Here is a 57,671-nt window from a genome sequence, read left to right as displayed (position 1 = left end):
TGTGCCGGTGGTTGCTTACATGGCGTACCGTTGGGGTTCGCTCAAGTGGTTGATTTTGACCGTTGCGTGTTTAAGCCTGTTGGCGATTTCAAGCTATGGCGGTGATTTGGCAGCGGCCGAACAAAAGTTTTTCCTGAAATACCTGCTGTCTAGCCAGTCTGCAATCTTGTGGATGGGCGTGATGTTTGTGGTGGCTACCGTGGCCTATTGGATAGGCCTGGTGGGCCGTTCGCCAACAGCCAGTTTCGTAGGCACTGCCCTGACTTGGGGAGCCGTGGTAATGGGCTTTGCCGGCATGTTTATTCGCTGGTATGAAAGCTACTTGATTGGACCAGATGTCGGTCATATTCCGGTGTCAAACCTGTACGAAGTTTTTGTGCTGTTTTCCTTGATTACAGCGATGTATTACCTGTTCTACGAGCAAGTTTACAAAACACGCCAGTTGGGTGCTTTTGTGATGCTGGTGGTGGTTGCAGCCGTGGGCTTTTTGGCCTGGTACGGTGTTGAGCGTCAGGCCTACGCGATTCAGCCTTTGGTGCCGGCACTGCAAAGCTGGTGGATGAAGATTCATGTGCCAGCCAATTTCATCGGTTATGGCACCTTCTCGATCGCAGCCATGGTTGCGTTTGCTTACCTGTTGAAAGTGTATGCGCATGCCCCGAGCATCAAGGCGCTGATTCCCACCGGTATTCTGGGTGTGTTGATGTTCCTGGAGCCCATGGTATTTCGCACTGAGGGTATTTCAATTTACTGGGCCTTGTACTTGGGTATTGGTTGTGCGGTGGTGGGGGCTATTTTGTTGGCCCGCCGGCGAATTGCGGATGCCCTGCCTTCACTGGAAGTGCTGGATGATGTGATGTACAAGTCCATTGCTGTGGGCTTTGCATTCTTTACCGTGGCAACCATTTTGGGCGCGCTGTGGGCGGCTGAAGCCTGGGGTGCGTACTGGCAGTGGGACCCCAAGGAAACCTGGGCGCTGGTGGTGTGGTTGAACTATGCAGCCTGGTTGCACATGCGTTTGGTGAAGGGCTTGCGTGGTGTGGTTGCCTCGTATTGGGCTTTGGTGGGCTTGCTGGTGACAGGCTTTGCTTTCCTGGGTGTGAATATGTTCCTGTCTGGTTTGCACTCCTACGGCGAGCTGTAATCACTGTTTCCCGTTACAAAAAAGCCCCGGTTCTTTTGAATCGGGGCTTTTTTTATGCACGGAAAAAACCAGGCATTGAGCGCGGTTAAACGTCGAGTTCAGGGCGCAGCTGATCTTCGATGGTTTCGCGGCGACGAATCAATGTGACCTTCCCGTTTTCCACGAGGACTTCGGCAGCACGGCCGCGACTGTTGTAGTTCGATGCCATGGTCTGACCATAGGCACCTGCTGACAGAATGGCCAGGTAGTCGCCTTGTTCAATGGCCAGGGTACGGTTTTTGGCCAGCCAGTCGCCCGATTCGCAAACCGGGCCCACTACATCATATTCTTGTGCCGCGGCATGGGGGTTGTTCTGCACAGCCACCACGCCGTGAAAAGCCTTGTACATGGCGGGGCGCATCAGGTCATTCATGGCGGCATCGACAATTGCGAAGTGCTTGCCCTCGTTTTCTTTCAGGAATTCCACCTGGGTGAGCAGCACACCCGCATTGCCTACAATGGAGCGGCCTGGTTCGAATGACAAGGTTGGCATGCTACGACCCTTGGATTGGGCCCAGCTTTTCACTTTGGCAATCAGTTTTGGCAGTACTTCAGCCGGTGTGGGTGGTGTTTCATCAAGATAACGAATGCCGATACCGCCGCCCAAGTCGAGGTGGTGTATTTCGATGCTCTCCAGCGCCAGCTGGTCCAGCAGTGCCAGCACCCGGTCAAGCGCATCAAAGTAAGGGCTGGCGTCGGTCAGCTGTGAGCCAATATGACAATCAATGCCATGAACGTTCAACCAAGGGTGCGCATTGGCAAACTGGTATACCCGTTTGGCTGCATTCATGGAGACGCCGAATTTGTTCTCTTTCAGGCCTGTGGAAATGTAGGGGTGGGTTTTTGCATCCACGTCTGGGTTGACCCGCAGCGATACGTTGGCGATGCGTTGCATTTTTTCTGCCACTTGAGCCACACGTTGCATTTCCGCTTCAGATTCGACGTTGAAGCACCCCACACCTTGCTCGAGTGCGTATTCGATCTCTTGGGTGGATTTGCCTACGCCCGCAAACACTGCTTTTTCGGGGGCACCACCGGCCGCAATGACACGCGCCAACTCACCGGCAGACACGATGTCGAATCCGGCGCCTTCCTGGGCCAGCAATTTCAGAATGTGGATATTGGAGTTCGCTTTGACCGCGTAGCAAATCGTGACCTGGGCCAAACCCTGGCAGGCGCTGGCATAGGCGCGATAAGCGGATTTGATGGAGGTGGCGGAGTACACATACAAAGGAGTACCAAATTCCTGCGCCAAGCCTGAAAGCTCTGTGCTTTCGAATTGAAGTTCGCCACTGGCTGCATCAAACTGCAAGTGAGGGTTGAGGTCGCTGGGCTTCACTGAATTGTTTTGCACGGTAAAATTTGCTCGAAAATTGAAGGTTTAGCGGTTTTGTTCTTGTTCAGGTTTGTCGTAGCCAGCAGGCTTTGGCAAGGGGGCCGGTGGCTCGGGCAAATAAAGTGGCCCGCGTTGGCCACACGCATTCAAGCCCAGCGCAAACAGGGTGACAATAGCCAATGTTCTTAGAGGTGATTTTTTCATGACAGATACAGAATTCCAGGCCGTGGTGGATGCCACCTTGGTTCAAGTAGAAGAGTATATTGAATCCTTGGTCGATACGCTTGACCTTGATGCAGATTCAATGCGCTCGGGCAATGTATTAACCCTTGATTTTGAAGACAAAGGCAAGATGATATTGAACAGCCAGGTGGCCAACCACGAGCTGTGGCTGGCTGCGAAATCAGGCGGGTTTCATTATCAATATTCCAATGGCGACTGGTTTGACACCCGCAGTAAAGTCCCTTTTAAAACCCACTTTGTGGAACTGCTGAGTGGTCAATTGGGGCAGGCCTGCCCCAAGTTTTAATCGGTTTAGTTGTTGCCAAAAAGTCGCTCAATCTCGTCCCGAGGCTGATCGCGCGAGCGGGCTGGTGCAGCATGACTGGTGCCATCGCCCCCGCCGGTCGGGTTGCTGTTGATTGGCCTTTCCCCACTGCCTTCCAGCATGCCGCCCAATCCTTTCAAGAAGTTGAACAGGCTTGGAATGTCATCACTGCCACCGTTTACATCAATGCGGGCTACACCGTTGCCGGGCGTGTATTCGGAGTAGTAATAATTTCCGTCAATGTATTCGATGCCGGGAGGCACCACTTGTGGTTTCTCAGGCAGGTCGGCCAACGCCACTTTCATGTAATCAATCCAGATTGGCAGGGCCAAGCCGCCACCCGTTTCGCGGGCCCCCAGGTTTCTGGGTTGGTCGTAGCCCACCCAGGCAACCGCTGAAATATCCCTGTTGTACCCGGCAAACCAGGCGTCGTGGCTGTCGTTGGTGGTACCTGTTTTGCCAACAATGTCGCCACGGTTCAGCACTTTAGCCCGTGTTGCGGTGCCGCGTTCAACAACCTCGCGCAACAGGCGTGTTGTCAGGAATGCATTTCTGGCGTCGATGACCCGGTTGGCCTCTTCGCCCGCCACCGCTGGTCGCGCACGCGCAACAATGCGGCCTGTGCCATCGGTAATTTTTTCAATCAGGTAGGGCTTTACGCGATAGCCCGAATTTGCAAACACGGCAAATGCGCTGGCCATTTGTAGCGGGTTGGTGGTGACCGCACCCAGTGCCATTGTTAGATAGGGCGGTACGTTGGCCGCGGGAAAGCCAAATTGGGTGGCCCAGCGCTGACCGTATTGCGGGGTGATTTCTTGCAACACGCGAATGGACACCATGTTTTTGGACTTGGCCAAGCCTTCTTTGAGCAGCATGGGCCCATCGTACTTGCCGTCGTAGTTTTTCGGGCTCCAGTCTTTTCCACCTGGTGTGTCCGCAGGTACGAAAATGGGCTCGTCTGCTACCAGTGTGGTGGGCGTAATGCCTTTCTCAAGCGCCGCGGAATACACAAAAGGCTTGAACGCCGAGCCAGGTTGGCGAGTGGCTTGCGTGACGTGGTTGAATTTGTTGCGCGAGAATTCAAAGCCGCCTGACAGCGCGCGAATGGCGCCGTCTTTGGTGTTGATGGCAATAAATGCCGCCTCTACTTCAGGCAGTTGCGTGAGCATCGGAGGCTGGTCTTTGCGCTTTAAGATGCGCACGACAGCGCCACGCTTCAGTCGTTTGTTGGCAGGCGCGCGCTCATTCAGCCAGCTTTCCGCAGGCTTCAGGCTTGCGCCAGTGAGTTTCAATGGCTCGCCTGCACCCTGTGATACAACAACTTCAGTGGGGCTGGCAGACAGCACAACCGCGCTTTGCAAAAAGCCGTAGTCGGAGTAATCGCTGATGTTGTCACCAATGACTTCTTCAGCTTCTTTGGGGTCGTTGGGTAACTCAATGTAACCCTCTGGGCCGCGAAAGTACTGTCGCAGTTCGTAGTCCATCACGCTGTTGCGCAATGCGCGCTCGGCCGCGCGTTGTTCTTTGGCGATCAGTGTGGTGGTGACGGTGATGCCCGAGGTATAGGCTTCTTCGCCATACATTTCAACCACAGCCTGGCGGGCCATTTCAGCGGCATAGTCTGCCTTGATGGTCAGGCCCGTTGTGGCTTCGATATCGTCGCCGTTGACTTTTCGGTTGCGGTACACCAGCTCGGTTTTCAGGGCCTCTTCGAATTGCGTGTCGTCGATATATTCCAGGTTGTTCATGCGGCGCAGTACATATTCCTGGCGAACACGGGCACGGCTGGGGTTCACAATTGGATTGTAGGCAGAGGGGGCTTTGGGCAAGCCCGCCAGCATGGCTGCTTCGGCGGCATTGATATCGCGCAGGGGTTTGCCAAAATAAACCTGTGAAGCGGACTGAAATCCATAGGCACGTTGGCCCAGGTAAATCTGGTTGATGTACAGCTCCAGAATTTCGTCTTTGCTCAGGCTGTCTTCGATTTTATAGGCCAACAATACTTCGTAAAGCTTGCGTGTCCAGGTTTTGTCGCGAGTCAGGAAAAAATTCCGTGCCACCTGCATGGTGATGGTACTGGCGCCTTGCGTGCGCCCACCCGAGGTGACGTTGGTGACCAAGGCGCGTGCAACGCCCATGAAGTCAATGCCGCCGTGCTGGTAAAACCGGTCATCTTCTGCTGCCAGAATGGCCTGTTGCATGACGAGGGGCACTTCAGTGATGTCCACCGGGCGGCGACGTTCTTCCCCGAATTCACCAATCAGCACCCCGTCTGTGGTCAACACGCGCAACGGCACTTTGGGTCGGTAATCGGTCAGCGTGTCCAGGTCGGGCAGCTTTGGAAAAATTAGCGCCAGGGCGACGCCAACCAAGAGTGCGCCTGACACACCCAAACCAATAAGTACGGCGAGGGTGGTTGCGATAAAGCCATCGGAGTGGTGCTTGAGGCGGATTTTGTTTGAATTCACAGGTCGGTGCAGGATTGGTGTTAGTGGCTACATTGTATCTGCCAACGCACGGGAATTTCCGATCGTTGACTCTAGTGATGAATTCATGGTCTCCCCCTAGTGGTTGTCCCCCTCCAATGAGGGTTAGCTGCTTGCGCTGAATTCTCTACCCTGAAGCTCTACCTTGCTCAGGGTTTACTCATGAAATCAGCTCGACATTGGTTTTTCAGCTTGCACGCGGGCGCGGCCCACGCTTTGTCCATCTCTTTCAGCGGAGGACGGTGGCGGTGGGTTTATGGAGAAATAGAGCGCCAACAGATTCTGTCCTTCAAATCGATCAGGGCTTCGGGTGGCGGTACTTTGGAGGTCGTCCCGAAGGATGATGCCCTGTTGAGCGCAGTGTCGCTTGAGCGGGCGATTGCCCTGGTAATTCGGGAATTGCCGCCTGCTTTGCCCAGACCGCAGTATGTGGTGGTCTCCGTGCCGTCCAAACATGCTTATTTGGGTGAGATTGGTGTTGCCAAGGATGAACGCGAGAACTTGATCCGGTTCCAGATCCAGGAACTGATGGAGGCTGCTGCGGGGGAATCTGAACGCGAGGCGGCTTTTGATTGGCAGGTCAAGGCTGAGTTGTCGGATGGCAGCGTCAGTTTGGCTGTGGCAGGAATTGATCAAAAACAGGTGGATGAAATATTGCGCGCTTGTCAGGCGTGTGGGCTGACTTGCCTGGGCATTACGCTGGACACCGTTGCCGCCATGAACGGGTACTTGCAGATGGCACCTGCGGCGCTGAAGTCCGCTGACATCCGTTTTTTGCTGCACGGTGAGTTGTCTCGCAATCATGTTCGCTTGGCTGTTTTCTCGCAGGGCGTGTTGTTCAACGAAAGTTGGGAACACAGCGAGGAAGGATTCTCGGTGGTGCAAGCGGTGTCTGCACTGGAGCGTTTGGTGTCAACCTGGACCCGCGATGGCGCGCCCGAGGAAGTGGCCTCGGTTCGATTGATTCTGGGCGGCGAGTTGATGTATGCGAAAGGCTGCGAATCAACTGCCAAGCGCAGTCAGACCCTCTCGCCTCGTTTGATCGATATTGCCCCCCGGAAGGAATTACAGGGACGCTGGCACGATGATGTGGTGCCTTTTGGTGCGCTGGAGGCCATGCCATGCGAGTAATTCTGTTCAATCTGTATCCCTATCGTGCGTTGCGTGAAAGTCGCAAGAAGCGCCGCTTGATTGCTGAGCTGGCCGTGGGTTCTCTGCTTGGACTTGGCGTTTGTTACGCGATTGGAACTGAATTTGAAGCACGGGTAGACAGGCAGGAGATATTTCTTGGGCAGTTAAGTGCGATGGAGTCTGAGATGGCAGCCCGGGTGATTGAGGTTCAGGCCATGAAGGACAGGGTTGCTGTGCTGAATCGTCAGGTCAGTGCTTTGGAGGCTGTGGAGAAAGAGTCGATTCTAGCGAGCAGGTGGGTTTCTTATCTGGATGGCACCGTGCCCTCCAACGTGTCCATGACACGGTTGTTTGTCAGCAAAGAGGTATTGATTCTCAATGGATTTACAGAAGCCGTGTCGAGCCTGGCTCAGTGGGTTGACCAAATGGAGGCGGGCAACGGTTTATTTGAGTCGGTTGATCTTGTGTCGGTAACCGAACCGAAAAAGACCGTGGATGGGGCGATTGATAACCGGCATTTGTTTGAAATCCGGGCAATTTTGCGAGGTACCAATCATGCGCCTGGATGAGCTGAGTCTACGGGATTTAATTGAAGAATTGCTTCTTCTGCCTTTTCAAAAAAGGCTTTTGCTGATCGCGGGAATCTGGCTGCTTGTTTTGGTGTTGGGGTTCATTCTGGTTTGGAAAAACAGTTTGGACACGAGCACGCAACTTGAGGTCAGCATTCAGGAATCCTTGGCACGTTTGGATACCCAATCGCAATTGTTGCTGGACCAACCTGTGATCGAAGCGGAGCTGGCTCAGTTGGAGGTGCAGTTGCCCTTGTTGAAAATGGCGCTTCCCTCTGAGCGAGAGTTGGCTTCCCTTTTGGAGCGCATCAACGATGTGATTTTAGACCATGAGTTAAAGCTGGCGGAGTTCACACCCAAGGCGTCTTTGAATCGCGAGGTGATGCGTGTGGTCCCCGTGAAAGTGAGCGTGCGCGGCAGTGGCGAGGCGATTTCCCGTTTGCCCAATTACATTGCTGCGTTGAGCCGGCAAGTCAGTTTGAGCGAGTTTGACATGGCCTATCTGCCCGATGGCGGCGGGTGGCAGATGACCGGGGAGCTGAATGCTTTTGCACAGTTGCCCAAGAATGCACCGAAGGTGGTTGCGGACGAACCTGCTCCGGACCAGACCGTGGAGAGCCCAAACCCATGATGGACTTTCTTTTCTCGATATTGTTGGTGCCATTTTTCCCGGAATTGGATGATCCCAGACGAAATCATGCCGGGGCTATCACTGAGCTTGAGCAGCGCCTGAGCGCGGGCCAAAAACAGGCGGTGGGGGAAGCGGAACCCAGCCAAGACCACCTGAAGTCCAAGGGCAGCACCTTGAGTATTGAATCAGCCGAGTTACCTCCGATTACAGGTCGTTTGTTTCAGTGGTCCAGCAGTCAATGGGGCGATGAGGCCAACCGACGGGCCGCCATTGATTTGTCGGCGGAGTCGTTGCGCCTCACTGGTTTGATCGAATCTGCGGGTCATCAGGTCGCCATACTCAATGATGGACAAATGGACCATGTTGTTGGGGTGGGCAGCTACGTGCTGGGTCTTTACAAAGTGACCTCGTTTGGACCGGGGCGGGTTGTGCTGTCAAGAATAGACGCCAGGGCGGGAGACAAACGCCTTGAATTGAATCTGATGCCAGTGAATACATTCGGGGACGCTCAATGAACAATCAATTGCCCACACTCGGGTTTGCACCGAAGGTTTTTAAACTGGCTGCACTCGTGTTTACCTTTCTTATTCATGCTCAGGTTCATGCTTTAAGCATTGTCGACGGCAGCCTTGAGGAGCTTGCCGACCAGGCTCGAATCATGCTGACATTTGACCAGAATTTTGATGGCAAGCTTGGATTATTTCGCATTTCGAATCCGGCACGGCAAGTGGTCGATTTCCCCGTCGAGCTTGGCAACAGCACTTTGCCAATCGATTTGCCTCCGGGTGGAAGAATCAAAAAGACGCAGCTGATTGCCGCTGGCGGTAAAACCCGCCTGGTGTTGGAGTTGGCTCAAAATTATGAAGTGCGGCTTAACCAGAAAGATCGATCCGTTGAATTGATATTTTCGGGGCCTAAGCCCTTCCGACCCGATGGTGGGCAGGCAGCGATTTTATCCGAGCATAGTGCATTGAAAGACACGGTTGCGAAGGCAATGGGCAGGCCAGCCGTGATTGCGGAAGGCCCGATCTTGAATGCATGGAAGTTGGAGAAATCTGCCAATAGACATGTATTGAGGCTGGAGTTTGACCGGCCTGATATTGTTGCGGACGCAGTACTTCTCAATAATCAATTGAAGGTTCGATTTGCGAATGTGCGACTTGCTGCCGGTGTAAAACAGCAACTGCAAACTGACGAGGATTCACCGATTAAACAGCTTGAGTTGAGGCCGGGTGATCTGGCCCTGACTGTTCAAATGCAGCTCGATGGAGCCACTCACCTGATACGTCAAAGTGGACCTGTTGTGGAAGTGGAGGTGAATCGGGTGTCATCAAGTGTTGTCTCTGGCAAGGCAATTGAGATCAAGCCTGCGAGTTCAGATCAAAGTCTGGTGGCACGCTACATTGGTCGCCCAATTACGCTTGATTTCAAGGATGCGGACATCCGCACCGTAATGCAGGTATTTGCCGACTTCACCAAGATGAACCTTGTGTTGAGTGATTCCGTGCAGGGCAAGGTGACGGTATTTTTGAAAGATGTGCCCTGGGATCAGGCTTTGGACATTGTGATGCGCTCCAAGGGTTTGGTATCGAGCCAGTCGGGCAATGTGTTGTTGGTGTCCACGCCCACCGATGTGAACAATGATCAGTTTCAATCGGCAAACCGTCGTGCACAGGACGAAATGGAGCCGTTGGTGTCGAAGGTGTTCCAGGTCAGTTATCAGAAAACAGCCGATTTGGTGGCATTGATCAAGTCTGAAGATTCCAAGTTGTTGTCCGCCCGGGGCACCTTGATTTCTGATGAACGCACCAGCCAGATTTTTGTGCAGGATACCCCCACTAGGCTGGAACGTATCAGCATGATCGTCAATGGACTGGACAAACCCGTGAAGCAAGTGATGATTGAAGCCCGGGTGGTTTTGGCAGACACTTCGGTGTCCAGAGATTTGGGCATCCGGTTAAGGGCTTTGTCCTCGCGAGCTGATCCTGGTTTCAAAGATGTTGGTGACCAGTTTGGCAGCGGTAATTTTCTGAATACGGGTGTTGAGAATGGAGCCAACCTGGGCTACACACTGTTCAATGCCAATTCCACCCGATTGATTAATTTGCAGCTCAGGGCGCTTGAGCTTGAGAACAAGGTGCGCACGGTGTCAAATCCACGTGTGATTACCTCTAACAAGGAACCTGCCTTGATTGAGCAGGGTACGGAAATTCCATACCAAATTGCAACCAGCAGTGGGGCAACGGCCACCGAATTCAAGGAGGCCAATTTGAAGCTGGCGGTAACCCCGCAAATTGCGCCTGATGGCACCGTGTTGCTGGACGTGGATGTTGCGAAAGATTCTATCGGCATCGAGACCTCCAATGGGCCCGCGATTGACACCCGCCGCGTGAAAACCAAAGTATTGGTCAGCGATGGGGGCACAGTGGTTTTGGGCGGTATTTTTGAAGAGGACGACAATGTGTTGAATGACAAAACCCCGTTTCTTGGAGATATCCCGGGCCTGGGTGTGTTGTTTCGCGGCAAAAATGAATCCAAGCGTCGTGCCGAATTGCTAATCTTTTTAACGCCGGTTGTGCTCACAAGCCAATAACACAAGCTTTACCGTACAATGATTTGATTGTTCACAAAGATTCAACGAAGTGTCTAATCAATGCATTGTGCTGGTGGGCATGATGGGCGCCGGCAAAAGCACAGTCGGCAAGGCCTTGGCCAAGCATCTGTCCTGGGAATTCACTGACACCGATCACCTGATCGAGCATCAAACGGGTGTCAGCATTCCTGTTATCTTCGAGATTGAAGGCGAAGCGGGTTTTCGTCGGCGAGAGTCGACTGCACTAGCCAGCTTTGTCGGCAGGGAAAGGCAGGTGATTGCAACCGGCGGTGGCATTGTGCTGGCCGCAGAAAATCGTGAAATTCTCAAGCAAATTGGTGCGGTGGTTTATCTCAGCGCTGCTGCTGGTGAACTTTATCAACGCACCCGTCTGGACAAAAATCGTCCTTTGCTTCAAGGCCCCAATCCTCGCCGAAAAATCGAAGAGTTGTTGGCTGCGCGCCTGCCCCTGTACAAAGAGGTTGCGGATGTGGTCGTTGAGACCGGCCGTCAACCTGTTTACCAAATCGTTAATAAAATCAGCCACGCCTTGAACCTGGGACAAAAAACCCCCGCAGGCACAGAACAGAAGGCCACCGGAACAGAATGAGTCAATACACCCTTCAAGTAGATTTGGGAGACCGCAGCTATCCGATTCACATCGGAGCGGGCTTGCTAGGTCGCCCGGAGTTGTTCGAGCCCCATGTGGCGGGCAAAACCGTGATGATTTGTACCAACACCACCGTGGGCCCCCTGTATGCAGATCGCTTGAAATCTACTTTGCAGCAAGCCGGCGCCAAGCAGATGCACATGGTGAGCTTGCCCGATGGCGAGGAATACAAAGACTGGCCCACCTTGCAGCGTGTTTTCGACGCCTTGCTGCAAAATCATTGCGACCGGAAAACCGTGTTGGTGGCATTGGGCGGCGGCGTGATAGGCGACATGGGTGGCTTTGCCGCTTCGGCCTTCATGCGCGGTATTCCCTTCATTCAGGTGCCCACCACCCTGCTTAGCCAGGTGGACAGCTCGGTTGGCGGAAAAACCGGCATCAATCACCCCTTGGGCAAGAACATGATCGGTGCGTTTTACCAGCCGCAAATGGTGGTCACCGACATTTCTACGCTAAACACATTGCCTGATCGTGAACTGAGTTGCGGTCTTGCTGAAATCATCAAACACGGGGCAATCGCTGACACGGATTACCTGGACCTGGTCGAGACCAACATGCCCGCCTTGCTGAACCGCGACCCCGAGTTGCTGGCCTTGGTGGTGAAACGTTCTTGCGAGATCAAGGCCGATGTGGTGTCCAAGGACGAACGTGAGGGCGGGATTCGCGCCATTTTGAATTTTGGCCACACCTTTGGCCATGCCATTGAGGCAGGTATGGGTTATGGGCAGTGGTACCACGGCGAGGCGGTGGGTTGCGGCATGGTAATTGCTGCCGACCTTTGCCGCCGCATGGGCCGCTTAAGTGCTGAAGAAGCTGCGCGCTTGACGAAAGTGGTGATTGAAGCCCGGCTGCCTGCCATTCCGCCACGTTTGGGTGTGGACAGATTCATGGAACTGATGGCGCACGACAAAAAAGCCGATTCAGGTTCCATCAAATATGTGTTGCTCAATGGTTTGGGTGGAGCCTCCACGTCGCCAGCCGATGAGGCGCTAGTGCGGCAAACCTTGCAGGAAATGGGGGCGGGGGACTAAACGTGCGCAACTTCGAACTCAGCCTGGCCCCTTATGCCGTCAGCTCCACAAACACCCGTGGCCGATTGCATCCCGAAAAAAGCCCGGAAGGACGCACCGAGTTCGAACGCGACCGTGACCGAATTATTCACAGTGCTGCTTTTCGCCGCCTGGAGTACAAAACCCAGGTGTTTGTGAATACCGAAGGTGATCTGTACCGAACCCGCCTTACACATAGCCTGGAAGTGGCGCAAATTGCGCGCAGCATTTCCCGAAATCTTGGTTTGAATGAAGAGCTGACCGAGGCGGTGGCGCTGGCCCATGATTTGGGCCACACACCGTTTGGTCATGCGGGTCAGGATGCGCTCAATGAATGCATGGCCACGCATGGTGGTTTCGAGCACAACCTGCAAAGCCTGCGGGTTGTGGATGAGCTGGAAGAAAAGTACGCAAGTTTCACTGGCTTGAATTTGTGCTTTGAAACCCGCGAAAGTATTTTGAAGCACTGCTCAAAGCCCAACGCTGAAAAGCTGGGCGAGGTGGCCGATCGTTTTTTAAGCAATCGCCGCCCCGTGCTTGAAGCACAAGTGACCAACCTGGCCGATGAAATTGCCTACAACAACCACGACATTGACGATGGATTGCGTTCGGGCTTGATCACGCTGGAACAAACAGCCGAAGTGCGCCTTTTTAAAATACACCTGGACCGGGTTAAGGCCCGGCACCCCAACCTGGAAGGGCGCAGGCTGATTCATGAAACCGTGCGGGGCATTATCAATGCACTGGTTCAAGACCTGTTGCATGAATCCGAACGTCGAATTGAAACCATGAAACCCACCTGTGTGGCGGACGTGCAGCTGGCGGACAAGCTGATTGGTTTTAGTAGCGAAATGGCTGAACTCAATCATGAGCTGAAAGTGTTCTTGCGCAAGGCACTTTACCAGCACTATCAAGTATTACGGGCCACATTGAAAGCGCGGCGCGTGGTGGAGGAGCTGTTCCAGATTTTCATGGGCGATCCGCGCTTGTTGCCACCTCAGTTTTATCGCCGCTCTGAGGACGACATTCCCCGCGCCATTGCCGATTACATTGCTGGCATGACCGACCGCTATGCCATGAAAGAGCACCAGCGCCTCACCGTGCCTGGTGTTCAGTAATTCATCACGATGGCTCGACAAGCCCGCCTGTTCATTCCTGACTGCCCAATGGTGCTGGAGTTGCAGGGCATTGCAGGTCAGGAGGTATTCAATACCCGCGAGGCTTTTTCGCTGTTTTATACCCAGTTGCCATTGAGTGCGGCTGAGGAAGAAGTGGCCATTCATGCCTATTGCATGGTGCCTGCCGGTGCGCTGATCATGATCAGCACGTCGGAGGCCCCCAGGGCGGGGCGGTTTGTCCAAAATCTGAATCGTCATTTCTCGCCGGCCGTGCGTCAGGTGCAAACCGTACATTCCAGTGCGCTGTGGGAGCCTCGTTTCAAGTCCACGGTGGTGCAACCCGGTTTGCACAGCCTGAAAGCGTGCTTGTTTGTTGAGCAGTTGGCAGCCCGTGCGGCGGGTGCTCCCGATTTGGCCACTTACCCCTGGAGTAGTTTTGCAGCCCACGCTGGGGTGGTGAACGAGGCCTGGTTGATCGATTTGCCCGTGTACTGGCAGTTGGGCAACACGCCATTTGAGCGCCAAAGTCGATACCGACAGTTCAGTGAGCAGGGTTTGAGTGAGCGCGATTGCCAGGAGTTGTCCCACTGCTTGCAAAAAGGTTGGCTTTGGAGCGATGATGCTTTCTGTGTGCAAATTCAAGAGCTTGCGAATCGTTCGGTTCGACCTCGGCCTCGCGGCCGCCCAGTTTTAAAAAAGAATAGCACCGACTAGGTGCACGAAACATATGAATTTAATTGGTGTGTCCCTAATTCTTAGGCCCTAATTTTGATGGGGTGCTTAAAATGGGGTCAGACCCCTTTTATTTTTCTTGAGAATCTTGCCGCGCTGCAGTAAAGTGTCCCACGTACCGAAATCAGGGGCTTTTCCATGCAACAAGACATCCGAAAGATTGCCGAAGAAAAAGGCATGTACTCCGCCAGCAATGAACACGACGCCTGTGGCGTTGGTTTTGTGGCGCACATCAAAGGCAAGCGCACGCACGACATTATTGCGGGCGGCTTGAAGATTCTGGAAAACCTGGACCACCGTGGCGCCGTAGGTGCCGACCCCTTGATGGGCGATGGTGCCGGTATCCTGATTCAGATTCCCGATGCCTTCTTCCGCGAAGAAATGTCCAAGCAAGGTGTGACCTTGCCACCCGCTGGTGAATATGGCGTGGGCATGTTGTTCCTCCCCAAAGAAACCGCTTCACGCATTGCCTGCGAACAGGAAATTGAGCGTGCCGTGAAAGCCGAAGGTCAGGTGTTGCTGGGTTGGCGCGATGTGCCAATTAATGCCGACATGCCCATGAGCCCCACCGTGCGTTTGAAAGAACCCGTGATTCGCCAGGTGTTTGTAGGCCGTGGCCGCGACATCATGGTGACCGACGCGCTGGAACGCAAACTGTATGTGATTCGCAAGCGCGCTGTGCACGCCATCAAGAATTTGAACCTGGCGCACGGCACTGAATACTTCAGCCCTTCCATGAGCGCCCGTACCATTGTGTACAAAGGCTTGCTGCTGGCCAACCAGGTTGGTGAGTATTATCTTGACTTGAAAGACCCACGTTGCGTGTCTGCATTGGCACTGGTTCACCAGCGCTTCTCCACCAACACATTCCCCGAGTGGCCGTTGGCTCACCCTTACCGCATGTTGGCCCACAACGGTGAAATTAACACCGTGAAGGGCAACTTCAACTGGATGCGTGCACGCGAAGGCGTGATGAAAAGCGCCGTGTTGGGCGACGACCTGCAAAAACTCTACCCACTGATTTTCGAAGGCCAGTCTGACACCGCCTGTTTCGACAACTGTCTGGAACTGCTGGTGATGGCCGGCTACACCATTGCCCAAGCCATGATGATGATGGTGCCCGAGGCGTGGGAGCAGCACACTTTGATGGACGACAACCGTCGTGCCTTCTACGAATACCATGCAGCCATGATGGAACCCTGGGACGGCCCCGCCGCCATGGCTTTCACCGATGGCAAGCAGATCGGAGCCACGCTTGACCGCAATGGCTTGCGCCCGGCCCGCTACATCGTGACTGAAGACGACTTGGTGGTGATGGCTTCTGAATCAGGCACATTGCCCATTCCAGAAAGCAAAATTGTGAAGAAGTGGCGCCTGCAACCCGGCAAAATGTTCCTGATCGACATGGAAGCCGGTCGCATTATTGACGACGACGAGTTGAAGAACCAGCTCAGCGCAGCCAAGCCTTACAAGCAGTGGATCGACACCATCCGCGTGAAGCTCGATGAAGTGGAAGGTCAACCTGAGCCAATCGAGCCGCTTGAAACTTTGCTGGATCGCCAACAGGCTTTTGGTTACACCCAGGAAGACCTGAAATTCCTGATGGCGCCCATGCTGCAAAACGGCGAAGAAGCCACCGGTTCCATGGGCAACGACAGCCCATTGGCCGTGATGTCCAACAAGCTCAAGCCACTGTACAACTACTTCAAGCAGTTGTTCGCCCAGGTAACCAACCCGCCGATCGATCCGATCCGCGAAAACCTGGTCATGAGCTTGAACAGCTTTATCGGACCCAAGCCCAACCTGCTGGACCTGAATAACATCAACCCGCCCATGCGTCTTGAAGTGTCACAGCCGGTGCTGACTTCCAAGGACATGGCGAAGCTTCGCAATATTGAGGCCTTTACCGGTGGCAAATTCACCAGCCATGAATTGAACATTTGCTACCCCGTTGCCTGGGGCAAGGAAGGCATTGAAGCGCGCATCGCTTCCCTTTGCGCCGAAGCCCGTGACGCCGTGAAGCAAGGTGTCAACGTGTTGATTGTGACTGACCGCATGATGAGCCGTGACAACGTGGCCATTCCTGCGCTGTTGGCGGTGTCTGCCATTCACCAGCACCTGGTGAAAGTGGGCTTGCGAACCAGTACCGGTTTGGTCGTTGAAACGGGTTCTGCCCGCGAAACACACCATTTCGCCTTGTTGGCGGGTTATGGTGCGGAAGCTGTGCACCCCTATCTGGCGATGGAAACCATTGCCGAGATGAGCCTGGGCTTGCCCGGTGACCTGAGCCCTGAAAAGGCGGAATACAACTACATCAAGGCGGTGGGCAAGGGGCTGATGAAAGTGATGTCCAAAATGGGCATTTCCACTTACATGAGTTATACCGGCGCGCAAATTTTTGAAGCGGTGGGTTTGAACCAAGCCTTTATTGATGCTTACTTTGCAGGTACTCCCACCAAGGTGGAAGGCATTGGCGTATTTGAAGTGGCGGAAGAAGCCATTCGCGTTCACCAGTCCGCATTCAGCCCTGACCCCGTGTTGGCTGGCGCTTTGGATGCAGGTGGTGAATACGCCTGGCGTACCCGCGGTGAAGAGCACATGTGGACACCCGACGCAATTGCAAAATTGCAGCACGCCACACGCAGCGGCACCTACAACACTTACAAAGAGTACGCGCAGATCATCAACGACCAAAGCAAGCGTCATATGACTTTGCGCGGGTTGTTTGAATTCAAGATCGACCCTTCAAAAGCCATTCCAATTGAAGAAGTGGAAGCGGTTGAGGAAATCGTCAAGCGCTTTGCAACCGGCGCCATGTCACTGGGTTCCATCTCGACTGAAGCCCACTCCACACTGGCTGTTGCCATGAACCGCATCGGCGGCAAGAGCAACACCGGTGAAGGCGGTGAAGACGAGAAGCGTTACAGTGCCGAACTGCGTGCTGGCCTGGACAAGTTTGGCCCAGGCACCGGTCCGATTGCTGAGGGCGCAACACTGAAAAGCGAGTTGGGCGATGTAGTGGTTGCTGACTTCCCCTTGAAGAAAGGCGATTCACTGCGCTCACGCATTAAGCAGGTGGCTTCTGGTCGTTTTGGCGTCACCGCTGAATACCTGACTTCTGCTGATCAAATCCAGATCAAGATGGCCCAAGGTGCCAAGCCCGGTGAGGGCGGTCAACTGCCTGGCGGCAAGGTGTCCGATTACATCGGCAAGTTGCGTTATTCCGTGCCTGGCGTTGGCTTGATTTCGCCGCCCCCGCACCACGACATTTATTCCATTGAAGATTTGGCCCAGCTGATTCACGACCTGAAAAACGTGAATGCACAAGCCTCTATCTCGGTGAAGCTGGTGTCTGAAGTGGGTGTGGGTACCATTGCTGCCGGTGTGTCCAAGGCCAAGGCCGACCACCTGGTAATCGCCGGTCAAGACGGCGGCACAGGTGCATCGCCCGTGTCTTCAATCAAGCATGCAGGTACCAACTGGGAACTGGGCTTGGCTGAAACACAGCAAACATTGGTGTTGAACGGTTTGCGTGGTCGCATTCGCGTGCAGGTCGATGGCCAGATGAAAACCGGCCGCGACGTGGTGATTGGTGCCATGTTGGGTGCAGATGAATTCGGCTTTGCCACCGCACCGCTGGTGGTTGAAGGCTGCATCATGATGCGCAAATGCCACTTGAACACCTGCCCCGTGGGTGTTGCCACTCAAAATCCCGAACTTCGCAAGAAGTTCACAGGCAAGCCCGAGCACGTGGTGAACTATTTCTTCTTCGTGGCCAATGAAGTGCGCGAAATCATGGCGCAACTGGGCATCCGCAAGTTTGACGACCTGATCGGTCGTGCCAACCTGCTGGACATGAAAAAAGGCATCACCCACTGGAAAGCAAGGGGATTGGATTTCAGCCGCTTGCTGTGGGTACCGGAAGGCACCACAGAGCCCCTGTTGCACACTGGCAGCCAAGACCACGGTTTGGACAAGGCACTGGACCAGAAACTGATTCAGTTGGCCAAGCCTGCCTTGGACAAAGGCGAGCGCGTTTCCTTCATTACACCGATCAAGAACGTGAACCGCACAGCCGGTGCAATGTTGTCAGGCGAAGTGGCCAAGAAGTACGGCCACGCTGGTTTGCCCGACGACACCATCCACATTCAGTTCACTGGCACGGCTGGTCAATCGTTCGGTGCTTTCCTGGCACATGGCGTAACGGCTGACCTGGTGGGTGAAGGCAACGACTATGTGGGCAAGGGCCTGAGCGGTGGTCGCATTATTGTGCGCCCCACCAACGATTTCCGCGGCCTGTCTGAAGAAAACATGATCGTGGGCAACACCGTGTTGTACGGCGCCATTGCAGGTGAAGCATTCCTGAGCGGCGTGGCCGGCGAGCGTTTCGCGGTTCGCAATTCAGGCGCAGCTGCCGTGATTGAGGGCACTGGTGACCATGGTTGCGAATACATGACAGGCGGTACTGTGGTTGTGCTGGGTGAAACCGGCCGCAACTTTGCCGCTGGCATGAGTGGTGGCATGGCCTACGTGTACGACATCGATGGCCTGTTCTCCAAGCGCTGCAACATGGCACAGGTTGAGCTGGAAGAGGTGGTGTCCGCGACTGAGCAGGAAGCCTTGAGCAACCGTGAAATTTGGCACAGCCCGGCACGGGGCGCAGACCGTCAGCCAGACGAAGTGATTCTGAAAGGCCTGATTGAACGCCACGCCCGTTACACCGGCAGCGAGCGCGCCAAGGAAATTCTGGAAAACTGGGGCACAGAGCGCAAGAAGTTTGTGAAAGTGTTCCCGACCGAATACCGTCGCGCCTTGAAAGAACTGTATGTGGTAGCGCAGGAAAAACCTGCAGTGGCTGCTTGAGAACCAACCTGTTAACGAGGATTTAGAAAAATGGGAAAGGTCACAGGATTTATGGAATTTGAGCGTTTGAAGGAAGCCAGTGAGGCCCCTGAAAAACGCGTCAAACACTACAAAGAATTTGTTATTACGCTGAACGACGACGAAGCCAAAATTCAAGGCGCACGTTGTATGGATTGCGGCATTCCGTTTTGTAACAACGGCTGCCCAGTGAACAACATCATTCCCGACTTCAACGATCTTGTTTACAAGCAAGACTGGAAAGCGGCGTTGCACACCCTGCACAGCACCAACAACTTCCCCGAGTTCACGGGCCGTATCTGCCCCGCACCGTGCGAAGCAGCATGCACCTTGGGAATCAATGAAGACCCGGTTGGTATCAAAAGCATTGAGCATGCGATTATCGACAAGGGCTGGGAAAACAACTGGGTGGTGCCACAGGCACCCGCCCAAAAAACCGGCAAGAAAGTGGCGGTAGTGGGTTCAGGCCCCGCGGGCATGGCGGCTGCACAGCAGCTGGCACGTGTTGGCCACGATGTCACCGTGTTCGAAAAGAACGACCGCATTGGTGGTTTGCTGCGTTATGGCATCCCTGATTTCAAAATGGAAAAATTCCACATTGATCGTCGCGTTGAGCAAATGCAGGCCGAAGGCGTTGCGTTTAAAGCAGGCGTGTTTGTGGGCGAAAAACTGGCAGAGGGTGGCATCACCAACCTGGCACGCGAAACCATTACCCCGAAAGAATTGATGGCACAGTTTGACGCCGTGATTTTGACTGGTGGTTCAGAGGTGCCCCGCGACTTGCCAATTCCGGGTCGTCAGTTGAACGGCGTTCACTTTGCAATGGAGTTTTTGCCACTGCAAAACCGCGTCAATGCCGGTGACAAATTGAAAGACCAAATCATGGCCACGAAGAAAAGCGTGCTCGTGATTGGTGGTGGCGATACGGGTTCCGATTGCGTGGGTACATCCAACCGCCACGGTGCCAAGCAGGTTACCCAAATTGAATTGATGCCCCAGCCACCCGAAGAAGAAAACAAGCCTTTGGTTTGGCCTTACTGGCCCATGAAAATGCGCACTTCTTCTTCACACGAAGAAGGTGTGGCACGTGACTGGGCGGTGACCACCAAAGAATTCATCGACGATGGCAAAGGCAACGTAAAAGCTGCCAAGTGTGCCAAGGTTGAATGGGTGAAAGACGAAGCCACCGGCCAAATGAAGATGCAGGAAATTGCAGGTTCAGAGTTCATGGTCGAGGCCGATTTGGTGTTGTTTGCCATGGGCTTTACCAACCCCGCGAAAAGTATTCTTGATGCTTTCGGTGTTGAGAAAGACAACCGTGGTAACGCCAAAGCCACCACTGATGGTGAAGGCTGCTACCGCACCAATGTTGACAAAGTTTACGCTGCGGGTGACATGCGCCGTGGTCAGTCTTTGGTGGTGTGGGCCATTCGCGAAGGCCGTCAGGCTGCACGTGAAGTGGACGAGTTCCTGATGGGCGCCACCGTACTTCCACGTTAATTTGCTGTTTGTTGGAAGGCCAAAAAAAGCCGCTGATTTCGATCAGCGGCTTTTTGTTTTCTGGACCGTATTGAGTCCTGACGATTTTCTTAGTTCGATGAAATCTGGGGGGTTGTTGAACCACCAATTTCCACGCCTGCACCAGGGTACATCGTGACATGTGGAAATGGAATTTCAATGCCCACATTGTCAAACGCCGCTTTGATGCGTTTGTTGTATTCGCGGCGCACGCCCCATTGATCGCCCGGTGTGGTTTTGAACCGAACGCGAACAATTACCGCGGAATCGGCTAACTCCTGAACGCCGAAAGTTGCCATGGGTTCGGTAATTTTGACGCCCCATTCTTTGTCTTCGGCCAATTCAGTGCCCACTTTCTGCATCACTTGAATGGCACCTTCCACATCTTCCTTGTAGGCGATTCCAACATCAACAACAGCATAGGCAAAGTCCATGGTGGAGTTGGTGACCGAATCAATTTGACCATTGGGTACAAAGTGCACATTGCCGTGTGCATCGCGCATGCGAACGTAGCGCAAGGTCACGTTTTCCACGGTGCCGCTTTTCCCGCCGACCTCAATGAAGTCGCCTGCGCGAATCTGGTTCTCGATCAACAGCACAACACCCGTGAAATAATCTTTCACCAAACTTTGTGCACCAAAACCAACGGCCAAGCCCACGACACCTGCTGCGGCCAGCACTGGGGCAATTGAAATGCCGATGGTGCCCAGCGCAATCAGTGAGCCCAAGAGCAAGATGACCACATTGGACACGTACTTCAAAACGCGTGTCAGGGTTTCAACTCGTTTTTGATCGTCCAGTGTGGAGCTACGGCTTTGCATGCGTTTGCCCACCCGGTCAATGGCGGCTTTAACCAGTCGCAGCACGATCAGTGCAACGATGATGACTAGGATGAATTTGGTGGCTTGAAGGCCGAGGTCCAGCAGTTTGGCTGGTTCGATGTATTTGAATAGGGTTTCGAGTTGTTCGTTCATGGTGCTCCCACTGCTTGAAAGAACCCCCTATTGTACATGACTTGCTTTTCCGGTTTTTTTCAGGCGCTCCGCGTGGTCTTTCGAGTGGGCTTGGTGGGTTCGGCTTCGTCGTTGTAAAAGCGTGCCAAAAATTTCCCGGTGTGGCTGTTTGAATTTTTCGCAATGTCCATGGGCGTGCCCTCGGCGATTAACATGCCACCGTTGTCACCACCTTCCGGCCCCATGTCCAGTACCCAATCGGCACACTTGATCACATCCAGGTTGTGTTCGATCACCAGCACAGTGTTGCCCTGTTCCACCAGTGGGTTCAATACTTTCAGCAGCATGGCAATGTCGTGAAAGTGCAGGCCGGTAGTGGGCTCATCGAGAATGTAAAGCGTTTTGCCTGTGTCGCGTTTCGACAATTCAAGCGACAACTTCACACGCTGTGCTTCACCACCGGAAAGCGTGGTGGCAGATTGCCCAAGGCGTATATAACCCAAGCCCACATCAATCAGGGTTTGCAGTTTGCGTGCAATATTGGGCACCGCAGAAAATACTTCCAGTGCCTGTTCAACGGTCAGTTCCAGCACCTCGGCAATACTTTTTCCGCGGTACAAAATTTCAAGTGTTTCGCGGTTATAGCGTTTGCCGTGGCACACGTCGCAAGGTACGTACAGGTCGGGTAGAAAGTGCATTTCCACTTTCACCACGCCGTCGCCCTGACAGGCCTCACAGCGACCACCTTTCACATTGAATGAAAAGCGGCCCACGTCGTATCCGCGCTCACGCGATGCGGGCACGCCGGCGAACAACTCACGAATCGGTGTGAACAAACCCGTGTAGGTGGCTGGGTTGCTGCGTGGTGTGCGGCCAATCGGGCTTTGGTCCACGGCAATGACTTTGTCGAAATGCTCAAGCCCGCTGATGTGGCTGTGCGGTGCGCCTTCCCTGTGCGCACGGTTTAGCTGGTGCGCAGCCTCAGCCAGCAAGGTGTCGTTGATCAGCGTTGATTTGCCCGAACCTGAAACACCAGTGACACACACAAACAAACCCACCGGAATATTGGCAGTGACGTCTTTCAAATTGTTGCCAGTGGCGTTGTGAATGGTCAGTGTGCGCGCTGGGTCGGGCTTGCGTAGTGGGCTTAAGCGTTCAATTTTTCGTTTGCCATTTAAATACTGGCCGGTCAGCGATTCCGGGCTTGCCAAAATTTCAGCAGGTGTACCTTGTGCAACCACTTGCCCGCCATGTTCACCGGCACCTGGGCCCATGTCGACCACGTAATCGGCACAGCGAATTGCGTCCTCGTCGTGTTCTACGACCAGCACGGTGTTGCCCAAATTTTTAAGGCGCAACAGGGTTTGAATCAGACGGTCATTGTCGCGCTGGTGCAAGCCAATGGAAGGCTCGTCCAGCACATACATCACGCCGGTGAGGCCAGAACCAATTTGGCTGGCCAATCGAATGCGTTGGCTTTCTCCGCCGCTCAGCGTATCCGCACTGCGGTTCAGCGTGAGGTAGTTCAGTCCGACATCATTCAGGAACTGCAAGCGTGCCTTGATTTCCACCACAATTTTTTCGGCGATTTGTCCTTTTGCACCATGCATTTGCATGGACTCGAAATAGCTGAGTGCCTTGTGAATGGGCAATTCAGTGACCTGGTGCAAGGCCTTGCGGTGATCGTGCTCGCCAATGAACACATGGCGTGCACCGGTTTTCAGGCGCGAACCCTGGCAGGCCTGGCAACTGCGCACGGCCATTAATTTACCGAGTTCATCTCGCACAGCGGAGGAATCGGTGTCGCGGTGGCGGCGGGTCAGGTTGGGCAATATGCCTTCGAAGGCATGGGTTTTTGCAACCGGTTTGCTGCGTTCGCTTAAGTAAGTAAACGTAATTTGTTCACTGCCCGAACCATACAACACCACCTGTTGAACATCGTCAGGCAATTCATTCCAGGCCGATTCCGGGTCAAAGCCGTAATGCGCCGCCAGGCTTTGAATCATCTGGTAGTAAAGTGCATTGCGGCGATCCCAGCCGCTGATCGCGCCAGCAGCCAGTGAAATATCGGGGTGAGCCACCACACGCAGCGGATCGAAAAAAGTTTCGTGACCCAAGCCATCGCAAACGGGGCAGGCACCTGCCGGGTTGTTGAACGAGAACAAACGGGGTTCAAGCTCGGTCAAGCTGTAGTCGCACACCGGGCAGGCAAACTTGCTGGAAAACACGGTTTCGGTGTTGGTGTCCAGGTTCACGGCCACGGCCTTGCCGTCGCTTAATCGCAGGGCAGTCTCGAAGCTTTCAGCCAAACGCTGGCGGGCGTCCACGCGCACTTTCAAACGGTCGACCACGACATCCAGGTTGTGTTTGTGGTGCTTGTCCAGCGGGGGCAGCTTGTCCAGTTCCAGAATTTCCGGTGCGTCCTGGGGGCCTTTCTTCAGCCGAATACGCACAAAGCCTTGTGCGCGCAGGTCGTTGAGCAAATCGACATGCTCGCCTTTGCGCTGGTTCAACACGGGCGCCAAAATCATGATGCGTGCTTCTTCGGGCCAGCCCAATACCGTGTCCACCATTTCCGACACAGTTTGCACGCTCAGTTCCATGTCGTGCTCGGGGCAACGCGGCGTGCCCGCACGGGCAAACAACAGGCGCAGGTAATCGTGAATTTCAGTCACCGTGCCCACAGTGGAACGCGGATTGTGGCTGGTGGCCTTTTGCTCGATGGAAATGGCAGGTGACAGCCCTTCGATCAAGTCCACATCGGGTTTTTCCATTAGCTGCAAGAACTGGCGTGCATAGGCCGACAAACTTTCGACGTAACGGCGTTGGCCTTCGGCATACAGGGTGTCGAAAGCCAGGCTGGATTTGCCCGAGCCGGACAGCCCGGTCAGCACCACGAGCGAATCGCGGGGCAGGTCGAGTGAAATGTTTTTCAGGTTGTGGGTTCTAGCGCCACGAATGCGAATGGAGTTCATGCGGTACAACAAATGGAATCAGCGGCCAACCTGATACTATAGACGGTTTCCTGGATCAACACATCCGCACGGGTAGTTCAAGCCCTTGAATTTCAATCACACATGAGCCGCAAGACCGTGAGCCGTACCGCAGCCCCCGACGCATTCAAAATGTTGCCTGCCGAGCGAAAAGCCGCTGGGTGGCTGGCCAGCATTTATGCCTTGCGCATGTTTGGCATGTTCATGATTTTGCCGGTTTTTTCCCTGCACGCGGCAGGCATGCCCGGTGGTGACAATTTAAGCCTGGTGGGTTTTGCCATGGGTATTTACGGCCTGGCGCAGGCCTGTATGCAAATTCCGCTGGGTTGGGCCTCAGACAAACTGGGCAGAAAGCCCATTATTATTGGCGGCCTGTTGCTGTTTGCCGCGGGTTGCTGGCTGGGTTATGTGGCCGAAACGGTCGAGCAACTGGTGTGGGCAAGGGCCCTGCAAGGGGCTGGCGCCATTTCAGCGGCCTTGTCGGCTTTGTTGGCCGACGTGACCCGTGACGAAGTGCGCTCCAAAGGCATGGCCATGATCGGCGCATCAATTGGCGTTACATTTGCCTTGTCTTTGGTGTTCTCACCGGTGTTGTACAAGTTTTTTGGATTGAGCGGTCTTTTTGCCATCACTGGCGTGCTCAGTATTTTTGGAATTGCCGTTGTGATTTGGCTGCTGCCCACGCCGAATTTGGCCGACCAGGAAGCGAAACTCAAGGGCAGTTTTGCTGACGGTTGGGCGGTACTGACCAAACCCGACCTGTTGCGTTTGAACCTGGGTATTTTTACCCTGCACTTGACCCAAATGTCCCTGTTTGTCGTGGTGCCCAGTTTGCTGCTCAGCGGTTTGGGTTTGCCCTTGGCTGAACACTGGAAGGTTTACCTGCCCGTGGTGCTGGGCTCGTTTGTGCTGATGGTGCCATTGATGGTTTGGTCAGAAAAAAAAGCCAAAACCAAGCAGGTCAAACTGGGTTCAATCGGGCTGATGGGCTTGGTGCTACTTGGCCTCGTTCTGTTTGCACAGCAAGGCTGGGTGGTGGTTTTGCTGTTGTTGGCCTACTTTGTGGGTTTCAATTTGCTCGAGGCTACCCTTCCCTCGTGGGTGTCACGAGTGGCACCCCTCAGTCACCGGGGTTTGGCATTGGGTGTATATAATACTTCTCAAGCGCTTGGGCTTTTCGCCGGTGGCGCACTGGGTGGTTTGGTATTTCGTCACTTGGGTGCACAGGGCGTATTCGAGGGTGTGTTGCTGTTGGTTGTGGTGTGGTTCTTATTGGCGATGGGTATCAAAGCCTTGCCGCCACGCTCAGCAAGTGTTGCACCAGTCAGTGAGCCGGTGGGCAACCCGGCAAGCCACTAATAGCCCAATTACTGCAGTCCCTTCGGGGCGCATTTCAAGACATATTTCAAGAATCTAAGGAGCAATTCATTCCATGGCCTCAGTAAACAAGGTAATTCTGGTGGGTAATTTGGGTAAAGATCCCGACGTGCGCTATTTGCCCGACGGCGGCGCCGTTGTGAATCTTGCATTGGCCACTTCCAGCAACTGGAAAGACAAAAATACGGGCGAAAAGCGCGAAGAAACTGAATGGCACCGCGTGGTCATTTATGGTCGCTTGGCTGAAATTGCCGGCGAATACTGCAAGAAAGGCCGTTCTGTGTACATCGAGGGTCGTTTGAAAACCCGCAAGTGGCAAGACCAGTCGGGTGTGGACAAATACACCACTGAAATTATTGCAGACCAAATGCAATTGCTCGGCGGCCGTGAAAGCGGCGGTGGTGGCGGTGGTTCGTCCATGGGTGGTGGGGATGACTTTGATCAGTCACCCGCACCAAGCCGCAGCTCGGGTGGCAGCAGCATGCGCTCTTCCGCGCCAGCGCCTCAGCGCTCAGCCCCACAAAGTGTTGCTGATCTGGATGACGATATTCCGTTTTAACTGAATACCCGGCACGCGAGAAAAGCCTGTGACTTTAACGGTTACAGGCTTTTTTCGTTTCAGGCCTTCCCTGAAAGAAGCAGGTATTTAACCGAAGTGCACATTGTGTCAGCTTAGGGCAATATCAAACTCATCGATTTCGTTTTAAGGACACCTGATGCCCCACATTACCCTGCTTGCCCAGCAAGCCAAAGCCGTCCAGGTTCGCAATATTTTCTGCATTGGTCGCAATTACGCGGCACACATTGCAGAATTGGGCAATCGTCCTGAAGAAGACCCGGTGGTGTTTATCAAGCCCACCTCGGCCCTGCACCCGCCCGGTACGCCGATCGTGTTGCCTGCGCATTCCAGCGATGTTCACTACGAGACAGAATTGGTTTTGCTGGTGGGGCAAGGCGGAAAAAACATTGCAGAGGACAAAGCCTTGAAACACATTGCGGGCTATGGTCTGGGGCTGGATTTGACTGCCCGTGATTTGCAGAGCAAAGCCAAGCAAGGTGGGTTACCTTGGGCGGTCGCCAAGGGTTTTGATTGTGCGGCCACGGTGACCCAGTTTGTTCCTGCCGAGCACATTGAGCACCCCCATAACATTGAGTTTCAAATGCATTTGAATGGGCAAATTCGGCAGCACGGCGATGTGCGAAAAATGTTGTTTCCGATTCCATTCATTGTGCGTTATTTAAGCCAGGTGTTTACCTTGCAGGAGGGGGATCTGATTTTTACCGGAACTCCCGAGGGCGTTGGGGCTCTAAAAACCGGCGATTTGGCTCGATTGGTGCTGCCGGGTCTTATAGATACAGAATTTAACGTGGATTGATTCAATGAAAAAATTTCGAACCAATTATTTGTTGGGCGCACTGCTGGTGAGTTGTTCCGTCGTCATTGCGGCATGCAGCGACAAGCCTGCTGAGGTTGCCCAGCAAGGCGACAACTTTGTCGAGGTGTGGAAAACACCCACCTGTGGTTGCTGCTCGGAGTGGGTTGAGCACCTGGAAGAAAATGGCTTCACCGTGAAGGTGAATGATGTACAAAACACGGATTCTTTCCGGGCCGCTTTGGGCATGCCGCAGCAATACGGCAGTTGCCACAGCGCCAAAATTGCGGGCTACGCCATCGAGGGCCATGTGCCTGCAGAGGACATCAAAAAACTGTTGGTCGAGAAGCCTGCCAATGTGGTGGGGTTGTCAGTGCCCGCCATGCCCATGGGTTCGCCCGGCATGGAACACCCGCATTTTCCGGAAAAACGGACTGAGTACGATGTGTTGCTTGTGAACAAAGGTGGTTCTTACACCGCGTACACGCACTACGACGCGATCAATTAACGGCCCTTCAGGAAGCCTGAGCCCCGCGAATGTCGCTGGGGCTTTTGCCAAACCAGCGTTTGCAGGCCCGGCTGAACGCAGACGCATCGGAGAAGCCAAGGTCCAGCGCGATGGCGGTCAAAGAATCCCCGCTTTGTTTCAAGCGGCGCATGGCTTCGCTTTGCCTGATTTCATCCACAATCCCCGCCAGGTTGGTGCCTTCGTCCGCCAGCTTGCGTTGCAGGTTCCGGGCACTCATGTTCATGTAGGTGGCTGCGTCTTCAATACTGGGTGCACCCTGGGGCAGGCGGTTCGCGACCCAGTCGCGTAATTTCCTGCTCACACTGCTTGCGGGTTTCAGTCTGTCGATTGCGGCTTGGCTGGCTTGGTCCAGGTGTTCTGCAATCAGGGTGTTGGCGCCTTTAAGCCGGGTACGCACCATGGTGAGTTCATACACAATCCGCATGGTGTTGCAGCCAAACGTCAGTGGTGCTGCAAAGCTTTTCTCAAAAAAGTCCAGGTTGCCCGCTTGGGGTGCGGGGCGGCTTAGTTCAACACGCAGCGGTACCAGGCTTGCGTCGCCCAATCCTTTGCCTGCATTGGCCAGCAGGCACAAAAACCCATCGGTCGATTGGTGCGCGGGTTGTGCATCATCTTTAAGTTTCAATTCGACAACAAATTCGCGTTCAGTGCTGAGCAGCTCAATTTCGCTGGCATCGGTGACCAGGTCGACAAATCGGCGCATGCGACCAAAAGCCTGTTCGAGGGTTTCGCTGGCCATTACACTCAAGCCCACGGCATGAAACGTGGCCGGGGTAATGTGTCGAATGGCCTTGATGCCCAATGTTTCGTCGCCGGTAAGGGCCACTGCTTTTTGCCAAAGCAGGGTGGTTTGGGGCACGGGGTAGCGGGCTTCGGGCGAGTCCAACAGATCAAAGTCCAACCCAGCTTCGCTAAACAGGGCATGCGCATCGCAGCCTTGATGTTCAATTTCGCGGGCAAGGCCGCGCATCCAACTGGCCAGGGCCGTTGGCGTGTTGCTGGGTAGGTTGGACGCTTTACTGGTCACTTTGTTGGTCATTGAGTGCTTATTTTGGCGTCGAAAGTCATGGGCTTGGCGTTTCAGAACAAGCTTTACTGCGCAACCCCAAGCATACTTCAATCACTAAAAGCCAAAACAGAAAGAGGCAAGAGTATGTCAAGTTTGAGTGAAAAGCTGATGAGCCAGCCGGCGAAAGCCGAAGGTGGTTCACGAATCAAGCAGAACAACATCAATGCGCAAGATCAAAAGCGCATTGCCGCAATCAAGACCGCGGTGCTTGCGGAAGGCGATCGAATTCGCGCCAAGTACCCGATTTTGCGACATCAAGATGCCATTGGCATGGCCATTTTGTTGTTCTCCATGGGCGGTGCCGTGCTGACAGGCTGGGCGTACCTGGAGGGCGTGCTGGCCTGGTATGTGACCATTCCCGTGATTGCGATTTTCTTGAGCTTCACGCATGAATTGGAACATGACCTGATCCACTACATGTATTTCCGCAAGAACAAGTTCATGCACAACCTGATGATGAGCCTGGTGTGGATTTGCCGCCCCAGCACCATCAACCCCTGGTTGCGCCGCCACTTGCACCTGCACCACCACAAACACTCCGGCACAGAAACCGATCTGGAAGAGCGTGCCATTACCAACGGCGAGCGTTTCACCCCCCTGCGTTTGTTGATGATGCTGGATTTGGAGCTGAGCGTGGTGTTGCGCATCATGAAGGTGCCCAAGCACTTGCGTTTGAAGGCATTGATGCGCGGTGCGATTGGTAACTTCCCGCTGGCTTCGATTTTTTACATTGGCTGGCACGCCTATGTGGCTTACTGGGCAGTGGAAGCGGCGGCCTGGGCGGTTGGTTACAGCGTACCTTGGCCCGCGTTTGTAACGCCTGAACTGGTGGCCACAGCGAATACGGTTGCTGTGTTGATTTTCGCCCCCAACTTGTTGCGTTCGTTCTCGATCAACTTCATCAGCTCGAACATGCACTATTTCGGTGACATTGAAGACGGCAACTTCGTACAGCAGTGCCAGGTGCTGAACAGCAAGTGGTTCATTATTCCCCACCTGTTCTGTTTCAACTTTGGCTCGACTCACGGTATTCACCACTTTGTAGTGCGAGATCCCTTCTACATCCGTCAAATGACAGCCAAGAAGGGTCATGAAGTCATGCGTGAAAACGGTGTTCGATTCAACGACCTGGGCACCTTTAAACGGGCCAATCGCTGGTCCGTCAAGGAGCAGGGTCAACAAGAGGCAGGATACCAGGCCGCCTAAGAGCCTGTTGATCCAAAACCGCCCTTTGCTAGAGGGGGGCGGCGTAGTTCTAGTGTCATTGGCTGAATTCTTATTGGGGCAGCCTACTCCGTCGACACGAAGGGCGCTTTTCGAAAGAAAAGCGCTCTTTTTTTGTCTTTGAAATTCAGGGTGTTGGAGTTCTTCGGCCTTCCATCTTATAATGGGGGGTTTTTCGTTTGTATTTGCGGGTGTAGCAGAAATGCCAATTTATGCGTATCGCTGTGAAGCGTGTGGCTTCGAAAAAGACGTGTTGCAAAAACTGAGCGATGCACCTTTGACCCAGTGTCCAAGTTGCGGCCAGGCCAGTTTTGCAAAGCAGGTGACTGCAGCAGGCTTTCAATTGAAAGGCTCGGGCTGGTATGTGACTGATTTCAGGGGTGGCAGCGCAAGTTCCTCGGCTGCGGCATCGCCGGCAGCGTCTACAACTGCGGCGGGTGCAAGCACCAGCACGCCTTCAACCACGGCGCCCAGTACCGATGCCAGCTAAGTCACCGGCCAAGTCACAAGCCAAGTTGCCCGAACGGGTCTTGAACTCGGACATCATCAAAAAATACCTGCTGACAGGTTTGTTGATCTGGGTGCCCTTGGGCATCACCTTGTGGGTGTTGGCCCTGGTGGTGGGTTTAATGGATCAAACCCTGATGCTGTTGCCCGATGCGCTGCACCCCAGGGTTTGGCTGGGTGTGCACATTCCGGGTTTGGGTGTCATTCTGACCCTGGCTGTGTTGTTGGGTACAGGCGTGCTGGCGGCCAATTATTTTGGCGCTTGGTTATTCAAGGCAGGGGATTGGGTGTTGTCGCGCATTCCCTTGTTCAAAATCGTGTACAACAGCGTGAAACAGGTGTCCGATACGCTGTTAAGCTCGTCTGGCAAGGCATTTACCCGTTCGGTGCTGGTGCCGTACCCGCACCCCGGAGTTTGGGCGTTGGGGTTCGTGACCGGAACACCGCCGCCCAGCCTGCTTGAAAACCTGAATGATCAAGGCCCGCTGGTGTCGGTTTATGTGCCCACATCGCCCAGCCCCGCCTCGGGATACGTGATCATGGTGCCCGAAAAACTATTGCGCCCGTCTGGCATGTCCGTGGACGAGGCCTTGAAGTACATTGTGTCGCTGGGGGTGGTAACACCTTCGGACGACGTGTTGGATCAACCCATTAAACAAGACTGACATTCATGAAAATGCGTACTGACTATTGTGGCAATGTGTCACAGGCCTACTTGGGCCAAACCATTGCCCTGTGTGGCTGGGTGCAACGTCGTCGTGACCACGGCGGTGTTATTTTTATTGATCTGCGTGACCGTGAGGGTTTGGTGCAGGTGGTGTGCGATCCCGATCTGGCTGAAGTATTTGCGACCGCAGAAACCCTGCGCAACGAATTTTGTGTGCGTGTGGAAGGTTTGGTGCGCGCACGCCCTGAAGGCACTGAGAACAGCAACCTGAAAAGCGGCGCTGTGGAACTGTTGTGCAAGGGACTGGAAATTCTGAATGCATCAGTGACTCCTCCTTTCCAGCTCGACGACGAAAATCTTTCAGAGACCACGCGCCTTACGCACCGTGTTCTCGATTTGCGTCGCCCGCAAATGCAGAAAAACCTGATGCTGCGTTACAAAGTGGCCATGGCCATTCGCAACCACCTTGACGCACAGGGTTTTGTAGACATTGAAACCCCCATGCTGACCAAGAGCACGCCTGAAGGCGCGCGCGATTACCTGGTGCCTTCACGCGTGCACGCTGGCGAGTTTTTTGCCTTGCCGCAGTCGCCCCAGCTGTTCAAGCAAATGTTGATGGTGGCGGGTTACGACCGTTACTACCAAATCACCAAGTGCTTCCGTGACGAAGATTTGCGCGCAGATCGTCAGCCTGAATTCACCCAGGTGGACATCGAAACTTCATTCCTTGGTGAGCAGGAAATTCGTGACCTGTTCGAGGACATGATCCGCAAGGTGTTCAAGCAAACCATGGATGTGGAATTGCAAAACCCCTTCCCCGTGATGCCCTACAGCGAAGCGATGGCGCGTTTTGGTTCAGACAAACCTGACCTGCGCGTAAAAATGGAGTTTACTGAGCTCACCGACATCATGAAAGATGTCGATTTCAAGGTGTTCTCCGGCCCGGCCAACATGGACAATGGCCGCGTGGTGGCCTTGCGTGTGCCAGGTGGTGCTGAAATTCCTCGCTCTGAAATCGACAACTACACCAAGTTTGTGGGCATTTATGGTGCCAAGGGCTTGGCCTGGATCAAGGTGAACGAATTGGCCAAGGGCCGTGACGGCCTGCAATCGCCCATCGTGAAAAACATTCACGACACAGCCTTGAATGAATTACTCAAGCGCAGTGGTGCCGCCGATGGCGACATTCTGTTCTTCGGTGCCGACAAAGCCAAAGTGGTGAACGACGCAATCGGTGCGCTTCGCTTGAAGATTGGTCACAGCGAATTTGGCCAGAAAGCAGGTTTGGTACAAGGCCGGTGGGAACCACTGTGGGTGATCGACTTCCCCATGTTTGAACTGGATGAGGAAGCAGGCCGCTGGGTGGCTTGTCACCACCCCTTTACCAGCCCGAAAGACGGCCACGAGGACTACCTGACCACTGACCCCGGCAAGTGCATTGCCAAGGCCTATGACATGGTGCTGAACGGTTGGGAATTGGGCGGTGGCTCGGTACGTATTCACAAGGAAAAAGTACAAAGCAAGGTGTTCCGTGCTTTGAATATTTCCGAAGAAGAAGCGGCCGCCAAGTTTGGTTTCTTGCTGGATGCCTTGCAATACGGTGCGCCACCTCACGGTGGTTTGGCTTTTGGCCTGGATCGCATTGTGACCATGATGAGTGGCGCAGAAAGCATTCGTGACGTAATCGCGTTCCCGAAAACGCAGCGCGCGCAGTGTTTGTTGACCCAGGCACCAAGCCCTGTGGACGAAAAGCAGTTGCGTGAATTGCACATTCGCCTGCGTCAGGCCGAACCCAAAAACGTGGCTTGATCACCAAGGGCAGCGCACTTTGAGCGGTCAAAAAATCCCTGTGTCGGTGCTGGTCGTGATGGTCAGCCCTCGCGGGGATTTTTTATTGATTGAACGGGCTGACAAAGCCGGGTACTGGCAATCAGTGACCGGCAGTCTGGATTTTCCGGATGAATCACCGCTGCAAGCCGCAGTGCGTGAACTGGCAGAAGAAACCGGCTTTGAGGCCACGCCCACGGCAATTCCCACGGTGCTGGATGCTGATGCGGGCGAGTTGCTCAAGCCTGGTTTGCTCAGGCCTTGGCCTTACAGCCTGCAGTATGAAATTTTTGAGCACTGGCGACACCGCTACCCGGCAGGTGTGACCCACAACACTGAGCATTGGTTTGTGGCCTGTGTGCCCGATGGTTTCACCCCCCGGTTGGCCGCAAACGAACATGTGGGGTATGCGTGGTTGAATGCAAACGAGGCCGCAGAGCGGTGCTTTTCACCCAACAATGCACAAGCCATTCTCGAGTTGAACCAGAAGCTTCAAGGCAAGCGAAGCTGAAAATACAAAGGGGCCGCGAAGGGCCCCTTTTTTCATATACGGTATATAGCTGCTGCAAGAAACGGTTTTAAACTGCTTTAAGAGTTTCAATATTTACGCACTGAGTTTAGGGGTAACCCTAATTGGGGGGCAATACCCTGTGTTTGTGACATGACTTGAATTGACTTGGTAATTTACTGATTTATTTTCTAGGTATTGCATGTAATGCGACTTCGAATTGCGACCTACAACATTCACAAGGGGGTCATGGGCCTGCGAAAACCTGCCCTGACCATTCATGCCTTGCGTGAACAAATCCATGCCATGGATGCCGACCTGGTGTTTTTGCAAGAGGTGCAAGGTCGGCACGACCGGCATGCGGGCAAGTTTGAACACTGGCCCGAGGGTGGGCAGCACGAGTTTCTTGCCCAGTCGCCTTCAGCCATCGATGATTTGCTGGGCCATGCAAGTCAGCAATATTTCACTGCCTATGGCATGAATGCCGTGTATTCGCACGGGCATCATGGCAATGCTTTGTTGTCTCGATACGAAATTGAGTGGATGCTGAATCAGGATGTGTCCGATCATCGTTTGGAGCAACGCGGTTTGTTGCATTGCTGCGTTAAAACGCCCGCAGGCCCCATTCACGCCATGGTGGCGCATTTTGGGTTGTTGTACCGCAGCCGCGTGCGGCAGGCGAGCAAGCTGATTGAACATGTGGGCACCCATGTACCTGCGGGCATGCCCTTGGTGGTGGCAGGCGACTTCAATGACTGGCAGCGCCGCCTGGGTCCAATTTTGCAGCAAGGTTTGAAGGCCGAGGAAGTCATGCCCTTGGACAAAAACAATCGCTTGGCCCGGGTGGGCAGTTTTCCGAGTCGCTTCCCCGTGTTGGGGCTAGACCGTGTATTTGCCCGTGGCTTCAACGTGCACGAGGCCACGGTGCTTCATGGGCCAGCTTGGGCCAAGTTGTCTGACCATGCACCTTTTGTGGTCGATCTGGAGTGCGCATGGTGTTGAACCTGTTGCCAGCAGCCGCACCCGAGCGGGAGGGCAATGCGGTTGAATTGCTGGTGGGGGGGGAACAGCTGTTTCCGCGTGCGCTTGATGCGATTGAGCGTGCAAAACATTCTGTGCGCATTGAAACCTATATTTTTGCGAACGATTCAATTGGCGAGGCTTTTTGCCAGGCCATGTGCCGGGCGGTAGCGCGTGGCGTCGAAGTGCGTTTGGTGCTTGATGGTTTTGGTGGGCAAGAGGGCGTACGCACCTGGGTGCCCGACTTACAGCGGCACGGTGTGCATGTTCGCGTTTTTCGGCCTGAAAGAATGTCGTTCAGGCTCAATCCGAAACGGCTTCGCCGCATGCATCGAAAAATAATTGCGGTTGACAGCGAAATCGCTTTTGTTGGCGGCATCAATCTGATTGATGACTTGAACCACGAAGGGGAACGCGACGAACTGTTAAGAGCCACAGAGCGGGCGCAACAGAAAAGAAAGCCGATTTGGGGCGCATCGGGTGGAATGCGAGAACAGGCCATGGTGGTAAACACCGATTTGCTGGATCAAGAAACACTGGGGCCACGCTATGACTTTGTCGTGCAGTTGCAAGGCCCTGTGGTGCAAGACGTTTGGCACAACATGGAGTGGTTGTGGCTGCAAATTGGTCCGGGTGGGCGGGTAACCGATACCTTTAGGTCAAGCTGGTGGAAAGACCGGGTGGAGCAGTTGCAAGAGACCATGGCGCGCCAGCGCTCTACGCCCAAACCCAAACCGCTTGGCAAAGTGAAAGCCCAACTGGCCGTGCGCGACAATTTCCGTTTGCGCAGGCGAATCGAACGCGCCTATGTTCAAGCCATTGGCAATGCGCAGCGTTCGGTCATTCTCAGCAATGCTTACTTTTTACCTGGTCGTAAAATGCGCAAGGCCTTGCTCGCAGCGCGTGCGCGGGGCGTGCATGTTCAGTTGTTGCTGCAAGGGCGTGTGGAGTATCGCTTTCAGCATTACGCCACGCAAAGTTTGTATTCCAGTTTGTTGGCCGCTGGCGTGGATATATATGAATACCTGCCCGGTTTTTTGCATGCAAAAGTGGCGGTGGTGGATTCAAACTGGGCCACAGTGGGTTCGTCCAACCTGGACCCTTTGAGTTGTTTGTTTGCCCGTGAAGCGAACGTGATTGTTTACAACCGGGAATTTGCAAGCGCGCTGCGCGAAGAATTACTGAAATCAATTCAAAATGACAGCCGGGAAATTCAAGCCCATGAACACGCACAGCGCCCCTTGAAAGAAAGGGTGTTCAGTTGGCTGTGTTATAAATTAATGCTCTTGGCTGTTTTTCTGGGTGGTTTTGGCAGCCGGTATTAGTTGTTGATTTTGAAGGTTGTGCAGCATGGATTTGGTGGTGAGTCGCCCCGAAGGTTTGTATTGCCCCCAAGGCGATTTTTACATCGACCCGTGGCGCAAGGTAGACCGTGCAATCATTACCCATGCGCATGCAGACCATGCCCGTGTGGGGCACAACCACTACCTGTGTGCGGCGCCTGGCGAGGGTGTGCTGCGCACCCGCTTGGGCAACATTTCACTCGACACGCTTCCCTACGGTGCCAGCACCCTGCACAACGGTGTCAAAATTTCATTGCACCCGGCCGGGCATGTGTTGGGTTCGTGTCAAATCCGTTTGGAATACCAGGGCGAAGTGTGGGTGGCCAGTGGCGATTACAAGGTAGCCCCTGATTTAACCTGCGACGCATTCGAACCCGTGAAGTGCAACACTTTCATTACGGAATCCACCTTTGGTTTGCCCATTTACCGTTGGCGCAGCGATGCTGAAATTTATGCCGAGATAAACGCATGGTGGGCTGCCAATGCCGCACAGGGCAAGGCCAGCGTGTTGTACGGCTATTCGTTTGGCAAGGCGCAGCGAATACTGGCGGGTGTGGATTCAAGCATTGGTCCCATTGTGTGCCACAGCGCTTGCGAGGGCTTGAACAAAGCCTATCGCGATGCAGGTGTGAAGCTGCCCGATACTTTCACCGTGAGCGAAGTGCTCGACAAATCGATTTACAAAACCTGCCTTGCCATTGCCCCACCCGCAGCCCAAGGTGCTGCCTGGATGAAGCGGTTTGGCAATGCGTATTCCGATGCGTTTGCATCGGGCTGGATGCAGTTGCGTGGCGGGCGCAGACGCAGCAATGTGGACCGGGGGTTTGTGATGTCTGACCACGCGGACTGGCCCGGGCTTATGCGTGCCATTGGTGCCACTGGTGCGGAGCAGGTGATTGTGACTCACGGCTACGTGCAGGTGATGGTGCGCTGGCTGCAGGAACAGGGATTGAATGCCCGCGCGTTTGCCACTGAATATGGTGGTGAGGGTGAAGGCGAGGTGCCCACCGCATGAAGCAGTTTGCGGAATTGTTTGCCGAACTGGATGGCTCCACCTCGACCTTGCACAAGGTGCAGGCTTTGCGCCGTTACTTTGAACACGCACCCGCCGAGGATGCTGCATGGGCTGTGTATTTTTTGTCGGGTGGCAAACCCAAGCGCACCGTGCCCACCCGCACCTTGCGTGAGGTGGCTTTGCAGGTCAGTGGTTTGCCCGACTGGTTGTTTGAAGAAAGTTACCAGGCTGTGGGCGATTTGGCTGAAACGATTGCTCATGTGTTGCCAATTGCACCGACACTGGCTGGCCAGTCGCAAGGCTTGGCCTGGTGGATGCAGCACCGAATTTTACCCCTGCGCACGCTGCCCGATGAAGAACGGATTGTCGCCGTGCAAGCCTGCTGGAATGAGCTGGCAGCCAATGAACGGTTTCTGTTTGTGAAGCTGGTGGGCGGTGGTTTTCGTGTGGGTGTTTCCAAGTTGTTGGTGACCCGCGCACTGGCCGAATGTTCAGGGTTGGATGCCAAGCTGGTGGCCACCCGCATGATGGGGTTTGCCGATGCCAGCAACCAGCCCACGGCCGAGCAGTTCAAGGCTTTGCTGGCTGCACCAAATGAAAGCAGCACCGGGCAGGATTCTGGTCGATTGGGCCAACCCTTGCCTTTTTTTCTGGCGCACCCCTTGCAGGAAGAACCTGAAAATTTGGGAGCGCTTGCGGACTGGTTGGTGGAATGGAAATACGACGGAATTCGCGCCCAAGTGGTGAAAGAGGGTGGGCAGGTGTGGGTGTGGTCGCGCGGCGAGGAGTTGGTCAGCGAGCAGTTTCCGGAGTTGCAGGAAGCCTTCGCACATTGGCCCGAAGCTTGTATTCTGGACGGTGAAATACTGGTGTGGCAAGGTGGTTCGCCCGCAGGCTTCAATGCCTTGCAGGGGCGCTTGAATCGCAAAGTGGTCAGTAAAAAATTGATGGCAGATTCACCCGTGGTTTTTTTGGCTTACGACCTGCTTCGCTTGAACGCAATGAACACAGTGAACCAAACCCAGCTGCAACGCAGAACTGCGTTGGAGGAATTTTATGCCTTGCATCATGAACAAAGCACTGTGAATTTCATGCCGCGTTTGTTGTTGTCGCAACGCGTGTGCGCTGCAAGTTGGCAAGAACTGAAATTGCTTCGGGAAGAAAGCCGCGCCAGGGGTGTGGAAGGCTTTATGTTGAAGCACTGTGATTCCCGCTATGGGGTTGGCCGCACCAAGGCAGACGGCCTGTGGTGGAAATGGAAAATCGACCCCATGACCGTAGACTGTGTGTTGGTGTATGCGCAGCGAGGCCACGGCCGCCGTGCCAGCCTGTACACCGATTACACCTTTGCTGTGTGGGAAACACCGCCTGCCAGTGCAGCGCAGGCGCAAGAAGTGGCGCAGGCGATTGCAAACGGTGAAAAAGTTGAAGACACGGTGGCGCGTGGTTTGCCCCGTTTGGTGCCGTTCGCAAAGGCGTATTCGGGCCTGACCGATGAAGAATTCAAAGAAGTGGATCGCGTGATTCGAAAGCACACCGTGGACAAGTTTGGCCCGGTTCGCACTGTGGTCCCAGTGCTTGTTTTTGAGCTGGGCTTTGAAGCCATTTCCCGTTCCATGCGTCACAAAAGTGGCGTGGCTGTTCGTTTTCCACGTATGCTTCGCATTCGCCATGACAAACCTTTGCATGAAGCCGATCACCTTGCGGTGCTCGAGGCTTTGTTGCCCCCGGAGAATGTAGTTTGAACCCCGAAAACAGTCGCCTGCTGGGTATCGATTTTTCCAGCAGTCCTACCAAGAAAAAACCGATTGCAGTGGCCGTGGGCCAGTGGCAGGGTGCGGTGTTGGCGGTCGATGAACTCATGTCGCTGACCACGCTGGGCGAGTTCGAAACCTTGTTGAAAGAAGGACCGCAGGCGTTCGGAAAACTGGAGCGCGCAGCAGGTCCCTTGGAGCAGTTGGGTTTTGTGGCTGCCATTGACATGCCTTTTGGTTTGTCGCGCAAATTGGTGGAGGGTTTAAAGTGGCCAGGCGCTGGGCGTACTGACTTTTTGGCTTGGGAAAAACTGATCAATTACTACAGTGCTTTGAGTCGCGAGCAAATTCGCGCCACTTTCAAGGCGTGGTGCGATGCACGCCCCGCCGGGCACAAGTTTGCACACCGGGAATGCGATGCCCCGGCAGGATCTTCGCCTTCCATGAAATGGGTAAACCCACCGGTGGCTTACATGCTGCACGCCGGTGCACCGTTGTTGATGAAAACCGGTGTTCACATACCGGGCATGCAACGTGGCGACAAAACCCGCGTGGCCCTGGAGGCCTACCCCGGCTATTTGGCCCGCAAGGTGTTGAACCGGGCCAGCTACAAAAGCGACGACCCCAAGAAAGACACTGCGGATCGCCGCATGGCTCGTTCCGAATTGTTGTGTGCATTGGAAGAAGGCATGTTGTTTGGCATCAAGGTACAGGTGCGCCCCTATTTGCGTGCGAAGTTGCTCGATGATGTCAAAGCCGATCACCTGGATGCGGTGCTGTGTTGCCTGGTGGCGGGCTGGGCAGCCAAGCGGGCTGAATCCAGTTTTGGTTTGCCCAAATTGATCGATCCCGTAGAGGGTTGGATTGCCGGGGTTCCGCCAACGGTTTAGTGGGTGGCTTAACGGCTGCCAGGCAGTTCGATGGTGATCAGTAAACCATGCGGTGTGCAATTGCGGGCACTGAGTTCGCCATTTACACGTTGAATCGATTTTTTGGCAATCGCCAAACCCAGACCATGGCCAGAGTGTTCGCCGTGTTTAAAAAAGGGTGTGAACAGCTTGGGCAAAAGGGCGGAAGGAACGCCCGGGCCTTGGTCTTCAATGTCAATGCGTAACTGTTTGTTCTGTACGCGACAGCAAATTTTTACAGCCGTGTTTTCGGGGGTGTGTTTAATTGCATTGCGAATAATGTTGTCAAATGCGCCTTGCAGGCTTTCAGCATGGCATCGCAAATTCCAATGCCTTACATCGTCGGTGAATTCAACAAGCTTGCTCTGTTGCTCCGCTTCAAACTGAGCGTCTTCTACCACAGCAACCAACAACTCAATCACATTGTGTTCTCTCAGAATTTCCGCATTCTGGTTTGCATCCAGTCGCGATAAATTCAGCAGTTGGCCAATCAGGTTGTCCAGCCTTTCTGCTTCGGTTTCAATGCGGCTCAAGCTCGTGTCCAAATGTGCCGGGTTCTGGCGTGCCAGGCCCACAGCCAGGTTCAGGCGTGCCAAGGGTGAGCGCAGTTCATGCGATACGTCGTGCAACAACACTTTTTGTTGCTCAATACGGGTTTCAATTTCTTCAGCCATGTGGTCAAAGCCGCTGAGCAATTCGCCAATTTCATCGCTGCGTTTTTTGCCGGTTTTGTTGTTGGAAATGCGAACACCCAAGCGACCTTTGCCTGCTTCCCGAAATGCATTTTTCAAGGTGTTCAAGGGGCGGCTGAATGTGTAGGCCAACACACCTGCAAACAAAAGGCTGGCCAGAAACGCAGCAAAAATGCCGGCCCCTGGTACGGGTGGCAGCGGTGGTTCAAGTGCCTCACGTTGCTTGCGTTTGTCTGCATGTGGTGGTGTGGGCTCGCCGGTGCTGGTGTTGGTTGAAGGTTCCGGGTGGCGGCGATTGCGTGGAATAAACAGAATCCATTTCGACTGGTCTTGCGCGGTCACCTGCAACGTACCTTGCTCGGCTTGTTCCTCGCCATTGAACAGGGCGGTGATTCGTTGTTGAATGTTGTCGGGTACTTCCCGGCGCAAAATTTCTTCGCCTTTGCTGGACACTGCGAACACCGGAATTGCGTTGCCTGTTCGCTGGCGGTTGCGGTCCAGCAAATTGCGCAAGGCATCTGGCCCTTTGCCTTCAAGCACTTCTTGAATGGTTTCCAGCATGAATTGCGCGCGTGGGCCTTCTGCTATATCACTGCTGGCTGGCTTTTCCCGCATCAGGTAAAGGGCGGTGCCTGTAGCCACGGCCGCAGCAATCAGGCACAACCAAAAACCAAAGAAAAATTTCCAGAACAGCTTGCCCATACACGCAACTCCGGTTAATCAAGGCTGAGCTGGTAGCCCTGCCCGCGAATGGTGTGCAAGGTCAAGGGCAGGCGCTCGTTGTTCAGGTTTAATTTGTTGCGCAGGCTGCTCAGGTGTACATCAATGCTGCGGTCGAATCGCTCAAGCGGGCGCCCCAGGCCCTGCTCGCTCAGGGTGGCTTTACTGACCACCTGGCCGGCATGGCTGGCCAACACTTCCAGCAAATTGAATTCGGCACTGGTCAGTTCTATTTCACTTCCGTTCAACAACACTTTGCGCTTGGCCGGCTGTACTTCGAGCGGACCCAATTGAAGGGCCTGTTTGGGGGCACTGCTGGAGTCGTTGGCACGTCGTAAAATTGCACGCACACGGGCCACAATTTCGCGGGGCAGGCAGGGTTTGGGTACATAGTCATCGGCACCCAACTCCAGCCCGACAATGCGGTCAATGTTGTCGCCGCGTGCCGTTAGCATCAGCACGGGGGTGTTGTACTTCTGGCGAATCTGTTTCAGGGTTTCAAGGCCGCTTTGCTGCGGCATCATGACATCAAGCACAACCAGTTGGTATTGCTCGTCTGCCAGCATTTTCAAGCCATTGATCGGGTTGGCACAGTGCTCGGCTTCGAAGCCTTCGCCGCGCAGGTATTCGCACAGCATTTCGCCCAGCTCAATGTCGTCGTCAATGTGAAGTATTTTTGTCATGGCTTCAATATTACTAGGCAGCCAGGCTTGATGCGCAATTGTTTGCAATCGCTTTACCCATCTTTACACAGCCTGCATCCTCGTTTACAGGCCCGTTTTGCACAATGCAGTTGTCTTTACACAAGGAGCAGGCAAATGAATGTATCGAAACTGACCGTTCAGAAAATGATTGCTGTCACAGCAATGGCCATGGCGATTCCCATGAGTGCGTATGCGGGTCACCATGACGAAGGGGGCAAAAAGCAGCATTCTGAAATGCGCCACCACCACAAGCATGGGGGCATGTTGAAGCAACTGGACCTGACAGCGGAGCAACAAGCGCAGGTGGATCAGATCGTGCAGAAACAAAGGACTGAAATGAAAGCAGCCATGAAAGATCGCCGCGCACACCGCGATGAAATGAAGTCGATTGTGGAGCAAGACACGTTCGATGCCGCCAAGGCGGAACGCCTGATTGCCCAGCAGCAGGAACAGGAGCGTGCGACCAAGCTGAGCATGCTGCGCACTCAGCACGAGATTTACAAAGTGTTGACACCGGAGCAGCGTGAAAAAGCCAAAGTGATTCGTGCGGAATGGAAAGAAAAGATGACAGACCGCTACAACAAGCGCAAAGCGGACAGCTCCAGCAACGCCATGTAATACCTGAATTTTGTAGGTACTTTCCCAACCACCTTTTGAAGTATCCCAGTAGTAGCGCTTTTGCCCCTATACTGTCTCAAAAAAAGGAGACAGTTAATGGGGCAATCTTTTATTCGATTCGCATTGGCCTGCACGTTGACCGCAGCCAGCACCACAGCATTGGCAGCCCCCCCGGGTTTGCTGATGACCTACAGCTTCGACAGCTTGTCTGGCAAGTTTGGTCAACCACAGGAAATCAAGGCCAGATCATTTACCCTGGGCGCAACGTTGGTGGGTGAAGGTTATCGGGCTTCCCTGTTCGTACCCTACATTTCGCTGGAAGGCCCGGGTACCTTGGTGGCCGGCACTGTTGCGGGTACCAACGGCCCTGCACGTCGCAGCGAACAAGGCTTGGGCGACATGGTGGCCACGTACACCACCGATCTCATTGGCGGCATACAAACCAAGGGCTTTGCCATGTCGGCTACAGGTTTGGTGAAAATTGCAACGGGCAATGAGGATCGTGGGTTGGGCACCGGCAAAACCGACTATGGTATTCAGGCTGACCTGGCTTACCGTTTCAACAATGGCTTTGGTTTGACCGCAGTGTTGGGGCGCCAGTACTACGGCGACACACCCGAGCTACCCTTGCTCAACGGCAACTACAGCACCGTGGGTGTGAACTTTCCGCTGGGCCAGTCGCTGTTTGTGAACTTGACCACCAGCCAGCGTGATGAATTGCTGGCGGGTACCGAGAAGCGCAAAGAGCGGGCAATTTCAGCTGTGTATGCACTGGATACAACGTCGGCCTTGCAGTTTGGCTTCACCAAAGGCCGCAGCACGTCTAGCCCTGATGATGTGTTCTCTGTCAGTTACGTGTCACAGGTCGAGTAAAGCCGCTCAGTAATCCTCTGTGAAGCCGGGGTGATGTAAAAGTGTCACCTCGGGCTCTCCCCAGTGCCATACCATGCTGCGTCGCAGTAAAATACAGGTCTTGACTTCAACAGGCGAATACCGTGTCCAAAGACCTTTCACACCTTCTTGACGCCAACCGAACCTGGGCTGCAGCCCAAGTGGACAAAGACCCCGAATTTTTCAAACGCCTTGAAAACCAGCAGTCGCCGGAGTATTTCTGGATTGGTTGCTCGGATAGCCGCGTGCCAGCCAACACCATTGTGAACTTGCAACCCGGCGAGGTGTTTGTACACCGCAATGTGGCCAACCAGGTATTCCACGGTGATTTGAATGGGCAATCGGCCACGCAGTTTGCTGTGGAGTTTTTGAAGGTGAAGCACATAATCGTGTGCGGTCACTATGGTTGCTCTGGCGTGCGCATGGCCATGCGGGGCGATCGGGTGGGTTTGGCCGATGCCTGGGTTCGCCCCATTCACCAGTTGGCACGCAGGCATGGTTTAGTGACCACGGATGAAAATCTTCAGCAGGCCTGTCACGACCAGTTGTGTGAGCTTAATGTGATTGAACAGGTGAAGCACCTGTGCGAAAGCACCCTGATTGAAGATGCCTGGGAGCGCGGGCAAGATTTGACTGTGCATGGCTGGTTGTACAGCCTGAAAGACGGCATTGTGCGAAACCTGCAAATTTCCATTTCTGGCCCCAAGGACATTGACAAGATTTACACCAACGCAGTGGCTGCATTGAAAAAGCGTTACAGCTGATCGATTCTTGGTCTAGAATAAGAAAATAATTCAAGCGTTTGTTTGAATTGTGGGTTCATTTAAAATTCTAGGAGACGATTTACATGGCTTTTTCTACCCAATCCAAACTGGGCGATTTGCTGGACAACCCAGATACCGCAGCGATTTTGGAAAAACACATGCCCGGCATTTCTACACACCCGCAAATTGGCATGGGCAAAGGTTTTCCCTTGGCCGTTGTTGCCAATTTTTCCGGTGGTTTGATTACCCAGGAAATGCTGGAAGCTGTAGACGCTGAATTCGCCGCATTGGGCTGATCGATTCTTTGATTCGAATTGATTGTTCCAATTGGTTGATCAACGGCGAGTGGGCCAGTTCCATTCGCCGTTCTGTTTTTATCGAAGAACAAGGCATTGATGAATCCGAGGAATGGGACGAACACGACTCGGTTTCCATACACGTGCTTGCCTGGATAAGTAACAAGCCGGTGGGCACGGCGAGGTTGTTGCCTGAAGGAAAAATTGGCCGCATGGCTGTACTCCCTGAATTCAGAAGCCGGGGAATTGGCAGTGCCATGTTGCAGGCTTTGCTGGCGGTGGCCAAAGAACAAAACTTGCCGCAGGTGCGCTTGAGTGCGCAACAGCAGGCAATTGAATTTTACAGTCGACATGGTTTTTCGCCGCTTGGTGATGCCCACACGGAGGTGGGAATACCACACCAGTGGATGGCGTTGAACCTGACAACATAACAAAGGACTGGGTTGTGGCTAGAGTATTGAAAGAACAAAAACACGACGATGGCCGACGTGGCGACATTGTGCGCGCGGCTGCCAAGTTGTTTCGTGACAAAGGTTACGACGGGGCCAGCATGCGGGCCATTGCCAATGCGGTGGGTATGCAATGCGGAAGTCCGTTTTACCACTTTGCCAGCAAGCAGGATATTTTGGTGGCTGTGGTTGAAGAAGGCTTGCGCCAAGGGCTTGAAAAAACACGCGCAGTGGTGAAGCCTAACCTGACCGCAGATACCCAGTTTCGCGCCTTGGTGAAAGTGCATCTCAGCATTATTCTTGAAGATGGCAACGACTTTATTCCGGTCATGTTGTACAACTGGCGCTGTCTGGATGAAGTGCACCAACGCAGGCTGATTGCAACCAAAGACGAATACGATGCCATTTGGCAAGATGCGGTGAATGGTTTGTACACGGCCGGTTTTTTGGGTGGCGATACGAAATTCGCCCGCTTGATGGTATTGGGCGCCATGAACTTTATGGTGACTTGGTACAAGCCCAAGAAGGGCGACAATCTGGACACACTGGCTGACAAAGTGGTGGCCTTTTTCCTGTCACAGCACGCCTGAAGTGGTTTCAAACGAAAAAAGCCCTTGCCGGCGTGTAACCGGCAAGGGCTTTTTTGTGGGCGATTTGCGATTAACGCAGCAAGCCTGACAGTGACGCGGGGCGTGCCGCAATCACGTTCTGGATCAAGCTTGAAGTCATTGCAGTGATTGCGCCCAACTGGCCTGCATTCATCATGCTTGCTGTTGCGCTCATGTTGCCTGCCATGGTGGCTGTGGCCAAGCCGGCGACATCCATTGAGCCGGTGCTGGACATGTCTGCGGCCAGCGATGCACCCGAAGTTTTGTCGGCTACATTTTGTACCGTACCCAATACACCACCAGTCACACCTTCAACCACAGTGCCTGCTGTTTGGTAAGCGCTGTCTACTTTGTTCATCATCTGAGCACTTTGACCACCACCAAGCTTGATCGTGGCGTTCGCGCTTGCGCTGGCTGATGCTGTGGCCTGACCTGCGTTGTCTTGGCCTGCTTCAGCAGATTCACCCGCGCTGTCACCTGTGGAGGCTGTTTGGTCACCAGCTTCAGGCTGTTCCATTGCAGGTGCTTCTGCAGTGGGTGCTGGTTCGTTGGTTGGTGTTGGTTCTGCAACAGGAGTTGGTTGTGGTGCAGTTTCGGGTGCAGGTTGCGCAGCAGGTGGCTGCTGGCGCTGGAACAGGCTTACTTTGATTTCACCTTGTGCCTGACCTTGGGCAGCCGCTTGCTCACCAGAATGCGCGGCGGCGAACAAAGCGCCCCAGCCGTTCAGTGTGGCGATGTCGGATGCCTTGGCAGTCATGGGCATTGCGAAAGAGGAAGCGATGGCTGCAACGATTGCGATCTGTTTAACTTGCATGGTGTTTCTCCTGTGTGTTGGATGTAGTAGGCGCTCTTTGGATCACGCCTCACACCTTCTCTAACGGAGACACCGTGTAGGAAAAAGATAACTAGCTAGGGGGTACGCCCAACGTGGTGTACCCCTGCAAACAGGTGAAGATCATTCAGTAATTTTCATGTTCAGCAGCACTTGAGCCATTCCCTTGCCCAGCGGATCATTTCGCATTGAAGTCATTCCGCCACCGTCCAGGGCTTCTTGCATAACGATATTAAATGCTTGAACTTGAGGTAGCTCGAAAGTGTGAACCTCGCCTTTCACCAAGTGTGCAAGGTAGCCCTTTACCTGTTCTGGGCGCAGCAAATGCTGAAGTAGGGGCCAGTGCTCCGGCTTTCTTGCCACGATTCCCACATTGCTGGTGTTGCCTTTGTCGCCGCTGCGGCCGTGTGCAATTTCAATCAAGGGTTTGCCGATCAATTCAGGTGGAACAGACACCGCTTGAATTGCCTTCGCAGTGGCGGCTTGGTCGACAGTTGGTACTTTGGGGTGTTCCGGTTCCAGGTACTGAATTTGTTCGCCACTTACTTGAACCACAGCACTGTGCAGGTGCTTGGGCACGAAACAACTGAACATTTTGACCAGCGGGGTTACGTTGGGGCGGCCCATGCCAAAGTTACCGCTGGTGCCTGGTGCATAGCTGGTGCCCGCCGGGGCAATTTCGCGAGAAAAAATGGCAGCAGCTTTCTTGTCTGTGTGGGTAATTGCAATACGCAACATGGCTTCGTGGCCCAACTGCGCTTTGGCATGCGGGCCCAAATCGGTCTCACTACCAATGACTTCAATCGAGGTGCGGGTGTAGTCGGCCAGGCCTTGTCGTTTGAACATGGCACGCGTTCGCTCCAGAATTGCTTCACCAGTGCGCCGGGCTTTGGCGTGTGCATTAAACCCCACAATCGACAGCATGCCGATACAGCGAAACCCTTCCGGATACGTGGCGCATACTTTGTACAAGTCGCTTGGGGCCTTGCCAGTGGCGCCCCAAATTTTTACGCGATTCGGGCTTGTTTCTTCGATGTTCACGGTGGTGAAATCGCACACCACATCGGGCAGTGCATAGTTGGCGGGGTCGTGAATTTCATACAGCAGTTGTTCGGTGGCCACTGCTTTGTTCACCAGGCCGCCTGTACCTTCAGGTTTGCTCAATTCAAAGCTGCCGTTGGCAGCCACATCGATCACCGGGTAGCCGATATTGGCCCAGTCCGGTACCTGTTCCCAATCCGTGAAAAGTCCACCCGTGGCTTGCGCTCCACATTCGACAATGTGGCCCGCCAGGCTGCCCTGTGCCAGTTGATCCAGATCGCTCGCTTGCCATTTGAATTCATGCACCAGCGCACCCAGTACCATGGCGCTGTCTACTACGCGGCCGGTGATGACAATATCCGCTCCGGCATCGAGTGCCGCCGCAATCGGAAATGCGCCCAGGTAAGCGTTGGCCGTCAGGAAGAAAGGAGGGGCTGTTTGGCCGGAATGTTGGTCTGTTAATTCAACACCATTTTTTCTCAACTGCCCCAAAGTGCTGGTGGCGTCGTCGCCGCTTACCACGCCAATTCGAATGGTGTGCCCGGCCTCTGTCATGGCCTGTTGCAAGGCGGCTGCGCAACCAGCTGGGTTTAGTCCACCCGCGTTCGCGATAATCCTGATCCCTTTGGCTTTGGCGACTGGCAGGGCCTTTTTCATCAGGTCGATGAAATCAAGCGCATACCCGTGCTCCGGGTTCTTCATGCGCATGCCTGCCATGATGGCCAGTGTTAGTTCAGCCAGATAATCATAGGTGATGTACTGAATGCCCGGTACTTTCATCAATTGTTCTGTGCCCAGGCTGCTGTCGCCCCAAAAGCCGCAGGCGCCGCCGATCTTGATGGTGTTTGAATTGGGCATGCTCATGATCACTTGTTGATGGTTTTGGGAGACCCATCATAGCAAAGCCATTTGCAATAAATCAAACGATCGTTTGAATTATTCGACTTGTTTGTAACTTCTTTCCAGTGCATCCAGCATTAGATTGGCTGCAGTGGTGGTGTTGTGGTTCATGTCGGGTGCTATGCGCGGAAACACCATCATATTCTTGGTTTCATCGTCAAAGCAGGCTGGCAGCAAACCCGATTTCAGCAAAACGAAATCAGCGATCAGGCGGCATGTTCGACCGTTCCCGTCTGCAAAAGGATGAATTGAAACACCCTTCATGGCAGTTCGGGCGGCCAACAAAACCGGATTGCTGCTTCCCTTGTTCAGTTCCTCAGCCACTTCGGTACACAGCGTGTTCAACTGGGCGTGTACCATCGAACCCGGCACTGCCAGGCGGCTTGGGTGCGGGTCGCGGCTGCCCTGGGAGTCACAAAGGCCAATCCAGACGTTGTCGTATTGACGAACCAGGCCGCCGACCGTTTCGTTCACTCCCCGCATCAGGGTACTGTGAACGGCAATGAATAAATCATGAATTGTTTGCGGTGATACGGATTCGCTGTTTCTGGCGACTTGAAAAATCAGATCATTTGCGCACTGCCAGTTGAGCATCGCCTGCTTGTGGTGCGTGTTTTCGTCTTTTAGGGTTTCTGATCCTCCTCGGCGCGGTACTTCAAGCAGTTGAAGGTGTTCCGGTTCCACCACAGGAATCTGACTCTTGAATTGTTCAAGTTTTTGTTGTGCCAGCTCGACCACCGCCTTGTTCACAGGCTGATTAAAAATATAGTCGAAATTGCTTTTCATGGCTTCGTCGTTTTGTCCTGATGCAATCAGGTGCAGACGCGCGTCAAGGAAAGGGATTTGCTCCAGTCCTGATCGTTTGCTGTCGGCAGCAGGTGCAGTCGTGTAGCGTGTTTTCAGGCTTGATGGGGTAAACGGATCTCCCTGTTTTTCTTCTGTTTCTACCTTGGACCATTTTCCCTCGGCAGTTTTCACCGCAAGTGATGCAGGTAGTTCTTGAATGATTGCTGATCCAAACCGATGGGCCAGTAATCCAGAAAGGGATAACTTTGCAATTGTGGTCGCCGCATTGGGCAGGGCAGGGTCGGGCCGCGCGACTGCTTTTTCTGGCAGGTTTGGATCGTTAAGTGATTCCGCGCGGTGATTTGCAAGGTCGCTTCTTCGTAACATGACTCATAGGGTGGAGACGATATTTTTATGAGTGAGCCACATCCAGGCATGGTTCCATTGCTACTTCATCAGAGCCTAGTTTTTGTAGCTTGAGAGATGGATGCTTGTTTCCGTGTTGCTGATTCCCTTGATCAATCGTATGCGTTCAAGTATTCCAGAAAGTCCGTTCAGGTTTTCCGCCTGCAGTTCGACCAACAAATCCCAGCGTCCATTTGTGCTGTGAATAGCCGTAACACCAGGTTCACCCAGCAAATTTGCCAGCACGGTGCGGCTGTCATTGCCTTCAATCAAAATACTCATCCAGGCGACAATCAGATTGGCCGTGGCATCGGGTCTCAACTTCACGCTGTAACCCACGATAACACCTGAGTTTTCAAGTTTGTTGATTCGATTGCTCACTGTGCCGCGGGACACTTTCAAGTGGTGGGCCAATGTTGCAATGCTTAATCTCGCATTGGTGCGCAACAAACCCAAGAGTTGGCGATCTAGTGTATCCATCATGACGTTTTGAAGTTTATTTCTGACAATATGCTAGGAATATTGCATTTTGCAAGCACTTTATGTGCTTATGCTTGACAGTGTTTCATAGCAAAATGGTGTGTCTAACTGAGTTAAGCAGGTGGGGGGGTGATGATGAACACGCCATTCCTGAGCGCACAGGGCGCTGCAATTCTTGTTTCGCGTCATGGCCTTTCTCGATGTATTAGAGGCCTGCACGATGCAATTGCTCATGACTTCAAACGTTGGGAACAGTTTGAGAAGTCAGCGCGCCTTGCGACCCACTCTGCCGAGGGCGTCATTGAAATCATGCCGATCAGCGATGGACAAACCTACGGTTTCAAGTATGTCAACGGCCATCCGAACAACCACCGGCATGAATTGCCAACCGTGATGGCGTTTGGTGTATTGGCCAGCGTACAAACCGGTCTGCCTCAATTCATCAGCGAACTAACCTTGATCACGGCTTTGCGTACTGCCGCCACTTCCGTGTTGGCGGCCAGTCACCTCGCCAAGCCGGGGGCGCGCAGCATGGCCTTGATTGGCAACGGTGCGCAAAGTGAATTTCAGGCCGTTGCTTTTCACGAGGCTTTGGGCATCGACAGGTTTTACCTTTACGACACAGATCTTTTTGCGACCGAGAGATTGACTCACCATTTGAATGAACTCGGGTTTCATGTCACACGGTGCAAAAGTGTGGCTCAGGCTGTTGCGCGGGCAGATGTCATTACCACAGCCACGGCGGCAAAAACCCGGGCCCATGTATTGACCCGGGACATGCTGAGGCCTGGTGTTCACATCAATGCGATCGGGGGTGATTGCCCCGGGAAAACTGAACTTCACCCGGATGTACTTGGCAATGCCCGTGTGTTTGTGGAGTATGAGCCGCAAACCCGAATCGAAGGCGACATTCAGCAAATGCCATCCGATTTCCCGGTGATCCAGTTGTGGGAGGTGCTCACGGGTTTTGCGCTGGGGCGTACCCACGCAGACCAAATCACGGTGTTTGATTCTGTGGGTTTCGCGCTGGAAGATTTTTCTGCTTTGCGCTACATGCATGAACTGGCGGAGGAAAAAGGCGAGCTTGAGTACCTGTCATTGATTCCACACATGAGCAATCCGAAAAATCTTTATGGTTTGATATCGAAGGCAGAGTGCGCATGATTGCGCTGATCGGCGCGCCCTGCGACGCCGGGGCAAACACGGCAGGATCTGCACTGGGTCCTGATGCATTAAGGCGTGCGGGTATTCAGTACAGTTTGCAGAAAACGGGTTGTAAGGTTGAGGATTTGGGCGACCTTCAAGTTGAGCTGCCTGAAAAAGATACAGTGGTGCAGGGGTACCGGAATTTTCATGAAGTGGTGGCCTGGAATCGTGCAGTGCATTTGGCGGTGGCGAGCGCCTTGAAAGACGGAAATGTTCCCGTGTTGCTGGGGGGAGACCACTCCCTGGCCATGGGTTCAATCAGTGCGGTTTCGGCGCACTGCCGCCGGGCACACAAAGCGTTGCGTGTGGTGTGGCTGGACGCGCATGCCGATTTCAACACGGCCAGCACGTCAACCACAGGCAATATGCATGGCATGCCCTTGACCGCGCTGTGCGGGCAGGGGCCGCCAGAACTGACACAACTGGGTGGGTTCTGCCCGGCGTTGCAAGCATCTCAAATTCGCTTGTTGGGCGTGCGCTCAATCGATCCCGAGGAACATCGTGCAGTGCGCCGCGCCGCGCTGACCATGGTGACCATGCGGAACATTCACGGCCGCGGAATTGTTCAGGCCATGAACGCAGCGTTGGCCGACATTGATCCGGGTACGCATGTGCATGTCAGTTTCGATGTGGATTGTATCGATCCATCCGTGTTGCCCGGTGTAAGCACGCCGGAACAAGGTGGCCTGCAGCTGGATGCCCTGCATTACTGTTTGGCGCGGATTGCGCAAACGGGTTGTGTGGCTTCAGTGGACCTGGTTGAATTAAATCCTTTGGCCGACCCCTCGGGCGAAAGTGCTGAGCGTGCTGTGGAATTGTTGTCTGTGCTGTTGAATCCGGATTGGGAAAGGCATGTGCAACGCCCGTTTGATTGGGTTGAACATGCCGGTTGAACTTGACCGTTTGCGCGCGGAAATTAATTCACTGACCCGGGTGGATGAAGCGCAAAGGGTGCGTGTTTTGCTTGAACAAAGTACTTGGCTGGAGGCCGATTTTGAGGCCGTAAAACAAACGGCACTCGAACACGTCACGCGTTTGCGCAAGGTGCAAAAGCACAGCGCAGGCATTCAACAGTTGATGTCTGAATATCGCTTGTCTACCCAGGAAGGCGTGGCATTAATGTGCCTGGCAGAAGCTTTGCTGCGAATTCCTGACGCTCAAACACGCGATGAACTGATCCGTGACAAATTAAGCCATGCCAATTGGGCGGCGCACCTGGGGCACAGTTCTTCCCTGTTTGTGAATGCCAGCACCTGGGGTTTGTTCATCGCTGGGCACTGGGTTCAAATGCCAGGCGATGACAGCTTGTATTCCAGCCTGCAGCGTTTGATTGCGCGCAGCAGCGAGGGCCTTGTTCGCACGGCGGTTGAGCTGGCTGTGCGGTTCATGGGGCAACAGTTTGTTGCGGCCCAAACCATTGAGGAGGCCTTGCGCAACAGCCGTGCAAGCGTGGCACAGGGCCACACCTTTTCATTTGACATGCTGGGCGAGGCGGCAATGTGCGAAGCCGATGCGCAGGCCTACTTCGACAGTTATGCTCACGCCATTGACGTCATCGGACGCGACAACACACACGGTGTTATTGAGGGCAATGGCATTTCGGTGAAATTGTCAGCCCTGCACCCGCGTTACACGCTGTGGCAGGAAAAACGCGTGTGCGCTGAACTGTATCCGCGGCTTTACAGACTTGCGCTTTCGGCCAAACAGCGCAACATTGCATTCAATGTGGACGCAGAGGAAAGTGAGCGCCTGGATTTGTCGCTTGATCTGTTCACACGACTTGCTTTTGAGCCTGAACTGAAGCATTGGAACGGTTTGGGTTTGGCGGTACAGGCTTACCAAACCCGTGCCACGGCGGTGATTGAGTTTGTTGCTGCCTTGGCACGCACCAGTGAACGGGTCATTCAGGTTCGGTTGGTGAAAGGTGCCTATTGGGACAGCGAGATCAAACGTTGCCAAACTCAGGGGTTGGCGCACTTCCCGGTGTTTACGCAGAAGGTGCACACGGATCTTTCCTACTTGTGTTGTGCAGAATTGATGTTGCGCAATGCCAGTTTTATTTACCCCCAGTTTGCCACCCACAATGCTCACACCTATGCAGCCGTTCAACACCTGGCTGCGCAGCTTGGCGTGCGCAATGTCGAAATGCAGTGTTTGCATGGCATGGGGGAAGGGCTTTACCAGCGATGCAGAATTTATGCACCTGTGGGCACCCATCAAACATTGCTTCCTTATCTGGTTCGTCGCTTGCTTGAAAATGGTGCCAACACATCGTTTGTCAACCAGATCATGGATCCCGGTGTGGATATGAATGCATTGGTAGAACACCCTGTGGCCAGGTTGCGCAAGCACGGCATTCGCCCCAACCCCGCCTGTACGCCCGCGCCGCATTTGTTTGGTGCGAATCGCCTGAATTCAATGGGGTTTGATCTGTACTGCAAGCACACGGTGCAGTGTCTCCAGCAGTCTGTGGACAACAGTTTCCTGTCTGCGTTGGCGCCCATTGCTTACAGCACACAAACCCAAGTGCAAGATGCATTGAGCATGGCTTTGCGTTCACACGAGATAAGCCGCGACTGGTTTGAAAAAGCACCGGAACACCGGGCTGCTTGCTTGTTGCAGGCCGCCAAATTGCTGGAAGTACATCAACTTCAACTGATCAACCTCCTGGTGCATGAGGCAAAAAAAACCGTTCCAAATGCACACCTGGAAGTGCGTGAGGCAGTGGATTTTTGCCGCTATTATGCAGCTCAAATTTGTGCATTGCCTTGGTACAAAACCGGGTTTTCCCCGCGTTTGGCAGTGTGCATCAGCCCCTGGAATTTTCCACTGGCAATATTCATGGGGCAGCTTGTGGGGGCTTTGGCCAGCGGGCATGCTGTGGTGGCCAAGCCAGCTGAACAAACGCCACAAATCGCACGCAGTGCGGCGCATTTGCTGCACGAGGCGGGCGTGCCTGCTGCCGTGTTACAACTGGTGTATGGCGACGCAGAAGTGGGTTCCTGGCTGACCAGTTTTCCGGCGGTCAGTACTGTGTTGTTCACCGGTTCCAATGCCGCCGCAAAACACATTCAGGCCAATGTGCTGAAACACGATGCATCGCATTTCCCCGCTTTGCTGATCGCTGAAACAGGCGGGCAAAATGCCATGGTGGTCGATTCATCTGCATTGCTGGAACAAGTGGTGAGCGATGCACTTGAGTCGGCCTTTGGAAGTGCGGGGCAACGTTGCTCAGCCCTGCGCGTATTGTGCGTGCAAGATGACATTGCCGACAGGTTGATCACCCTGCTGAAAGCTGCAATGCAAGAACTTCAGGTAGGCGACCCGGCGAGTTTTTCCACCGATTTGGGCCCCTTGATTGATCAGGATGCATGGCAGCTTGTGCATGATCACATTGAACGCATGAAAGCAAAAAGTTTTCCGGTGTTTCAGGCCACACGCTTCGACAATTCCGCACAAGGACATTTCATTGCCCCCACGTTGATTGAACTGCAGCAGTTGCATGAATTACAGCGGGAGGTGTTTGGCCCGGTGCTGCACATTGTGCGTTTCAATGCAGATCAGTTGCCTGCGGTGTTGCATGAATTGAATGCCACCGGTTATGCCCTTACCTTTGGCATCCACAGTCGAATTCAATCCACCATTGAGCTGGCCTGCAACACCATTGAAGCGGGTAACGTGTACGTGAACCGGAACATGGTCGGGGCCGTGGTGGGCAGCCAACCGTTTGGCGGTCATGGCAAATCCGGAACAGGACCCAAGGCAGGGGGGGCGCATTACTTGCCCACCTTGATGCGCCTTGCCCAGTTTGAAAACCTGGGGGGTGAAATATTGCCAGGCCCCACGGGCGAACAAAATAGTTACCGTTGCCGGCCCCGTGGTCGCGTGTGGTGCACAGCACGTGATGCAGTGCAACTGCGGCAGCAAATTGATGCGGTATTGGCCACGGGCAATATTGCTGTTGTTGAAACGGGGGTGTTCAATCGATGGCACAAACAGGGTGTCGAGTGGACGGATGAAATTCAATTGGAATACATTGATGCCGCAGTCTGTGAACACACACCACAACGCGCACACGAAGTGGCTCGCGCACTGGCAGCACACTCGCAGCGCATCATTCCCTTGGTACTCGCGAATTCAGATGGCACGTACCCAGCCTATCGCTTGGTCTGTGAACAGCTTGTGTGTACCAACACCGCAGCGGCGGGCGGCAACATTGAATTGATTGCCCGGGTTTAAGCCAATTTTTGTGCATTTCCCGTGGCACAATCAGGCATCGTTGTTTCCTAGCAGTACACCATGTCTGAATTTCGAGGCATTCCTCCCGGTCCCAATGTAGGTACACAGCTGAAGGCTTTGCGCCGCAAGAAAAAAGCAGCAGACAAATCTGCAGCGCTGCAAGAATCCACCCAACAGGTGTTGTCTGCGCCAGCGTTGCCGATGAACACGGCACCTTTGTCAGAACTCACCTTGGCAAATGTTCAAGCATGGTTCCGTGCGCAAGGCTGGGAACCGTTCGAGTATCAAACACAGGTGTGGCAAGCATTCCAGAAAGGGCATAGCGGTTTGCTGCATGCCACCACTGGTGCAGGTAAAACACTGGCTGTGTGGTTGGGTGCATTGTTGCGTTTGGCGCAATTGCCCCGGCCTCGCGGTGCAGCCACACAAATCATGTGGATCACACCCATGCGTGCCCTGGCGGCTGACAGCACCAAGGCTTTGCAAAAATCGCTGGCTGCATTGGTAGGTGATTGCAATGTGGCACTTCAAACCGGCGATACCGATTCCGCAGCGCGTGCAGCCATCTTGCGCAAACCACCTTTCGCGTTGGTGACCACACCGGAAAGCCTCACCTTGATGTTCACACGCGCCAGCAGTCAGCCCAATTTAAGCAAGCTGCAAGTGTTGGTGGTCGATGAATGGCATGAGTTGATCGGCAACAAACGCGGCGTGCAGTTGCAGTTGGCGATTGCGCGTTTGGCCCGCATCAACCCGGGTTTGCAGGTGTGGGGCTTAAGTGCCACCTTGGGCAATTTGCAAGTGGCCACAGATGTTCTGCTTTGGCCTGTTCGCCAGCACAGCAAGTCAACTTTGGTTCAAGGCAAGTTGCCCAAGCAGTTGATCATCGACAGCCTGATCCCCGACACTTTTGAACGCTTCCCTTGGGGCGGGCATTTGGGTTTGAATCAATTGGAATTTGTTGCCAGAGAAATTGATCAGTCAGCCTCCACGCTGATCTTTACCAACACGCGTTCCCAGGCAGAAATTTGGTATCAAGCCTTGCTGGAAGCCCGACCCGATTACGCAGGTGCGCTGGCTTTGCACCATGGGTCGCTCGACAAAACAGTGCGCGATTGGGTGGAGCAGGGTTTGAAAAGCGGCAGTTTGAAGGCGGTGGTGTGCACATCGTCCCTTGACTTGGGCGTTGATTTTTTACCTGTCGAGCGTGTTATTCAAATCGGTTCGCCCAAGGGCGTCGCCCGTTTGCTTCAACGCGCAGGTCGTTCGGGGCATGCACCGGGTCGCCCCTCGCGGATTACCGTGGTGCCCACGCATGCACTGGAGCTGGTCGAGGCTGCTGCGGCCCGGTATGCAGCAGAACACAAGCAGATCGAATCGCGTTTCAGCCCCCAGGCACCACTGGACGTACTGGTTCAGCACTTGGTCACCATTGCGATGGGCAGTGGTTTTAAACCCGATGAACTGTTTTCAGAAGTTCGAACCACCAACGCTTATGCCAATTTGACCCGCGCCCAGTTTGACTGGGCTTTGGCTTTTGTGGAGAAGGGGGGAGAAAGTTTGGCTGCATATCCCGATTACCAGCGCGTTGCAGCAGGCGACGACGGCATTTACCGCGTGCCCCGCCGCGACATAGCACGCAGGCACGCCATGTCGGTGGGCACCATTGTCTCCGATGCCGCCATGCAAGTGGCATGGATGACCGGCGGGCGTTTGGGCACCATCGAGGAGGGCTTTATTGCACGCCTGAAAACCGGTGATTGTTTCAGTTTTGCTGGCCGGGTGCTCGAGCTGGTGAAGGTGCGTGACATGACAGCCTACGTTCGAAAAGCCAACCGCAAAAAGGCGACCGTGCCGCAGTGGCAGGGCGGAAAAATGCCATTGAGCAGCGAGCTTGCCCATGCTTCCCTGCAAATGCTGGAGCTTGCGCACCAAGCCATTTCGACCGGTAAAAAACCAGCCCTGCCCGAATTACGCGCACTTGAAAGTTTGCTGGCTTTGCAAATGCGCTGGAGCGCATTGCCCAACACCGTCAATTTATTGGTCGAAGAACTTCACAGCAAGGAAGGTCACCACCTGTTCGTGTATCCCTTCGAGGGGCGCACTGTGCACATTGGTTTGGCAAGTCTTTTGGCGTGGCGCGCATCAAGACACAAGCCGGGCACATTTTCAATTGCCATGAATGATTATGGTTTTGAGTTGCTCAGTGCCGAGCCCATCAACTGGCATGAATGGTTCAAGGATGGTTTGTCAGAGTCTGCGCTTTTTTCCACTGAGAATTTATTCGAGGATGTACTGGCGTGCCTGAATGCATCTGAACTGGCCCAGCGCCGGTTTCGCGAAATTGCGCGAATTGCCGGTTTGGTGTTTCAGGGGTATCCGGGTGCCGGTAAAAGTGCCAAGCAATTGCAGGCCTCCAGCGGCTTGTTCTTCGAGGTTTTTAGAAAATACGATCAAGGTAATTTGCTGCTGGACCAGGCGCAACGGGAAGCCCTTGAGCAGGAACTTGATTTGGCGCGCATGGTGCAG

Annotated in this window: 48 protein-coding genes and 1 pseudogene (2 of these 49 cut by a window edge); 37 read left to right on the top strand and 12 right to left on the bottom strand. The window is 54.1% G+C overall.

The features are described from left to right. On the top strand, positions 1-1,144 hold the 3' portion of the coding sequence (gene ccsB, locus FRIGORI9N_RS06490) for a c-type cytochrome biogenesis protein CcsB (RefSeq protein ID WP_159569013.1). Its footprint begins 197 nt before the window's first position; 1,144 of the gene's 1,341 nt are visible here — the last part of the coding sequence; its start codon lies off the left edge, out of view; it ends in the stop codon at positions 1,142-1,144. An 85-nt stretch (positions 1,145-1,229) separates the two neighbouring features. Here the strand turns inward: ccsB and lysA are convergent, their stop codons facing one another. Both lysA and FRIGORI9N_RS06480 read right to left on the bottom strand, forming a co-directional pair. Further along, positions 1,230-2,537 carry a diaminopimelate decarboxylase gene (gene lysA / locus FRIGORI9N_RS06485; RefSeq protein WP_159569012.1) on the bottom strand — a complete coding sequence of 436 codons (1,308 nt, stop codon included), beginning with the start codon at positions 2,535-2,537 and terminating at the stop codon, positions 1,230-1,232. Between the two features lie 78 nt (positions 2,538-2,615). Next, positions 2,616-2,723: pseudogene (locus tag FRIGORI9N_RS06480) on the bottom strand (lipoprotein); the annotation flags it as partial. Here FRIGORI9N_RS06480 and cyaY point away from each other — a divergent pair. Next, positions 2,722-3,048, top strand: coding sequence for an iron donor protein CyaY (gene cyaY / locus FRIGORI9N_RS06475; protein WP_159569010.1), 327 nt, complete (start codon positions 2,722-2,724; stop codon positions 3,046-3,048). The pseudogene FRIGORI9N_RS06480 and the gene cyaY sit on opposite strands and share 2 nt — an antisense overlap. 5 nt (positions 3,049-3,053) lie before the next feature. Here the strand turns inward: cyaY and FRIGORI9N_RS06470 are convergent, their stop codons facing one another. Further along, the gene (locus tag FRIGORI9N_RS06470) at positions 3,054-5,534 is read right to left on the bottom strand and encodes a penicillin-binding protein 1A (protein ID WP_159569009.1); all 2,481 of its coding nucleotides are present in this window, start codon (positions 5,532-5,534) and stop codon (positions 3,054-3,056) included. A 180-nt stretch (positions 5,535-5,714) separates the two neighbouring features. On the opposite strand from FRIGORI9N_RS06470, the gene FRIGORI9N_RS06465 reads away from it, so the two are divergent. The 11 genes from FRIGORI9N_RS06465 to FRIGORI9N_RS06415 all read left to right on the top strand — a co-directional run bounded on the left by FRIGORI9N_RS06465 (position 5,715) and on the right by FRIGORI9N_RS06415 (position 20,426). Then, positions 5,715-6,683 (top strand): hypothetical protein, encoded by a 969-nt coding sequence (locus FRIGORI9N_RS06465; RefSeq protein ID WP_159569008.1) that lies wholly within the window; start codon positions 5,715-5,717, stop codon positions 6,681-6,683. Then, complete coding sequence (locus tag FRIGORI9N_RS06460) at positions 6,674-7,252, top strand: PilN domain-containing protein (RefSeq protein WP_159569007.1); 579 nt, start codon at positions 6,674-6,676, stop codon at positions 7,250-7,252. The genes FRIGORI9N_RS06465 and FRIGORI9N_RS06460 overlap by 10 nt, the downstream gene beginning before the upstream one ends. Positions 7,253-7,376: 124 nt before the next feature. Continuing rightward, positions 7,377-7,883, top strand: a complete 507-nt coding sequence (pilO, locus tag FRIGORI9N_RS06455) for a type 4a pilus biogenesis protein PilO (RefSeq protein WP_159569006.1) — start codon at positions 7,377-7,379, stop codon at positions 7,881-7,883. Then, positions 7,880-8,398, top strand: coding sequence for a hypothetical protein (locus FRIGORI9N_RS06450; protein WP_159569005.1), 519 nt, complete (start codon positions 7,880-7,882; stop codon positions 8,396-8,398). Before pilO ends, FRIGORI9N_RS06450 begins: the two co-directional genes overlap by 4 nt. Then, positions 8,395-10,476, top strand: coding sequence for a type IV pilus secretin PilQ (gene pilQ, locus FRIGORI9N_RS06445; RefSeq protein ID WP_159569004.1), 2,082 nt, complete (start codon positions 8,395-8,397; stop codon positions 10,474-10,476). Before FRIGORI9N_RS06450 ends, pilQ begins: the two co-directional genes overlap by 4 nt. A 49-nt stretch (positions 10,477-10,525) precedes the next feature. Continuing rightward, positions 10,526-11,086: a shikimate kinase gene (locus FRIGORI9N_RS06440; RefSeq protein WP_236550812.1), complete on the top strand. Its 561-nt coding sequence runs from the start codon at positions 10,526-10,528 to the stop codon at positions 11,084-11,086. Then, a complete protein-coding gene (gene aroB / locus FRIGORI9N_RS06435; protein WP_159569003.1) occupies positions 11,083-12,177 on the top strand; it encodes a 3-dehydroquinate synthase in 1,095 nt (364 codons plus the stop codon). The genes FRIGORI9N_RS06440 and aroB overlap by 4 nt, the downstream gene beginning before the upstream one ends. Before the next feature lie 2 nt (positions 12,178-12,179). Then, positions 12,180-13,313: a deoxyguanosinetriphosphate triphosphohydrolase gene (locus FRIGORI9N_RS06430; protein ID WP_159569002.1), complete on the top strand. Its 1,134-nt coding sequence runs from the start codon at positions 12,180-12,182 to the stop codon at positions 13,311-13,313. A gap of 9 nt (positions 13,314-13,322) precedes the next feature. Beyond that, positions 13,323-14,027, top strand: coding sequence for a hypothetical protein (locus tag FRIGORI9N_RS06425; protein ID WP_159569001.1), 705 nt, complete (start codon positions 13,323-13,325; stop codon positions 14,025-14,027). A 156-nt stretch (positions 14,028-14,183) separates the two neighbouring features. Continuing rightward, entirely contained in the window at positions 14,184-18,908 is a 4,725-nt protein-coding gene (locus tag FRIGORI9N_RS06420) for a glutamate synthase-related protein (protein WP_159569000.1), read from the top strand. 30 nt (positions 18,909-18,938) lie between these two features. Continuing rightward, positions 18,939-20,426 carry a glutamate synthase subunit beta gene (locus FRIGORI9N_RS06415; RefSeq protein WP_159568999.1) on the top strand — a complete coding sequence of 496 codons (1,488 nt, stop codon included), beginning with the start codon at positions 18,939-18,941 and terminating at the stop codon, positions 20,424-20,426. An 89-nt stretch (positions 20,427-20,515) separates the two neighbouring features. Here FRIGORI9N_RS06415 and FRIGORI9N_RS06410 read toward each other — a convergent pair whose 3' ends face one another. Beyond that, the gene (locus tag FRIGORI9N_RS06410) at positions 20,516-21,418 is read right to left on the bottom strand and encodes a mechanosensitive ion channel family protein (protein WP_159568998.1); all 903 of its coding nucleotides are present in this window, start codon (positions 21,416-21,418) and stop codon (positions 20,516-20,518) included. 59 nt (positions 21,419-21,477) lie between these two features. Continuing rightward, positions 21,478-24,372 carry an excinuclease ABC subunit UvrA gene (gene uvrA, locus FRIGORI9N_RS06405; protein ID WP_159568997.1) on the bottom strand — a complete coding sequence of 965 codons (2,895 nt, stop codon included), beginning with the start codon at positions 24,370-24,372 and terminating at the stop codon, positions 21,478-21,480. A 102-nt stretch (positions 24,373-24,474) separates the two neighbouring features. Here uvrA and FRIGORI9N_RS06400 point away from each other — a divergent pair, with 102 nt between their 5' ends. The 4 genes from FRIGORI9N_RS06400 to FRIGORI9N_RS06385 all read left to right on the top strand — a co-directional run bounded on the left by FRIGORI9N_RS06400 (position 24,475) and on the right by FRIGORI9N_RS06385 (position 27,648). After that, positions 24,475-25,749, top strand: a complete 1,275-nt coding sequence (locus FRIGORI9N_RS06400) for an MFS transporter (RefSeq protein WP_159568996.1) — start codon at positions 24,475-24,477, stop codon at positions 25,747-25,749. Between the two features lie 73 nt (positions 25,750-25,822). Then, a complete protein-coding gene (ssb, locus tag FRIGORI9N_RS06395) occupies positions 25,823-26,326 on the top strand; it encodes a single-stranded DNA-binding protein (RefSeq protein WP_159568995.1) in 504 nt (167 codons plus the stop codon). Between the two features lie 157 nt (positions 26,327-26,483). Continuing rightward, the gene (locus FRIGORI9N_RS06390; RefSeq protein ID WP_159568994.1) at positions 26,484-27,143 is read left to right on the top strand and encodes a fumarylacetoacetate hydrolase family protein; all 660 of its coding nucleotides are present in this window, start codon (positions 26,484-26,486) and stop codon (positions 27,141-27,143) included. 4 nt (positions 27,144-27,147) lie between these two features. After that, entirely contained in the window at positions 27,148-27,648 is a 501-nt protein-coding gene (locus FRIGORI9N_RS06385) for a DUF411 domain-containing protein (RefSeq protein WP_201301421.1), read from the top strand. Positions 27,649-27,655: 7 nt separating this feature from the next. Here FRIGORI9N_RS06385 and FRIGORI9N_RS06380 read toward each other — a convergent pair whose 3' ends face one another. Further along, a complete protein-coding gene (locus FRIGORI9N_RS06380; protein ID WP_159568993.1) occupies positions 27,656-28,708 on the bottom strand; it encodes an AraC family transcriptional regulator in 1,053 nt (350 codons plus the stop codon). Positions 28,709-28,822: 114 nt separating this feature from the next. Between FRIGORI9N_RS06380 and FRIGORI9N_RS06375 the strand changes: the two genes are divergently transcribed. From FRIGORI9N_RS06375 to FRIGORI9N_RS06330, 10 genes are all read left to right on the top strand, one after another. Further along, positions 28,823-29,944 carry a fatty acid desaturase gene (locus FRIGORI9N_RS06375; RefSeq protein ID WP_159568992.1) on the top strand — a complete coding sequence of 374 codons (1,122 nt, stop codon included), beginning with the start codon at positions 28,823-28,825 and terminating at the stop codon, positions 29,942-29,944. A gap of 220 nt (positions 29,945-30,164) precedes the next feature. Then, positions 30,165-30,452 (top strand): FmdB family zinc ribbon protein, encoded by a 288-nt coding sequence (locus tag FRIGORI9N_RS06370; RefSeq protein ID WP_159568991.1) that lies wholly within the window; start codon positions 30,165-30,167, stop codon positions 30,450-30,452. Next, positions 30,442-31,134: a DUF502 domain-containing protein gene (locus FRIGORI9N_RS06365; RefSeq protein ID WP_201301420.1), complete on the top strand. Its 693-nt coding sequence runs from the start codon at positions 30,442-30,444 to the stop codon at positions 31,132-31,134. Before FRIGORI9N_RS06370 ends, FRIGORI9N_RS06365 begins: the two co-directional genes overlap by 11 nt. A gap of 5 nt (positions 31,135-31,139) precedes the next feature. Continuing rightward, the gene (gene aspS / locus FRIGORI9N_RS06360) at positions 31,140-32,945 is read left to right on the top strand and encodes an aspartate--tRNA ligase (RefSeq protein ID WP_159568990.1); all 1,806 of its coding nucleotides are present in this window, start codon (positions 31,140-31,142) and stop codon (positions 32,943-32,945) included. Positions 32,946-32,964: 19 nt separating this feature from the next. Beyond that, positions 32,965-33,474, top strand: a complete 510-nt coding sequence (nudB, locus tag FRIGORI9N_RS06355; protein WP_201301419.1) for a dihydroneopterin triphosphate diphosphatase — start codon at positions 32,965-32,967, stop codon at positions 33,472-33,474. A gap of 204 nt (positions 33,475-33,678) precedes the next feature. Further along, the gene (locus FRIGORI9N_RS06350) at positions 33,679-34,473 is read left to right on the top strand and encodes an endonuclease/exonuclease/phosphatase family protein (protein ID WP_159568989.1); all 795 of its coding nucleotides are present in this window, start codon (positions 33,679-33,681) and stop codon (positions 34,471-34,473) included. Beyond that, a complete protein-coding gene (locus FRIGORI9N_RS06345; protein WP_159568988.1) occupies positions 34,464-35,816 on the top strand; it encodes a phosphatidylserine/phosphatidylglycerophosphate/cardiolipin synthase family protein in 1,353 nt (450 codons plus the stop codon). Before FRIGORI9N_RS06350 ends, FRIGORI9N_RS06345 begins: the two co-directional genes overlap by 10 nt. Positions 35,817-35,841: 25 nt before the next feature. Continuing rightward, complete coding sequence (locus FRIGORI9N_RS06340) at positions 35,842-36,849, top strand: ligase-associated DNA damage response exonuclease (protein ID WP_159568987.1); 1,008 nt, start codon at positions 35,842-35,844, stop codon at positions 36,847-36,849. Beyond that, entirely contained in the window at positions 36,846-38,594 is a 1,749-nt protein-coding gene (locus tag FRIGORI9N_RS06335; RefSeq protein ID WP_159568986.1) for a cisplatin damage response ATP-dependent DNA ligase, read from the top strand. The genes FRIGORI9N_RS06340 and FRIGORI9N_RS06335 overlap by 4 nt, the downstream gene beginning before the upstream one ends. Beyond that, complete coding sequence (locus tag FRIGORI9N_RS06330) at positions 38,591-39,493, top strand: DUF429 domain-containing protein (protein WP_159568985.1); 903 nt, start codon at positions 38,591-38,593, stop codon at positions 39,491-39,493. The genes FRIGORI9N_RS06335 and FRIGORI9N_RS06330 overlap by 4 nt, the downstream gene beginning before the upstream one ends. A gap of 8 nt (positions 39,494-39,501) precedes the next feature. On the opposite strand, the gene FRIGORI9N_RS06325 is transcribed toward FRIGORI9N_RS06330, so the two are convergent. Further along, entirely contained in the window at positions 39,502-40,905 is a 1,404-nt protein-coding gene (locus FRIGORI9N_RS06325; RefSeq protein ID WP_159568984.1) for an ATP-binding protein, read from the bottom strand. A gap of 14 nt (positions 40,906-40,919) precedes the next feature. After that, positions 40,920-41,606, bottom strand: coding sequence for a response regulator transcription factor (locus FRIGORI9N_RS06320; protein WP_159568983.1), 687 nt, complete (start codon positions 41,604-41,606; stop codon positions 40,920-40,922). Between the two features lie 135 nt (positions 41,607-41,741). On the opposite strand from FRIGORI9N_RS06320, the gene FRIGORI9N_RS06315 reads away from it, so the two are divergent. From FRIGORI9N_RS06315 to FRIGORI9N_RS06290, 6 genes are all read left to right on the top strand, one after another. Then, positions 41,742-42,245 (top strand): Spy/CpxP family protein refolding chaperone, encoded by a 504-nt coding sequence (locus tag FRIGORI9N_RS06315; protein ID WP_159568982.1) that lies wholly within the window; start codon positions 41,742-41,744, stop codon positions 42,243-42,245. Positions 42,246-42,341: 96 nt separating this feature from the next. After that, a complete protein-coding gene (locus FRIGORI9N_RS06310) occupies positions 42,342-43,118 on the top strand; it encodes a hypothetical protein (RefSeq protein ID WP_159568981.1) in 777 nt (258 codons plus the stop codon). Between the two features lie 122 nt (positions 43,119-43,240). After that, positions 43,241-43,900 (top strand): carbonic anhydrase, encoded by a 660-nt coding sequence (locus FRIGORI9N_RS06305; RefSeq protein WP_159568980.1) that lies wholly within the window; start codon positions 43,241-43,243, stop codon positions 43,898-43,900. Between the two features lie 83 nt (positions 43,901-43,983). Beyond that, positions 43,984-44,196 carry a hypothetical protein gene (locus FRIGORI9N_RS06300; RefSeq protein ID WP_159568979.1) on the top strand — a complete coding sequence of 71 codons (213 nt, stop codon included), beginning with the start codon at positions 43,984-43,986 and terminating at the stop codon, positions 44,194-44,196. Between the two features lie 8 nt (positions 44,197-44,204). Continuing rightward, positions 44,205-44,627 carry a GNAT family N-acetyltransferase gene (locus tag FRIGORI9N_RS06295; protein ID WP_159568978.1) on the top strand — a complete coding sequence of 141 codons (423 nt, stop codon included), beginning with the start codon at positions 44,205-44,207 and terminating at the stop codon, positions 44,625-44,627. A 14-nt stretch (positions 44,628-44,641) separates the two neighbouring features. Continuing rightward, a complete protein-coding gene (locus FRIGORI9N_RS06290) occupies positions 44,642-45,235 on the top strand; it encodes a TetR/AcrR family transcriptional regulator (protein WP_159568977.1) in 594 nt (197 codons plus the stop codon). Between the two features lie 70 nt (positions 45,236-45,305). Here the strand turns inward: FRIGORI9N_RS06290 and FRIGORI9N_RS06285 are convergent, their stop codons facing one another. The 4 genes from FRIGORI9N_RS06285 to FRIGORI9N_RS06270 form a co-directional block, all read right to left on the bottom strand. Next, positions 45,306-46,067, bottom strand: coding sequence for a hypothetical protein (locus tag FRIGORI9N_RS06285; RefSeq protein ID WP_159568976.1), 762 nt, complete (start codon positions 46,065-46,067; stop codon positions 45,306-45,308). 141 nt (positions 46,068-46,208) lie between these two features. Then, positions 46,209-47,990: an acyclic terpene utilization AtuA family protein gene (locus FRIGORI9N_RS06280; protein WP_159568975.1), complete on the bottom strand. Its 1,782-nt coding sequence runs from the start codon at positions 47,988-47,990 to the stop codon at positions 46,209-46,211. 72 nt (positions 47,991-48,062) lie between these two features. After that, positions 48,063-49,199, bottom strand: coding sequence for a Fic family protein (locus tag FRIGORI9N_RS06275; protein WP_159568974.1), 1,137 nt, complete (start codon positions 49,197-49,199; stop codon positions 48,063-48,065). A 75-nt stretch (positions 49,200-49,274) separates the two neighbouring features. Next, entirely contained in the window at positions 49,275-49,697 is a 423-nt protein-coding gene (locus FRIGORI9N_RS06270) for an Lrp/AsnC family transcriptional regulator (protein WP_159569690.1), read from the bottom strand. A 132-nt stretch (positions 49,698-49,829) separates the two neighbouring features. On the opposite strand from FRIGORI9N_RS06270, the gene FRIGORI9N_RS06265 reads away from it, so the two are divergent. The 4 genes in view from FRIGORI9N_RS06265 to FRIGORI9N_RS06250 are tightly spaced (at most 60 nt apart) and all read left to right on the top strand, a layout consistent with a single transcriptional unit that may run on beyond the window. Then, positions 49,830-50,861, top strand: a complete 1,032-nt coding sequence (locus FRIGORI9N_RS06265; RefSeq protein ID WP_159568973.1) for an ornithine cyclodeaminase — start codon at positions 49,830-49,832, stop codon at positions 50,859-50,861. Beyond that, positions 50,858-51,796, top strand: coding sequence for an arginase (gene rocF / locus FRIGORI9N_RS06260; protein WP_159568972.1), 939 nt, complete (start codon positions 50,858-50,860; stop codon positions 51,794-51,796). The genes FRIGORI9N_RS06265 and rocF overlap by 4 nt, the downstream gene beginning before the upstream one ends. Further along, positions 51,756-55,142: a bifunctional proline dehydrogenase/L-glutamate gamma-semialdehyde dehydrogenase PutA gene (gene putA / locus FRIGORI9N_RS06255; protein ID WP_159568971.1), complete on the top strand. Its 3,387-nt coding sequence runs from the start codon at positions 51,756-51,758 to the stop codon at positions 55,140-55,142. Before rocF ends, putA begins: the two co-directional genes overlap by 41 nt. Before the next feature lie 60 nt (positions 55,143-55,202). Next, on the top strand, positions 55,203-57,671 hold the 5' portion of the coding sequence (locus FRIGORI9N_RS06250) for a ligase-associated DNA damage response DEXH box helicase (protein WP_159568970.1). 171 nt of this gene lie beyond the right edge of the window; only the first 2,469 of its 2,640 coding nucleotides appear in the window; its start codon is at positions 55,203-55,205; its stop codon lies off the right edge, out of view.

The organism is Limnobacter sp. 130 (genome assembly GCF_902506325.1).
Lineage (GTDB): Bacteria > Pseudomonadota > Gammaproteobacteria > Burkholderiales > Burkholderiaceae_B > Limnobacter.
Note: the sequence above shows the minus strand (reverse complement) of the source record. Positions and strands in the feature narration are given on the sequence as shown.

What these genes read in the sequence shown, in the direction of transcription:
- FRIGORI9N_RS06270 (WP_159569690.1), bottom strand. Translation starts at nt 49,697, where the DNA reads ATGGATACACTAGATCGCCAACTCTTGGGTTTGTTGCGCACCAATGCG.
- FRIGORI9N_RS06450 (WP_159569005.1), top strand. Translation starts at nt 7,880, where the DNA reads ATGATGGACTTTCTTTTCTCGATATTGTTGGTGCCATTTTTCCCGGAA.
- FRIGORI9N_RS06375 (WP_159568992.1), top strand. Translation starts at nt 28,823, where the DNA reads ATGTCAAGTTTGAGTGAAAAGCTGATGAGCCAGCCGGCGAAAGCCGAA.
- uvrA (WP_159568997.1), bottom strand. Translation starts at nt 24,372, where the DNA reads ATGAACTCCATTCGCATTCGTGGCGCTAGAACCCACAACCTGAAAAAC.
- pilQ (WP_159569004.1), top strand. Translation starts at nt 8,395, where the DNA reads ATGAACAATCAATTGCCCACACTCGGGTTTGCACCGAAGGTTTTTAAA.
- cyaY (WP_159569010.1), top strand. Translation starts at nt 2,722, where the DNA reads ATGACAGATACAGAATTCCAGGCCGTGGTGGATGCCACCTTGGTTCAA.
- FRIGORI9N_RS06415 (WP_159568999.1), top strand. Translation starts at nt 18,939, where the DNA reads ATGGGAAAGGTCACAGGATTTATGGAATTTGAGCGTTTGAAGGAAGCC.
- FRIGORI9N_RS06390 (WP_159568994.1), top strand. Translation starts at nt 26,484, where the DNA reads ATGCCCCACATTACCCTGCTTGCCCAGCAAGCCAAAGCCGTCCAGGTT.
- FRIGORI9N_RS06335 (WP_159568986.1), top strand. Translation starts at nt 36,846, where the DNA reads ATGAAGCAGTTTGCGGAATTGTTTGCCGAACTGGATGGCTCCACCTCG.
- rocF (WP_159568972.1), top strand. Translation starts at nt 50,858, where the DNA reads ATGATTGCGCTGATCGGCGCGCCCTGCGACGCCGGGGCAAACACGGCA.
- FRIGORI9N_RS06420 (WP_159569000.1), top strand. Translation starts at nt 14,184, where the DNA reads ATGCAACAAGACATCCGAAAGATTGCCGAAGAAAAAGGCATGTACTCC.
- FRIGORI9N_RS06370 (WP_159568991.1), top strand. Translation starts at nt 30,165, where the DNA reads ATGCCAATTTATGCGTATCGCTGTGAAGCGTGTGGCTTCGAAAAAGAC.
- FRIGORI9N_RS06320 (WP_159568983.1), bottom strand. Translation starts at nt 41,606, where the DNA reads ATGACAAAAATACTTCACATTGACGACGACATTGAGCTGGGCGAAATG.
- FRIGORI9N_RS06300 (WP_159568979.1), top strand. Translation starts at nt 43,984, where the DNA reads ATGGCTTTTTCTACCCAATCCAAACTGGGCGATTTGCTGGACAACCCA.
- FRIGORI9N_RS06380 (WP_159568993.1), bottom strand. Translation starts at nt 28,708, where the DNA reads ATGACCAACAAAGTGACCAGTAAAGCGTCCAACCTACCCAGCAACACG.
- aspS (WP_159568990.1), top strand. Translation starts at nt 31,140, where the DNA reads ATGAAAATGCGTACTGACTATTGTGGCAATGTGTCACAGGCCTACTTG.
- FRIGORI9N_RS06465 (WP_159569008.1), top strand. Translation starts at nt 5,715, where the DNA reads ATGAAATCAGCTCGACATTGGTTTTTCAGCTTGCACGCGGGCGCGGCC.
- FRIGORI9N_RS06315 (WP_159568982.1), top strand. Translation starts at nt 41,742, where the DNA reads ATGAATGTATCGAAACTGACCGTTCAGAAAATGATTGCTGTCACAGCA.
- putA (WP_159568971.1), top strand. Translation starts at nt 51,756, where the DNA reads ATGTGCAACGCCCGTTTGATTGGGTTGAACATGCCGGTTGAACTTGAC.
- FRIGORI9N_RS06385 (WP_201301421.1), top strand. Translation starts at nt 27,148, where the DNA reads ATGAAAAAATTTCGAACCAATTATTTGTTGGGCGCACTGCTGGTGAGT.
- FRIGORI9N_RS06340 (WP_159568987.1), top strand. Translation starts at nt 35,842, where the DNA reads ATGGATTTGGTGGTGAGTCGCCCCGAAGGTTTGTATTGCCCCCAAGGC.
- FRIGORI9N_RS06285 (WP_159568976.1), bottom strand. Translation starts at nt 46,067, where the DNA reads ATGCAAGTTAAACAGATCGCAATCGTTGCAGCCATCGCTTCCTCTTTC.
- FRIGORI9N_RS06275 (WP_159568974.1), bottom strand. Translation starts at nt 49,199, where the DNA reads ATGTTACGAAGAAGCGACCTTGCAAATCACCGCGCGGAATCACTTAAC.
- FRIGORI9N_RS06310 (WP_159568981.1), top strand. Translation starts at nt 42,342, where the DNA reads ATGGGGCAATCTTTTATTCGATTCGCATTGGCCTGCACGTTGACCGCA.
- ssb (WP_159568995.1), top strand. Translation starts at nt 25,823, where the DNA reads ATGGCCTCAGTAAACAAGGTAATTCTGGTGGGTAATTTGGGTAAAGAT.
- aroB (WP_159569003.1), top strand. Translation starts at nt 11,083, where the DNA reads ATGAGTCAATACACCCTTCAAGTAGATTTGGGAGACCGCAGCTATCCG.
- FRIGORI9N_RS06265 (WP_159568973.1), top strand. Translation starts at nt 49,830, where the DNA reads ATGATGAACACGCCATTCCTGAGCGCACAGGGCGCTGCAATTCTTGTT.
- FRIGORI9N_RS06325 (WP_159568984.1), bottom strand. Translation starts at nt 40,905, where the DNA reads ATGGGCAAGCTGTTCTGGAAATTTTTCTTTGGTTTTTGGTTGTGCCTG.
- FRIGORI9N_RS06460 (WP_159569007.1), top strand. Translation starts at nt 6,674, where the DNA reads ATGCGAGTAATTCTGTTCAATCTGTATCCCTATCGTGCGTTGCGTGAA.
- FRIGORI9N_RS06425 (WP_159569001.1), top strand. Translation starts at nt 13,323, where the DNA reads ATGGCTCGACAAGCCCGCCTGTTCATTCCTGACTGCCCAATGGTGCTG.
- FRIGORI9N_RS06410 (WP_159568998.1), bottom strand. Translation starts at nt 21,418, where the DNA reads ATGAACGAACAACTCGAAACCCTATTCAAATACATCGAACCAGCCAAA.
- FRIGORI9N_RS06400 (WP_159568996.1), top strand. Translation starts at nt 24,475, where the DNA reads ATGAGCCGCAAGACCGTGAGCCGTACCGCAGCCCCCGACGCATTCAAA.
- FRIGORI9N_RS06345 (WP_159568988.1), top strand. Translation starts at nt 34,464, where the DNA reads ATGGTGTTGAACCTGTTGCCAGCAGCCGCACCCGAGCGGGAGGGCAAT.
- FRIGORI9N_RS06280 (WP_159568975.1), bottom strand. Translation starts at nt 47,990, where the DNA reads ATGAGCATGCCCAATTCAAACACCATCAAGATCGGCGGCGCCTGCGGC.
- FRIGORI9N_RS06350 (WP_159568989.1), top strand. Translation starts at nt 33,679, where the DNA reads ATGCGACTTCGAATTGCGACCTACAACATTCACAAGGGGGTCATGGGC.
- FRIGORI9N_RS06365 (WP_201301420.1), top strand. Translation starts at nt 30,442, where the DNA reads ATGCCAGCTAAGTCACCGGCCAAGTCACAAGCCAAGTTGCCCGAACGG.